This is a genomic window from Microbacterium sp. Root553, from assembly GCF_001426995.1.
Taxonomy (GTDB): domain Bacteria; phylum Actinomycetota; class Actinomycetes; order Actinomycetales; family Microbacteriaceae; genus Microbacterium.
Map to the genome: position 1 here is coordinate 2775049 of NZ_LMFY01000001.1, position 56238 is coordinate 2831286.

The window sequence follows — 56238 nt, forward strand, 5'->3', positions numbered from 1 at the left end:
GAGCAGCACCGCGACCACCGCCACCGCACCGAAGGCGAGGGTGGCGTGGTTGGAGGGCAGCGACCAGTCCCCCGCCGGCGGGCACTCCGCCGCTGTCACCCAGCGAGAACACGGACGCGCCTGTGCGAACAACGCCTTCAGGGCTTCGCTCGTCACGTACGCCAACACGACCCCGATCGATGCGACCACGGCACGCGGACGCTGCGACGGATGCTTCCACCAGACCCAGCCGATCACCGAGGCCGCAGCCAACGCGAGAAGCACGAGCGTGACCTCGGAGACAAGGTCCACGTGCGGGACGGACAGCCCGAGAGAGCTCAGCCATTTCGTCCCCACGACGCTGAGGCTGCCCGGGGCCGGAGCCAGGATCAGTGCTGTGGCCGCCATGGTGACGGCGATGAGCGGAGCGAGCCTGCGGGCGCGCAGAGTGCGAGAGGGCATGATCTCGACCATATTCGTGAGCTCAGCGTCCGGGCGTCAGTCTTGCGATGTACACGCATCAGCCCCCAGGTGGAGATTAGCTGCGAGACGCGCTGCACGCCCTGGAAGAGCACCCGCTCGGCAGGCTTACTGCGCCGCAGCCAGCTATCAGGAGAAGAGCTGGCGAAGCGCGTCGGGATCGCCGGAGTCGACCGCCTTCTGGACCGCGTCAATCGTCTCCTGATCCAGGAACATGCCTTTGAGGGTGCCGTTCCACATCTCCCGCACGGCATCCACATCACCGGCGTCGACCGCCCGGCCCGCGGACTCGATCGCCTGCTGATACGGAATCTGCAGGAACCCCTCAGACGCGTCATTCGGGCCATAGTAAGGAATCCAGGGACTGTCGGGGTCGGGGGTGAGCCAGAGCACCTGCCCCGGCTGGATCACGCGTACGTGGTTCATCGAGCCCAGGGTGGGGTACGCGCAGAACCGTTCAGCGATCACAGCCTCCACGTCGCCGGGCTCGACCGTATACGTCAACGGGGTGCCGTCCTCATCGACTGTCACCTCGCCCGCCGCGAAGTCGCGTGGCCCCAGGTCCCGGAGCGTCCCCTCTCGCGCCCAATACGGACCGCCGGTGCGGCTGATGACCTCGGACATGCCGGAGCAGGTTTTCGACTCGATCGATTCCGACTCGGTCGATTCCGGCGCCGGTGAAGCCTCGGTCACCGGCTCTGCGACGGCCGCGGGAGCGGATGGCGTGGGCGTCTGAGATGCGCTCGGTGGGGTGGCGGTGCACCCGGCGAGCGCAGCAGCCGTCACGGCCAGTGCGACGAGTACAGGAGCGAGCTTGTGTGCGCCGGACATGACGTCATACTGGCAGACGGAGTTGACCTTCTCCACGTCCACTTCGGCGCCGCGCGAATCTTGGAGAGTGAGAGCCGTCGTCGTTACGCTGGATCCATGAGCAGGCGGACTCGACAACGGACCTGGATCCTCGCGGGCGTGGGTCTCATCGCCTGCGGCGTCGTCGGCGTCCTTCCCCCCGGCGGGCGCGTCGGATCGGGCCCTATTCTGCTGGTTACGGATGTGCTCTTCGCCGCATCCGTGTTGCTGTTCGCGGTGGGACTATCACGTGAGGCCAGCGTCGTATCCCGCCGCCCCTTGGGGGTGGCGGCGTTGGCGATCGTCGCGATCTGGCCCCTGCTCTCTTCCGTGATCACCCGGGCGATGGGCCCCGGCGTCTCGCCGGACGACGGCGCGTGGACCACCTACGGTTACATCGCTTTGTTCATCCCCACGGCCGCGGGGCTGGTCGCCGCGATGCAGATCGCGCGAAGCGATACCGTCCCTTCTCCCTGGCGTTGGGCGCCAGCATGGGTTCTGGGCATGCAGGCCCTCGTCTGGGCCGTATCTCAGGCGGTCCTCGTCACGGCTCGTCCGGAGAACGTTCAATCGTTCGCGGACCCCTTTCACATGTTCGGCACGCTCACATCGCTCGCCGCAACATTGGGCCTCGGCATCCTCACCCTCATCCTCGCGGCTCGATCGCGACCTGAGAGCGTCCAGGTGTATCGCTCTCCCTGACGGCGCCGACGCACGCGCTGAGCATCATCGCCGGGAGCATCACCAGACGCTATCGATGACCGCGAGACGGCGACGTCAGCGATGCTCGAGGCAAACATCTACGGGATACCTACCGGCGGCGCACCTTCAGCCTTCTGACCGGCGCACTCGCTGGTTGTGCAGGCCCACCGCGATGATCGCTGCCACCGGTCCGACAAGGCTGCCACCGGTCCGACAAGAATGACCATCACAGCCCAGAGCACACCCCCGGTACTCATGAGTCCCGCTCCGAGGACGATCAGACCTGCACCTGCCGCACGCATCGCGACGGATCCGCGCGGGATCGTCTTCGTGCGTCCCCCCATCGGGATCCGATCCGCTGCGTTCGCTCGCAGAGTCCTGCCCAGAGCGACATGGAAGAGAACGATTCCGAGGACAGCGGCGACCACACCTGCGACGAACATGCCATCGACGCTACCAAGCACGCCCGGGACGTGCTCACCTCGGCGGCTGCTACAGCTCAGTCGAAGATCCCGACGACGCCCACGCCCGCTGAAGTGCGGCGAGTGCAGTATCGAACGCATCCGGAGGGAGGTACGTCGGGCCGTCTGCGATGTTCACATTGCGGAGAGGATCATCCGTCGCGTGCTGAGGGAGCAGGTGACAGTGCAGGTGTGGCATCCGGTGGCCCATGACGAGGTAGTCGATCTTCTTCGATCGGAACACCTCGTCGATGGCGCGCCCCGCGCGCTGCACGTCCGCCCAGAAGGCGGACAGGTGCGTCGGAGACAGTTCCGTCATGTTCACGACGTGTTCCCGCAGGATCACCAGGCAGTATCCGGCGTGATGCTGATTGCGAGCGAGCCGCACATGACTGGTTCCCGTGGTGACGACGAGGGCGCTGTGATCGTTCGCCGGCAGGTGCGCGTCACCGCACATACCGCACTGCTCCGCCGCTGCCAGCGCCGCCCATTCGTCTTCCGACCACCACATGGCTCCCACCGTAAGCGATCGCCTTCGGCTGGCAGACGAGACTCGGCAAATGCTCGGGGGTTCGCCGTAGGCTTCGCACGTGACGCCGATCTCTGACAACCCCCAGCGACGGCAGGTCAGGATCGCCGGCGGCTTGTTCGCAGGCGCAACGGCGATCGTCATCGCGGTCATCACCGTCGATCGACTCTCCGCAGGCGCTGCATCCGTGCTCCTCGGTCCCCTCGACGACCAGACCATCCTCAGCGCGTCGATGCTGGTCGCCTCTCTTGCTCTTGTGGCGGGCCTATGGAACGTGTCACCGCCGACCTGGATGCTGCCGTTCAAGATACTCGGGCTCCTCGGGGCGGTGGTCGCCGTCCTCGGAGCGGGAGCCTTCACGCTCTTCAGTATCGATGTCTCCCGCACGACGCTGATCGAGGGCGGATGCGACACCGGATACGTCGTCGTCGAACGCACGCTGCTGTTCGGGTCGAAGGGGACGGTCTACCAGCAGGAGGGTCTGTTCATCGCCTCACCGATGGGCCGCACCTCGGCGGACGACGCCCATGAGCCGTTCGCCGAGGGCGACTACACCGTCACGACGACGGACGGCACCCTGACCATCGAATACGGCGTGGATCGCGGAGGCCCCACCGCCACGCTCTCGCTCCCCGCGATCGTAGATCGCGTGCCGAGCTGCGGGTATGCGCCCACCGGCCTGGACACTCGGCCGGGGTCCACGGAGCCGACGACCCCGACCGAGGTTCTCACCCCGACGTCTGTGGACGCGGCGATCGATCAGCTTCTCGACGACTCGCTCGCCGCCACGGCAGGGACACCCGTCGATGCGTCAGGTACCGCGATCGACGCGTCGACAGCGGAGCGCAGTCTCGTTCCCTGTGTCGATGGATCAGGCGTGCAGCATCACGTTGATCTCCAGTTCCGCACGGATGACAACGCGACGTCGGTCGCTCAGATCCTCGGCGTCTGGGACGGCGCGGGGTATGAGCCGGACAGAGCGATGCAGGAGGACATCCGATACAGCGAGACGGGCCCGGTCGCACGCCTGACCATGCGGGATACGACGAGCATCGACGGGTTCGTGCGCATGACGATCACCTCGGCGTGTGTGCCTGCGCAGTAGGCCTGCCGCTGCACTTCCTGACCGCCGACGACGATCGATCACTCTGGTGCAGCGACCTCACTCCCCCGCATCCGTCGTGGCGCCGAGCTCGAACGGGTGAGTGAGTCGCCACCACTCGGTGGGTGGGTCGATGCGGCCCTTGATCACCACGGGAGCGGTGACGGTGTTCGGTCCGGCTGTCCAGGTGATGGTCCCCACGACCTCTCCGTCGCGGTACGTGACGGGGCGACCGATATCGGTCGTCATCTCGATGGGCGTGTCCGACCAGGTGAGGATCGACGCGCCCTCGCCCAGGACGAGCGTTGCGGTCGACCCCCAGGGAGTCGACAGGGATCCCACCTCCTGGCCCTCCTCCGCGACGAACACGTCGTGAAAGCCGGAGCGGATGCCGTCGAGCGCCGCGATCACAGCGGCGTTCAGCGAGGCTCGTGACAACTCCCCCAGGATGACGCCGGTGACCTCGAGCGGATCGACCGCGCCGACATCCAGGGTCGCCGTGTAGAGCAGGTTGTGCCTGCCCTCGCCGAGGTTCCCCGTCTTCAGCCCCGTGATTCCGGCGGTGCCGAGGAGGGCGTTGGTGTTGACGAGCTGACCGCCGCCGGGGACCGAGACCGACGGTTTCGCGACGATCCGCGCGATCACCGGATGTGCCGCGGCGATCTTCGCGATGGACAGCAGGTCGGCAGGAGTGCTCGTGTTGCTCGGACTGATGCCCGTGGGTTCCGTGACCGTCGTCCCGGTGAGCCCGTGGGTCGCGAGCCAGTCTCGGGTGGCGCCGAGGAACGCGGCCTGGGATCCGAAGATCCGTGATGACAGTGCCTCGGCGTAGTTGCTCGCGGAGGGCACGAGCATAACGGCCAGGGCGTCGTGCAGCGACATCGACGTACCCGTCGGCATGGGGGCGATCGTCGCGCCCTGCACGTAGTACGCGTCGTAGAGGTCGTGGTCGGCCTTGTCGAACGTGATGGTCGGCCCCGGATCGTACGCATCGGCGAGCGGCACCTTCTCGAGGATGACGAGAGCGGTGATGAGCTTGGTGATGCTCGCGATCGGAAGCGGCTCCCCCGTCCCCGTCGCCGCCCAGGTCCCGCTCGCCGTCTCGCCGAGATAGGCGTCAGCGCCGGCGACGCTGATCGCCGACGCGGCAGCGGTCGATGTGACGGGAGCGACCGGATCACTGACGGGAATTGGGGGGAATCGGGTCGACACCGCGGTGGCACCCACCGGCGCCGTGAGCGCCCACCCGACGTAACCGCCGGTGACAGCCAGCAACAGCACCAGGCAGACGGCGGTGACGATGAGCCCTCGCCGGCGGCGTCCCCGGCGAACGCCGGGATCGATCGGATCCCCGGCGAACTCCTGCTCGTGCGTCATCAGGTCCGCGAAGTCGGACAGATCATCCACCGGCTGATCACGTGCCGTCATAGAGAGCCCCTCATCGCGCCCCACCTGTCGCTCGCAATCGTCCGAAAAGGCCATCATCGCGCATCCGCGCGGCCTCCGGTATCGGCCATTCGGGGGACAAAGCCCGACGCGCGGCGGGCGATGACGGGTGACGACGATGCCGTCACGCCCATCCCCTACTCTGGTGGCTATCGCGAAACCCGGCCGCACGGCGGGTTGCGAACCGAGGAGGAACACGATGGGCATCGCATTCCCGTCCGGCTCGATCTCTGTCACGACCACGACAGGCGACACCGTCATCCTGCGCATCTGCGACCTGTGCGGTGCGACCGTCATCGACGCGGAAGACACCGATCTCGCATTCCACAAGCGCTGGCACCGGATGACAGGTTCCGGCAACTGGGTCGACCCCGCGACGGGCACCGTCCACGGTCCCGGCAGCCTTCCTCGCTAAACACCATCAGACGCCCGCAACCGCTCTGTCGCCTCGACGCAGGAGTTGCCGATGGCTCACGGCGTTCTGACCTGAGAATGGCGCGTCGACGCACGTCTGACGGACAAGATCGCGGCGAAATCCGCCAGAGGTCGACCGCAGGCACTCGCGCCGCCTGCTCGGGTGCCATGATCAGGAAATGCTCCGATCCGAAGAACTCGATCTCGCCGTGGACGTCTACTTCCGCGGCATCTACAACTGCGATGTCACGCTTCTCGACCAGGTGTTCCACCCCGCGAGTTCGCTGTTCGATGTCGATGAGGGTGTGGTGACGGTCGATCCGTATCCCGCCTGGCGGCACATCGTCGAGAACCGGGCATCTCCGGCGTCGATCGGCCAAGCGCGCGAGGAGGAGGTGCTCTCGATCGACTGGCTCTCGGATGCCGCAGCAGTCGTGCACGTGCGACTGCGGGTGATCGACAGCATCTTCGTGGATCAGCTCTCTTTCGTCGATGGACCGCACGGGTGGCAGATCGTCGCGAAGGTGTGGCACCTGGAATCCACCCTCTAGGCCCCCGCCGCCCGCCGTCCTCTCGCCACCTCCGTCGCCGAGCGGTCGGCGGCGGTTCGCGCATCACACCCTCACCCCGTCTCGAATGCCCGCGAGGAGCTTCTCGCCGATGCCGGGGACGGCGAGCAGGTCGTCGACGGACTGGAATCGGCCGTTGTCCTCCCGCCAGGCGATGATCCGTTCGGCCAGCGCGGGGCCGATCCGCGGCAGGGTCTCCAACGCGGCCTGATCGGCAGCGTTCAGATCGACGAGACCGTCATCGGGGCTGGTCGCGCCCGGCTCAGCCCCCGTCGCGCCGATGGCCGGAACGACGATCTGCTCCCCGTCGGAGAGCACCCTGGCGAGATTCACCGCCGCCAGGTCGGCGGCGTCGGTCGTTCCTCCTGCCGCGGCGATCGCGTCGACGAGACGCGAATCGACATCGAGCACGTAGAGTCCGGGAACCTCCACGGCGCCGAGCACATGGACGTACAGCTCGCCCGAGGAACCGGCGTCGATCGCGGCATCCGTCGCCAGCGGCACCGATTCGGTCGGAGGCGCCTGCCCGCGCATCAGCCCGAGCCCCACCGCGACGGAGAGCACGACGAGCGCGACGACGATCGCGGCGCCCACACTCAGGCGCAGCGCCCGAGGATGAGGCATCGCGGCGGGCGGATCTGACATCCCGCAACGCTAGGGGCGCGGGCGGCCGCCCCTGACGCATCCGGCCGCTCTGCGTGAGGAACACACGGAGAGCGGCCGGATGTGCAGAACGAGAGTCCGAAAGAGGATGTCCCCCGGCGGGTCAGCCCTTGACGACGATGCTGACGATCTTCGGCGCACGGACGACGACCTTGACGATCTCGCGATCGCCGATCGAGCGGATGACGCGCTCGTCCGCACGGGCGAGCGCTTCGAGGTCCGCCTCTCCGATGCGGGCCGGCACCTCGAGCTGGGCACGCACCTTGCCACCCACCTGCACGACCGCCGTCACCGTGTCCTCGACGAGAAGCGCGGGGTCGGCGGAGCGCCAGGTGACGAGACCGACCGAGGGCTCATGTCCGAGGATCTCCCACATCTCCTCCGCCGTGTGCGGGGCGATGAGGTCGAGCATCACGGCGAGGGTCTCTGCCGCTTCGCGGACCGCCGGATCGTCCGCGCCTGCCGCACCGTCGATGGTCTTGCGGGTGATGTTCGCGAGCTCCATCAGACGCGCGACGAGCACGTTGAACTTGGTCTGCTCGACCAGCGACGGAGCTTCGGAGAGCAGCTTGTGCGTGGCGCGTCGCAGGGCGGCGTCGCCGCCGGCGAAGACCACGTCGACCGGGCTCGAGACCTCGTTGGCGATGCGCAGCGCGCGTGCCAGGAACTTCTGTGCACCCGTGGTCGAGACGTCGGCCCAGTCCTTATCGTCCTCCACGGGGCCTGCGAACGCGAGACCCACACGCAGCGCATCGGCGCCGTACGCGTCGAGCTCCTCCTCGAACAGCACCAGGTTGCCCTTGCTCTTCGACATCTTCGCGCCGTCGAGCAGGACCATGCCCTGGTTGATGAGGTTCGAGAACGGCTCCGTGAAGTCGATCAGGCCCATGTCGAACAGCACCTTGGTGATGAAGCGCGCGTAGAGCAGGTGCAGGATGGCGTGCTCGACACCGCCGATGTAGGAGTCGACCGGCGACCAGCGTGCCGCCTGCTTCGGGTCGAACGCGACGGTCTCGCTGTGGGGCGAGAGGAAGCGCAGGAAGTACCACGAGCTGTCCACGAACGTGTCCATGGTGTCGGGATCGCGCAGCACGGGATCTCCGCTCTCGGCGTCGACCGTGCGCACCCAGCTCTCCGCCGCACCCAGCGGCGACGATCCCTTCGGCTTCAGGTCGAGACCCTCCACGCTGGGCAGCTTCACCGGGAGCTGGTCCTCGGGGACCGGGATGATCCGGCCGTCCTCGGCGTGCAGCATCGGGATGGGCGTGCCCCAGAAACGCTGACGCGAGATCAGCCAGTCGCGCAGACGGTAGTTCTTCGCTGCACGACCCGTGCCGGTGGACTCGAGCTGCTCGATCGCGCGGGCGATCGCGTTGCGCTTCGAGAGGCCGTTGAGCGCGCCGGAGTTGATCATCCGACCCTCGCCCGTGAGGGCGATGCCGGTGGATGCCGGGTTCTGCTCGTCGAGCGCCGCGCCGGTGTCGATCGGCACGCCCTCGTCGTCGACCTCGATGACCGGCATCGCACCGGTGATGGGGGCCGTGGTGTCCACGACGACCTTGACGGGCAGATCGAAGGCGCGGGCGAAGTCGAGGTCGCGCTGATCGTGAGCAGGCACGGCCATCACCGCGCCGTGGCCGTAGTCGGCCAGCACGTAGTCGGCCGCCCAGACCGGCAGCTTCTCGCCGTTGACCGGGTTGATGGCGTAGCGCTCCAGGAACACGCCGGTCTTGGGGCGATCGGTCGCCTGCCGGTCGACGTCGGTGGTCTTCTGCACGTCGGCGAGGTACTTCTGGAAGCGGGCGCGCACCTCGTCGGGCGCATCGGCCGCGATCTCGCTCGCCAGATCGGAGTCGGGGGCGACCACGAAGAACGTCGCTCCGTGCAGCGTGTCGGGGCGCGTGGAGAACACGGTGACGGGCTCGTCGCGTCCCTCGATGCGGAAGTCGACGTCAGCGCCGATGGAGCGCCCGATCCAGTTGCGCTGCATCTGCAGCACCTTGTGCGGCCAGAACCCCTCGAGCTGGTTCAGGTCGTCGAGCAGTCGGTCGGCGTAATCGGTGATCTTGAAGTACCACTGCGTCAGCTTCTTCTTCACGACCTCCGCACCGCAGCGATCGCAGCGCCCGTCGACGACCTGCTCGTTCGCCAGCACGGTCTGGTCGTTCGGGCACCAGTTCACGGCGCTCTTCTTGCGGTAGGCGAGGCCGCGCTCGTGCAGCTTCAGGAACAGCCACTGGTTCCAGCGGTAGTACTCGGGATCCGAGGTGTGCAGCACGCGGGACCAGTCGAACGAGACACCGTAGTTCCGGAACGCCTGCTTCTGCTGGGCGATGTTCTGGTACGTCCACTCGCGCGGGTCCGCCCCCTGGCGGATCGCCGCGTTCTCGGCAGGCAGACCGAAGGAGTCCCACCCGATGGGGTTGAGGACGTTGTGCCCGCGGTGACGCCAGAACCGGGCCACGATGTCGGAGTACAGGTAGTTCTCCGCGTGCCCCATGTGCAGGTCGCCGGACGGGTACGGGAACATCGCCAGCACGTAGCGGCGTGGCCGCGTGTCGTCGTCGCCGCCGGTGAGGAACGTCTCGTTCTCCGCCCAGTACTTCTGCCACTTGGCCTGGATAGCGTGCGCCGAGGAGGTCTCCTCGTCGACGGGAGAGGTGGACAGGTTCTCAGACAACGAACGCACGACCAATCTGATGGGAAAAGGGGATCAGCTCAGGATATCGGAAGCCCAGGCCGCGGGCGTTTCCGCACCGAGAGCAGCAAGGGGTGCGCGGGCTTTGGTCGCCACCTCCCCGACCTCCCGGGCGGCGACGGATCCCCAGGTGATCCCGCCGCCGGCTCCGACCACGGCGCGATCGCCGTCGACGACGATGCTGCGGATGACCATCGCCAGGTCGAGCCCGCCGTCGTCGCCGATGTATCCGAAGCATCCCGCATAGACACCGCGCGGGCCGGCCTCGAGGTCGTGCAGACGCGTCATCGCCGACAGTTTCGGCGCCCCCGTCATGCTGCCGGCGGGGAAGGCCGCCGCGAAGAGGTCGCCGACAGTCACCCCCTCGGCAGCCGTGCCGCTGACCGTGCTGACCAGCTGGTGCACGGCCGGGTAGGTCTCGACCTCCCACAGCGCATCGACACGGATCGACCCGGGAACGCACACTCGCGAGAGGTCGTTGCGCATCAGGTCGACGATCATCACGTTCTCCGCGCGCTCCTTCGCGTCGACGGCGAGTTCTGCGGCGAGCGCGGCATCGGACTCCGCATCCTGGCCACGCGGCCTGGTGCCTTTGATCGGCCGGGTGCGGATCACCCCGCCCTCGGCGTGCAGGAACTGCTCCGGGCTCGCGCTGAGGAGCGCCCGCCCCCCGATCCGCACGAAACCGCCGTGGTGCGCGGGGGTCGCCGAGCGGAGTCGACGGTACGCGGATGCCGCGTCGTGTGCGCCCTCGACGGTGAAGCGCGTCGTGAGGCAGAGCTGGTAGGCGATGCCCTGTCGGATGAGATCGCGGCAGCGTCCGATCAGCACCGCGTACTCTTCGGGCGTGTTCCGCGCGTCGGCGATCCTCGGGGCATCCGAGGGCGGTGCGACCTCCGTGACGGGCGACCTGCTGTCCGCCATCCGGGCGACCTCGTCCGCCCACTCGGCGAGATCGTTCCGAGGCGCGGAGACCCAGGTGCGACCGGTCCTGTGGTCGAGGGCGACGAGACGAGTCACCTGCAGCCACGCCCCGTCGGCACGGCCGACCTCACCGGACACCGGCGCACCGGCGGCGCTCGCGCCGGTCTCGTAGTCCTGCCAGCCGACCCAGCCTCCGCGCAGCGGCGGGTGATCGGGCTCGGCGACGGGTGCGCCGGTGAGGGGAACACCGGCGGGGAACCCACAGCGCTCACCCGTTCCGATGAAGCTCCATCCCTCGACGGCGTCGGCGCCCGCGTCGAGCCAGAACAGGTCCGCCCATCGCGCCTCGAGCGCGAGGAAGAGCGCGAGGGGCTCGACTTCGGCGGAGAGGATGCGGGCACTCAGACGTTCGGGCACGTTCTCAGCCTAGGCCGCGGCGACTCCCGTACTCTCGAGGAGTGGACGAGCTCGTACCGTGGTTGATCGACTTCATGAGGTCGATCGATCCGATCGCCCGCACACTGATCGCCGGTGTCGCCGTGCTCCTCGAGACGAGCGTGCTGATCGGTCTGATCTTCCCCGGCGACACGGTGGTCCTCGTCGCCTCCATCGGCATCACCACCGTCCCCCAGGGCATCGCCATGGTCCTTGCGGTCGTGGTCGGCGCGCTGATCGGCGAGAGCATCGGCTTCTGGCTCGGTCGATGGATCGGTCCGCACATCCGCGCCTCCTGGGTGGGGCGACGGGTCGGCGAGGAGAACTGGGTACGCGCCGAGCGGTATCTGGCACGACGGGGCGGCATCGCGATCTTCCTGTCGCGGTTCCTCCCCGTGCTGCATTCGCTGGTCCCCCTCACCGTCGGGATGAGCCACTACTCCTACCGCCGCTTCCTCGCATGGACGGCCCCCGCCTGTCTGCTGTGGGCGACCGCCTACGTCAGCATCACCTCTCTCGCGGCGGGGAGCTTCGATGAACTCGCGGACCGTGTGCACTACGCGGGGTACATCTTCGTGGGGATCATCGCTCTGTTCCTCCTCGCGGTGTTCATCGGCAAGAAGGTGCTCTCCCGTCTCGAGGCCCGTCACCTCGACATCTCCGATGCGGAGGGCGCGGACGAGGCGACCGACGTGAAAGACTGAAGCAATGGCTTCGTCACCCCAGACGCCCCGGATCCACTGGTTCGCGCGTCTCGAACACCGCCTCCACGTATGGCGGGAAGGACGAGCGCGCCGCCGCGGTCGCACGGCGACCATCCTCCCGTTCCCCGGCTACGGCGGACCCGGTTGGGTGCGTGTCGTCGGTCGGGTTCTCATCGTTCCGCCCGCACGCAGCACCAAGGACGGCGAGCTGGCGAGTGTGCGCGGGTGGCGCAGCTTCGTCGGCATCCCGGTGAGCTTCGCGAAGGTCACCGTGCGGATCGGGGATTCCGATCACGACGTCGTCGCGGATCGGGGTGGTGTGATCGACTCGGTCGTGCACGCGGATCTCGAACCGGGATGGCAGAACTTCACCTTCTCGGTGGAGGGCGGGGATGCGGTCGAGGCGACCGCGTTCATCGTCTCGGCCTCCACGCACTTCGGTGTCGTGTCGGACGTCGATGACACGGTCATGGTGACGGCCCTCCCCCGCCCCTTCATCGCCGCCTGGAACTCCTTCGTCGTCGACGAACACGCACGTCTCCCGGTCCCCGGTATGGCCGTGCTCCTCGACCAGGTGCTGCGCGAGCACCCCGGCGCTCCGATGGTCTACCTCTCCACGGGCGCCTGGAACGTGGCTCCGACGTTGCGGCGCTTCCTCGGTCGCCACCTGTTCCCCGCCGGGTCCATGCTCCTCACCGACTGGGGGCCCACGCACGACCGGTGGTTCCGCAGCGGTCGCGAGCACAAGCTCACCAACCTCCGTCGACTCGCCACGGAGTTCCCCCATGTGAAGTGGCTGCTCATCGGAGACGACGGTCAGCACGACGAGGCGATCTACTCCGAGTTCATGGAGGAGCACCCCACCTCCGTCGCCGGCGTCGCGATCCGTCGACTGCTGCCGGCCGAGGCCGTGCTCGCCGGTGGTCGAGCAGGTCGAGAGCCGCACTCCGAGGACGTCGCTCCCTGGGTCAGCGCCGAAGACGGTGCAGGACTCCGCGACCTGCTCGGCGAAGCCGGCATCCTCCGCTGACATGAGCGCCTCCCTCCCCCGCCACGTCTGGCTGGAGCGCGAGCACGAGCATCAGGCCCGGGCGGACGCACTGACCGCAGCACACCGCGAGCGCGCGTCCCGGCGGGAGAAGCATCCGGTCTGGGACTTCCTCTTCACCTACTACAGCTACAAGCCGGCACAGCTGCGCCGCTGGCATCCGGGCGCCGGCGTCGAGCTCGAGGACGCTCCCGAACGCCGGTCCTGGCGCTGGTACACCGAAGGATCCACTCCCGAGGGTGTGACGCCCGACGCGGCGCTCTTCGCCCACGAGAAGTCAGACCTGGCGGGCCTCATCGAGCGGATGCTGCGCCGCACCGCCTCACGCCCCGGGCAGTTCGGCTGCTTCGGACTGCACGAGTGGGCGATGGTGTACCGCGCAGACGAGCACCGGCACGCCGTCGCTCTGCGTCTCGGCCAGGCCGGAACCGATCGTGTCGTCGAGGCGCACGACCTCCGCTGCACGCACTTCGACGCCTTCCGGTTCTTCACCCCCGATGCGGTGCCCCGCAATCGCTCGCCTCTGACGCGTGACGACCAGTCGCTGTTCGAGCAGCCCGGATGCCTGCACGCCGGCATGGATCTGTACAAGTGGGCGCTGAAGCTGGGCCCCCTCGTGCCGGGTGAGCTCCTGCTCGACGCCTTCGAGCTGGCGAGGGACATCAGGCTCCTCGACATGCAGGCCGCACCCTACGACCTGTCGGCATGGGACGTCGTCCCGGTGCCGATCGAGACCGCCGAGGGCAAGGCCGAGTACGTCCGCCAGCAGCGCGGCTTCGCCGAGCGGGGAACGCGGTTGCGTGTCGACCTTCTCGACGCCTGGCTCGGCACGCCCGTCGCCGCGCACGTCTGAGCGGTCTCAGCCCGCGGGCTCGCAGTCAGGACACAGCGCCCACTCGGCGCTCGCCGCGGTCGACTGCAACCGCAGGGTCATGACCCTCGTGGCCGCCTCCGCCAGGCGCGCTTCCGGCAGCGTTCCCGCGTCGACGGCCGCGCTGAGCCCTGCGGCGATCTGCCCCGCGGTGTCGGCGGTGGATCCGGCGATCATCAAGACCAGGTCCGTCCCGGCGGACACCGCGGTGACGGCGTTCGCCACCGGATCGGCGTACTCGGCGATCCCCGACGATTGCAGCATGCCCAGATCATCGGTGACGATGACGCCCTCGAAGCCGAGCTCCTCGCGTGCGATCTCGTGCCACCGCGCCGACAGCGAGGCGGGGGCCGGATCGACGGCCGTGTACGCGAGGTGCCCGAACATCAGCACGGATGCGCCGGCATCCACCCCCGCGACGAAGGGGACCGCGTCGCTCGCCCGCCACTCCTCGAGAGTCTTCGCCGTCTCGGGGATGGCATGGTGTGAGTCGCCCGGCGCGGCACCGTGTCCGGGGAAGTGCTTCAGCGTCGAGGCGATGAGCGACTCCTGCGCCGTGGTCGCTGCCGCGACACGATCAGCCGCTGACTGCGGGTCCGTGCCCAGCGCGCGTCCGAAGATGAACGACCCGGGGTCGGCGGTGACATCGGCGACCGTGCCGAAGTCGACCGAGATCCCGGCGTCGGCGACGAGTGCGGCGCGCGCGGAGAATGCCGCCGACGTCTCGGCGACGGGAGACGTCTTGAGCGTCGTCGAGGCCGGGTAGGTGTCACCGGGCAGACGGGAGACGATCCCGCCCTCCTGGTCGACGGCGACGAGAGGCGGCAGCTCGGGGTCGACGGTGAGCGCATCCGTGATGGTCGTGAGCGCTGTGCCGTCGTCGGGGATGTTCGCACCCATCAGGATGAAACCGCCGAGCCCCTGCGACATGTACTGCCGCAGAGCGGCCGTGTCCGTCGTCGGGATGTGTCCCATCACGATGCTCGCCGCCTGCTCGTCGGTCGACATCTGCTCTACGAGAGCGGCGGCTCGGTGCTGCGGCCCGTCGGACACCCCGGCCGTCAGCCCTTCGGCCGTCGACCCCTCGTTGTTCGGAGGAGTGCGCGTCGAGACGCCCTCGCCGACGACAGCCCCGTGGGCCGACGCCGACAGGCACAGTCCCATGATCACGGCCGTGGCGACGGCCACGGCCCGCCGTCGCGGCACCGTGCTCAGGCGTGGAGCGCGTCGGCGATCGGCAGGGCCGCGTCGGCCTGGCCGTTGCCGAAGCGGATCGTGCGGCCGATGGTAGACGGGTTGCCGACGACCTCGGCGATCACCGCCGCGACGTCTGCCCGGGACACCTCGCCGTGCCCCTCGGGATCGAGAACGATACGACCGGTCGGCGCATCGAAGGTGAGCGTGCCCGGTCCGAGGATCGTGCCCTCGAGGGCGGTGCCGCGCAGATGCTCGTCCGCCGCCCACTTCGCGTCGGCGTAGGCGAAGAACCCGTCGTCCTCCGGCACTCCGTGGTCGGCCTTCGAGCCGATCCACGACACCATGACGTAGCGCGCGACATCGGCCTCGCCTGCGGCGTCCATGGTGCGGATCGCCGCATCGCGGTCGACGGCGTACGTGCGCTCTGCGGATCCTCCGCCGGCGCCCGCTGACCAGACGACGGCGTCGTGCCCGCGGATGATGTCGGAGAGCGCCGTGGTGTCGAGGGTCTCGACATCGGCGACGAGCGCGCGAGCGCCGGTCTGCTCGACCTCCTCGACGTGATCGGGGTTGCGGATCACGGATGTGACCTCATCGCCGCGGGCGACGAGAAGAGGGGCGAGCAGGAGTGCGATGCGGCCGTGGCCGCCGAAAACGATGATTCGCGACATGCTTTCACCCTACGCGCCTCTGCCGACACCGGCTCGGGGGTGCGCTCAGCGAGGACCCTGCGAACTGTCGATGACGAAGGCCTGCGGGTGCCCCGGGAGGTAGCGGACCACGACCGGCTCGCCAGAGGGCAGGTAGGCATCGCGATCCGGGTACACGGCCGGCGTGAAGAAGTTGCTCTCGATCGTGTACTCCACGCCGCTCGGGGTCGTGAACGTCACCCAGTCGCCGTCGACGGTGCCGGTCGTCGGCTGACCGTGCTCGTGGATGTAGGCGCGCGTGATCGGCACCCCCGTGAGGCTGAGGATGCCGATCACGAGGTTCGCCAGCATGACGACGGCGAGCACCCGGAACACGAGGCGCCGCACAGCGCCCACCGCCTTCCCGCGCGTGGCGACGTCGCCGTGGAGCAGCCCTTCGCGCTCGCGGACCCGCCGCAGCGACGCGCCGGGAGCCGCACCGCCCGCGGACATGGCGAAGAGTCCGAGGATCGAGAAGCCTGCGATGAACACCATCGCGTACCCGTGCGACGCGGGGAAGTTGATCAGCCAGATGAGGGTGTCGAGGATGTTCATCGTCCGGCCTCCTTCTCGATCGTCACGGCCACGGTCTTCGGATCCTCGCGGCGGTAGAAGGCCCAGATCGGCGAGCCGACCTGGAACCGCGAGATCGCCTCGGGGTACGCGAACACCGTCGTGTCGGCCTCCCACGTCGAGGCGCCCTCCGGTGCCATGAGGACCGTGAGCTCGAGTTCGCTCTGTCCCTCGAGGCGGCGTCCGGTCGGGCGCACCGCCAGCACGGACGCAGGCACCTGCGTTCCCGTCGTCCGCGCTCTCACCAGGCGAGGGTCGATGAGACCGCGATCGATCCGCCACTGCAGCAGTGCGTCGTGGACCGCCTGATCCGTGACGTCGGCGAGCTCGATCGTGTCGCGGTCGGTGGGGCTGAACCTCACCGGGACCGGCTGACCCACCTGGAGCCACGCGAGGTCGGTGGTGTCGACCAGCATCCGCAGCTGTCCGACGAATTCCTCCCCCGCCGTCGGGGTGACCCGGATGAACAGGTCGTACTGCGGGAGGTCGTTGACGGTCAGGCCGGTTCGGGTGACCTCGACGATGCGGCCCACACCGATCTGCGCCTCTCCTCGGACCCTCCGGCGGCGACCGAGACCCGACATCGTCCCGCCGAAGGTGAGGATCAGTCCCCAGGCGACCCCGATGATGATCGGCCCGCCCAGGGTGTCCTCTCCGGAGAACGGCAGGATCGAGTCCCGCTGGTCTATGCCGAAGAGCCCTTCGCCGGTCCAGATGACGAGCCATGCCGACAGCAGCAGCCAGATGACCAGGACGACGATACGGATCATGCCATCAGCGTAGCGATCATGCGTCGACGCAGTGCGGAGCGTGGCGGGCGGGATCCCGCCGGCTCACTCGGTGCGGACGGGCGCCGCAGCCAGCGCACGCTGCACGCCCGTCGCCGCCGAGCGCCCCGCGCGATTCGCCCCGATGGTGCTCGCCGAGGGGCCGTAGCCGACGAGCTGGATCCGAGGATCCCGCACCGCGGTGGTGCCCCGGCCATGTCGATCGAGCTGGATGCCGCCGGCGGCGCTGCGCAGATGCAGGGGCGCGAGATGAGAGATCGCCGGTCGGAACCCCGTCGCCCACAGGATCGCGTCCACCGGCTCGAAGGATCCGTCCGCCCACCGCACTCCATCAGGCTCGACGCTCTGGAACATCGGCCGACGCGCGGCGTAGGCACCGAGGCGCTCCGCCTCGCGCTCCTGCGGGCGCAGCATCAGACCCGTCACGCTGACCACGCTCTGCGGCGGAAGGCCCTGCGCCACCCGCTGCTCGACGAGTGAGACCGCGGCCGCCCCGGCTTCAGGGGTGAAGTCGTCATCGCGCCACACGGGCTCTCGACGGGTCGCCCACAGCGTCTCGGTGAGCGGAGCGAGGGCTCCGAGGAACTGCACCGCGGACGCGCCGCCACCGACCACCAGCACCCGTTTGCCGATGAAGTGCTGCGGGCCCGGATAGTCGACCGTGTGCAGCTGCTCCCCGAGGAACGTCTCCATGCCGGGATAGTGCGGGATGAACGGATGCGTCCAGGTGCCCGTCGCGTTCACCAGGGTGCGTGTGCGCCACTCGCGCTCCTCCGCACGCACCAGGAGGATGCCGCCGTCGTCCTCGACACGATCCACCCGCACCGGGCGCACGACCGGAAGTCGATGCGCGCGCTCGTACGCGGCGAAGTATGCCGGAACCGCCATGTTCGCGCGCTGGCCGTCACGCGGAGGGGGTGTGTCGCCCGGGAGCTCGGCCACGCCGTGCACGTCCCGCATCGTCAGCGCATCCCACCGGTGCCGCCAGGCTCCCCCCGGTTCATCGTCGGAGTCGAGAACCACATGCGAGACCCCCAGACGGGTCAGATGGAACGATGACGAGAGACCGGCTTGACCTGCGCCGATCACGAGACTGTCCAGGATGCTCACGACGATGACAACGCGCGCGGGACCCGGAGTGTTCCGCGCGACGACGCGCCCGGGGGCCGCCACCCGATTGGTGCTGCGCGCGATCCGTGTAGTACTCTGTTCAAGTTGCTTCGAGCAGTCAGGAAGCAGTTCTGGGCCTGTGGCGCAGCTGGTAGCGCACCTGCATGGCATGCAGGGGGTCGGGGGTTCGAGTCCCCCCAGGTCCACAACGAAACCCGCGAGAAATCGCGGGTTTTTTGTGTTCTTCGGCGGTTTCGCAGCGGCGCCGCCGCTCCCGGCACGTCTCGTCTACTGACCTAAGGTGAGGAGATGAACTCGGGTGAGGCGCGGACGATCGACACTCGTTCCCGTCGCCTGCGCCTTCTGGTGGATGTTCTCTTGGTTGTCGTTGCGGGGCTCGTCGTGTTTATGGAGGCCGGCGGGACGTGGTGGGGCGGTCTGGCTGGCGACGCGCTGTACGCCGCGCTGATCTACCTCATCGTCGCCATCGCATTTCCGCGAACGAAGGTCACGGCCATCGCCGCCGTCGCGTTCGCCATCTGCGCGGCCATCGAACTGTTCCAGCTGACGGGAATGCCAACGACCTGGGCGGATACCTTCTGGCCCGTTCGGCTGGTTCTCGGAGTGGGGTTCGACCCGCTCGACCTGGTCGCGTACGCAGTGGGCGCCGCCGCTGCGGCCGGCTACGACACGGTACTCGGGCGCGACGGACACCGAGCGCGTGCCCGCCACACAGCGAACCCCTCTTGAGGTGGACAGCGCTCCGTGTCACCACGTCTCCATCCCCAGCGCCAGGGACTTGCTATCTGCGGTCGTCCTGGATAGAAAGGCGAGGCCGTCCTTGATCTCCTTGGCGGCTCTTCGACCACTGGAGGCTACGGGTGCTGGGACTGTTTCGACGCGCTGAGACGATGATCGACAGCGCGGTGCCCCGCACCGAGCCCGGGCTCTGGTCGCGCGGGCTCGGCCTCGCTGCGACGAGGAGCCTGCAGACGCTCGCGGTGCTCGCGCTCGTCGCGGTGGGTGTGCTGGTCATCACGCAGCTGTCCCTCGTCTTCATCCCGGTGACCATCGCCCTGATCCTGGCGTGTGCGATCCATCCGCTCGTCGCCTTCATGCGCCGGCGCGGCGTCCCCTCGATCCTCGCGACCTGGATCGCGCTGATCGGCATCATCGTGGTGCTGGGCGGCGTCGTCTGGGTGATCGTGCTCACCGTGCGCTCCCAGTGGGACGACCTGGTCGATTCCGCCAGCGACGGCATCGCCCAGGTGACGTCATGGCTGAACACCCTCCCCTTCGATTTCGCGTCGATCGACCTCGACGATGTCTGGGCCGGTGCCGGTGATTTCCTCACCAGTGCCTCGTTCGGACGCGGGGCGCTCGCCGGCGTCTCCGCGACCGCGAGCTTCTTCACCGGGCTCGCCCTGATGATCGTCGTGCTGTTCTTCTTCCTCAAAGACGGCCCGCGCATCTGGGAGTTCCTGCTGCGCCCGTTCACCGGTGCCAGCTACGAGCGCGCCCGTCGCATCGGCGACAAGACCGTCGACGTGTTCGGCGGCTACATCCGCGGGACCTCGATCGTCGCCGCGGCGGACGCCCTCGGCATCGGAATCGGGCTCGCGATCCTGCAGATCCCGCTGGCGCTCCCGCTCGCCGTGATCGTGTTCCTCACGGCGTTCATCCCGCTCGTGGGTGCGACGGCCGCCGGCATCCTCGCGGCGCTGGTCGCCCTCGTCACGCACGGTCCGCTGGCTGCGCTCATCGTCATCGGCATCGTGGTGCTGGTCAACCAGCTCGAAGGCAACTTCCTGCAGCCGGTCGTGATGGCGCGGTCGCTCAAGCTGCACGCCCTCGTCATCCTGCTCGCCCTGACCACCGGCACGATCCTCGGAGGGATCGTCGGCGCCGTCCTGTCGGTGCCGATCGCCGCGGTCGCGTGGGGCATCATCACGGTGTGGGACGGCGAGAACACGCCCGCCAAGCCGTTCCGCAAGAAGCGGCCCGAACAGGTCTGACCCTGCGTCGCGTCGGGCCACCACCGGCCGTGACGCGGACTGCTCGGAGACTCTTCTGACTCGTGCCAGACTTGACGGGTGACCGAGTCCAGGAAGCCCGCCGTCGTCCGCGGCTTCGCTGCGTCGTCGCTGGCGATCTTCATCGCTCTCGCCGGTCACCTCACCGGCGGCGGCGCGATGCCCGGACCTCTGGGAATCGTCGTGCCCTGGCTGCTCTCCGTGATGATCTGCGTCCTGCTCGCGGGACGCCGCCTCTCCCTGACTCGCATGAGCCTGTCGGTCGCCCTGAGCCAGTTCCTCTTCCACGTGCTGTTCGTGCTCGGCACCGTCGCGCCGTCGGGTGTCTCAGCGCCCCACGTGCACGGCGGGCCGATCGTGATCCCCACAGGTCCCGGCATCTCTGAGGCCGTCGTCGCCGATGGCAGCATGTGGATCGGCCACGGCATCGCCGCCCTGGTGACCGTTCTCGCCCTGCACCGGGGCGAACGCCTGATCCTCGCCCTGCACACGCTGTCCGGGCAGGCCGTGCGATGGATGCGGCGTCGGCTCGACGCCGCGCTCGTCCGCCCCGCGCTTCCCGCTCTCGTCCGGACTCGCGGAGAGTTCCTTCTCCAGCGCGCGTCCGCCCCCGTCCACCTCACGACCCTTCGAGGCCGCGCCCCTCCGGCGATCCCTGCGATCTGATCCGCGCCCGCGGCCCCAAGGGCCCCGACGCGCGTCCTCGCCGTGCGCCCCTGCGCTCACGGCGCTGCACGCAGGAACGACGTCGATGATCGACGTCCGTCGAAAGGTCTCCCTCTCCCATGTCCCCTCTCCGCAGATCTGCGGTGGGGCTGGCGCTGGCCGCCGTCGCGGTGTTCGCGTCGGCCGTCCCCGCGTCCGCCCACGACCAACTCGTCTCGAGCACCCCCGGCGACGGGGAACAGCTCGCGTCCGCACCCTCGACCGTCTCTATGACGTTCTCGGGCGAACTGCTCGTGCTGGATTCCGAGCTGACCGGTGCCGTCGTGCTCGTCGTCGACGAGTCCGGCACGGACTGGGTGACCGGCCCGGTGACGGTCGCCGGGAACACGGTGACCGCGCCGGTGGATCCTGAGATGCCGGTGGCCGGCTACCAGGTGCGGTGGCAGGTCGTATCGGAGGACGGACACCCGATCTCGGGCGTCATCCCCTTCACGATCGGCGACGCCGAGCCGATGCCGATCGGCGCGACGTCGGCCGGCGACCAGCCGGCCGACGGAGCAGCCACGACCGGCTCGACCCCTGCCGCAGATCAGATCGCCGACGAGACGGGCGGTGCCACCAGGGTGCTGCTCGTCGGAGCAGGCGGGGCGGCCGTGGCCGCGCTCGCCTTCGTCCTGTATCGAATCCTTCGTCGTCCTCGCACGACAGATGAGCTGTGAAAGGCACCATCATGCACACCACCCCCCTTTCCCGAGTGACCGCGATCCTCACGGTCTCGCTGCTCGCCCTCACCGGCTGCGCGGCCGGCAGCGCCCCCGCCGAGACGAAGAGCGCCCCTGCGGGCGACGTCGTCACGATCGACGATGCCTGGGTCAAGGCAGCCGACGACGGCATGTCGGCCGCGTTCGGCGTCCTCTCCAACAGCGGCGACGAGGATGTGACCGTGGTCTCGGTCTCATCCCCCGCCTCCGACATGATGGAGCTCCACGAGACCGTCGAGAACGAATCCGGCGAGATGGTCATGCGCGAGATCGAGGGCGGATTCGTCATCCCCGCCGGCTCGGAGCTCACGCTGGAGCCGGGCGGGAACCACATCATGCTGATGGATCTCACCGCGCCGCTGCTCGCCGGTGACGAGGCGACGTTCACCCTCACATTCTCCGACGACTCGACCTACGAGTTCACCGCTCCGGTGAAGGACTACTCGGGCGCGAACGAGAACTACGAAGACGGCTCCGAGCACGAAGAGGGCATGGATCACTGATGGCGGCGCCCACTGAGGGCGCCCGCTCCCGTCGCTCCGGGTCGACCCGGCGGCAGTTCCTCCTCGGAGGAGCTGTCGCCGGTGTCGGCGCGGTCGCGGCGGTGGGAGCGGACATCGCCCTGAATCGACCCTCGACGGACAGCACGGCCGTCTCGACCCCGATGAACGGAACGGAGACCGTGCCGTTCTTCGGCGCACATCAGGCCGGGGTGGACACCGCCGCCCAGGCGCACGGGGTCTTCGTGGCCCTCGATCTGCACGACGACACCGACAGGACCGCGCTGACCCGCCTGATGCGCATCCTCACGGACGACGCCGCGCGCCTCACCCAGGGACGGCCCGCGCTCGCGGACTCCGAACCCGAGCTCGCGCTCTCTCCGGCACGCCTCACCGTCACGTTCGGCTTCGGTCCCGGATTCGTCGCGCGGGCGGGCGGCACCCCGCCTGCCTGGCTCGCTCCCCTCCCCGCCTTCCGCGTGGATCGGCTGCAGCCCGAGTTCTCCGACGGAGACCTGCTGCTGCAGATCGCCGGAGACGATCCGCTGACTGTCGCCCACGCTCTGCGGATGCTGTTGAAGGATGCCCGCGGGTTCGCCGGCATCCGCTGGACCCAACAGGGTTTTCGCCGCGCCTACGGCACCGAGCGTCCGGGTACCACCATGCGGAACCTGTTCGGCCAGGTCGACGGCACCGCCAACCCGGAGCCAGGGACGGCCGACTTCGACCGGATCGTGTGGACCGAGGAGGGCTGGCTCTCCGGAGGGACGGGCATGGTCATCCGCCGCATCCGCATGGACCTCGACAAGTGGGACCGCCTCGATCGCAGCGGCCGCGATGCCTCGGTCGGCCGGACTCTCGCGAACGGCGCGCCCCTCACCGGCACGAAGGAGTTCGACGAGCCGGACTTCGAGGCGAAGACCGCGATCGGCTTCCCCGTCATCCCCGCGTTCGCGCACATCCGGCGCGCTCGCGGCGACGGGGCGGAGCGGATCTTCCGGCGCGGCTACAACTACGACGAGCGTCCGAGCGGCGCCGAGGTCTCGGAGTCGGGCCTGCTCTTCGTGTCCTTCCAGGCTGACATCGAACGCCAGTTCACGCCGATGCAGAAACGCCTCGACGAGCTGGACCTGCTCAACGAGTGGACCGTGCCGATCGGCTCGGCCGTGTTCGCCGTGCCACCGGGATGCGCCGAGGGCGGGTTCATCGGTGAGACCCTTCTCACGGGAGGGGTGGGCGCATGAGCGTGCGTGAACGCGCCGTCGTCTCACCTCCGGCTCCCGGCGGGCCGCCTCGGCGACGCGGCGGCTCCCGTCTCGGCGCACTGCTGCTGCGTCTGCACTTCTACGCCGGGATCCTGGTGGGCCCGTTCATCCTCGTCGCGGCGCTCAGCGGCGCGCTCTACGCCCTGACCCCGCAACTCGAGCAGGCCGTGTACGCCCACGAGCTGCATGCGCCGGCACCGGACTCCACGGTGCCGCTCGCCGCGCAGATCGAGGCCGCGAACACGCACGTGGGCGAGGGGACGGCGCTGTTCGCCGTGCGCCCGGCACCGGAACCCGGAGACACGACGCGCATCATGTACGCCGTGGACGGCCTCGGCCCGAGCGAGTCACTGGCCGTGTTCGTCGACCCCGGCACAGCGGAGATCCGTGGGGAGCTGGTGGTCTACGGCACCAGCGGCGCCACTCCGCTGCGCACCTGGGTCAGCAACCTGCACCGCACGCTGAACCTCGGCGACCCCGGCCGGTTGTACAGCGAGCTCGCGGCCTCCTGGCTCGGGATCGTCGCCATCGCCGGCATCGCGCTCTGGGTCATCCGGCTGCGCAAGGCCAGGGTCAAGCGCGATCTGCTCCGCCCCGACCCGGCCCACCGGGGGTATCGCAGGCTGTTCGGCTGGCACGCCTCGCTCGGCGTGTGGGTGCTTCTGGGAGCACTGTTCCTGTCAGCCACGGGAATCACCTGGTCGCAGTACGCCGGGGCGAACGTCGACAGTCTGCGGGCAGCCCTCGACTGGGGAACCCCTACGGTCAGCACCAGCCTCGACGGCACGACGACCGGGTCCGACGGACATGCGCATCATCACGGGGCAGAGAGCGCCCCCAGCGGATCGGCGAACCCGGCGACGTTCGACGCCGTCCTCGCGATCGCGCAACGGCAGAACGTCAACACCGGACAGGTGGAGATCAAGCCGCCCGCCGAGCCCGGGGCGGCCTGGACGGTCCGCGAGATCAAGACGGGATTCCCCACCGAATCCGACTCCCTCGCGATCGACGGAACCACCATGCAGGTCGTCGACCGCGTCGACTTCGCCGACATCCCGCTCGCAGCCAAACTCGCGAGCTGGGGCATCAACATCCACATGGGGGTGATGTTCGGACTCGCCAATCAGATCGTGCTGTTCGTCGTCGCCCTCGCCATCGCCGCCATGGTCGTGCTCGGCTACCTGATGTGGTGGCGACGGCGTCCGCGTCGCGACCCGTCGCGGATCGTCGGAAGCCCTCCCGGGCGGGCGCTCCGAGGGGCGCCGTGGTGGGAGATCGGGATCGTCGCGGTCGCAGCGGTCCTCGTCGGTCTCTGGCTGCCGTTGGTCGGCTGGACGCTGCTGGGGTTCCTCGTCCTCGACACCCTGATCCCCTGGGTTCGCCGCGCGGCACGCGCCCGTCGGCCACGGGGACATCAGGAGGTGTGACGCCGGCTACCCTCCGCCGACGATGCCGTCAACCCGCTGCCGCACGACCGGTGAGCATTCTATGGTCGCCATCACACACACGAGAGGAGTCACCATGTCCACACCGATCCCCCCGCTGGTCCCGCGACCCGACGACGACGGCGACATCGACGCAGTGCCGCACCGCGAGGTCGATGGCGAAAAGGTCCTCGACACCGATGTCGACGCGGATCAGGTCGACGGCGCCACCGCTGACAGACTCGCAGCGGAGCAGCCGACGGATCCCGACGCGGATGCCGACTGAACCGCTTCGCGACCGAACCGACTCATGACTGCGGGGCAGGGCCACCGAGGTGGCCCTGCCCCACAGTCTGTGCTCTGTGCGTCTTTCAGGTGGCGTAGAGCGGTGGCAGGTGCGGGATGGCTATCGGCCTCGTCGCCCTGCTCGGATCCTGGATCCGCGCGACCTCGTCGAGCACCTCCTGCGCATTCGCGTACCGTGCCGACAGCGGCAGGTCGCGAAGCCAGACGACCTCGACATCGGTGTCGGCATACTCGTAGATGCATCCGACCACGTTGCGCGGGTCGTCGGGCGAATAGCGACGATCGTTGATCACCCACTCCGACGGAGTGACACGGTGAAGAACGTATCTCGGCTCTGGATCTCCTGTCATGCGGTTTCCCTCCAACACTCGTCCCCAGCTTTCATCATCCGCCGAGGATGTGCGGGTGCACAGCCCCTTGACAGAGGTTCGCGGGGGTCGAGCGCGGAGTTCAGCCCGCAGGGCGGATCGTCAGATCCGTCAGCGCGGCGTCGTCCGGGAGGTCGAGTGCCGTCAGGATCATGGACGCGACGGAGTCGGCGGTGATGAATCGCTCGGCATCGTATTCGCGCCCCTCCTGCTGATGCACGCGCTCCTGCATCGGAGTCGCGGTGCGGCCCGGATAGATCGACGTCACTCGCACCCCGTGCTCCGACTCCTCGGCACGCAGGGAGTCGGCCAGCGCCTTGAGACCGTGCTTGGAGGCGGCGTACGCCGACCACCCCGCGTGGGCGTGCAGGCCGGCACCGGAGTTCACGAACACGACCCTGGCACGGGAGACGCGCAGCACCGGCAGCAGGAGACGCGTCAGTTCCGCGGGCCCCACGAGATTGACAGCGAGCTGCTGCTCCCAGAGGTTCGCGGGCAGGTCGGCCACCGGACCGAGGTCGACGACACCCGCGACATGGATCAGCGAGTCGATGCGCTCGGGAAGGGGCTGCTTCGAGAGCGCCCACGACAGCCGTCCCGGCTGCGCGAGGTCGCCGACGAGCGCGGTGGCGCCCGGGAGTCCGGCGGTGATCTCCCTCGCTCGACCCGCATCGCGGGCGAGGACGGTCACCTGATCGCCGCGCTCGAGAAGGCGGCGCGCGACGACGGCGCCGATCCCCGACCCGGCACCGGTGATCAGGTGTGCACGCATGTCAGTCGCGGTCTGCGGCCGAGGCGGACTCGGAGAGCTCGAACGGGACCACGGGGCAGTCCTTCCACAAGCGCTCCAGGCCGTAGTACACGCGCTCCTCCTGATGGAAGACGTGGACGATCAGGTCGCCGAAATCGAGCAGGACCCAGCGGGCCTCCGCACGACCTTCGCGGCGGACCCGCTTGTGACCGGACTCGATGAGCCGGTCCTCGATCTCATCGGCGATCGCGGCGACGTTGCGCTCACTGTTTCCGGTGACCAGCAGGAAGATGTCGACGAGCGGGAGAGGCTCCGACACGTTGAGCGCGACGAGATCCTCACCGCCCTTCGAGACGGCGGCGTCTGCCGCGAGCTGGAGCATCTCTTCGGCGGTTTCAGGTGACTGCATCAGAACACATTCGTGGTGAAGGCGATGATCAGGGAGACGCCCAGCGCGAGCGCGAGACCACCCGCCACGATCGCGAGGATGAGCATGAGTTTGTTGCCCTTTTCGGGGGCTGGCGGGCGGATGACCTCGCCGGCGGGCTTGATGGTGCTGACCGCCGCGCTGGCGGCGATCGGCGTGGGCGAGGATGCCGGGGGCAGCTCGCCGTCGATGAGCACGGCGTCGATGTCCTTGCCATCGGTCGTGCCGTGCGCGTGTCCCTGCGAGCCGAGGCCCCGGGGCAGCTCGTAGGAGCCCGTGATCAGGATCTCTCCCGTGGACGCGACCGGCCCGGAGAGATCACCGTCGCCCGCGGACGGGGTGAAGATCAGGGTGTTGGGAGCGAGGTGCTGAGATCCCGTCGAGTCGCCGACCGTGAGCAGCTCGTCGAACGACGGCGCGAACGGCGCGCGGGCCTCGTTCGGATCGGAGAGCAGATCCTGTCCGAACGCCGGGTTGACCGTCGGGTTCTCCTCCACGGAGATGTCTGCGGCATCCGCATCGTCGACGTCGGCGAGGACGTCCTCCGACTCGGACGCCTCGGCGTCGTCATCCTCGGCGAGGCCGAGCTCGGCGACGGAGGCAGCGGGGTCCTCGTCGGGGGCCTGTGCGGCGGAATCCTGTGCGGCGGAATCGTCTGCGCCGATGACCTCGTCGTCGCGGGCGTCCTCATCGACGGCGTGTTCCTGCGCGCCGGAGGACGAGGCGGTCGCGGCGCTGACGGGAGCGGGAAGCTGTGCGGCATCCGCGTCGTCCACACCGTCGGTGTCGGCGGGAGTCGCGGTGCCTGCTCGCTGCCTCTCGAGCTCTCGGACCTGTCGGCGGGTCAACCCCCCGGTACTCGCAGCGGCGCCACTGGCGGGTGCGGCGGGGGCGGCCGGGATCGTCGCGTCGTGGGACGCGGCATTCGAGGTCGCAGCGCTCTCGGCGCGCTCCTCGGCGTTCGTGTCGTCGCGTCCGGGCGTTGCGGACTGCGCGTCGGGCACGACTGCGGCGGCCGCCGCAGCCTCCTCCGCGGTGATGACCGGCGTGGAACCCGTCAACCGGATCTCACGCAGCTGCTTTCGCGTCAGCGGACCCTGCTCCTGCCGATCCGATGTACTCATGCCTTGCTCCGATACAGATGATGCTTCGCGATGTATTGAACGACTCCGTCGGGAACGAGATACCAGACCGGCTCGTCGTCTCGGACCCGCGCGCGGCAGGCCGTCGACGAGATGGACAGCGCCGGCACCTCCAGTTGGCTGACGTTGTCGCTGGGGAGGCCGTCTGTGCTCAAGACGTGTCCTGGGCGTGAGACCGCGACGAAGTGGGCCAACTCCCACAGTTCATCATGGTCCCTCCAACTGAGAATCTGCGCCACGGCGTCTGCACCCGTGATGAAGAAGAGCTCAGCGTCGGGACGCCGCTCCTTGAGATCACGCAGGGTGTCGATCGTGTAGGTCGGCCCTTCGCGATCGATGTCGACCCGACTCACGGTGAACTGCGGATTGGATGCCGTCGCGATGACCGTCATCAGATAGCGGTGCTCGCTCGGCGTGACCTCGGCCTTCTGCCACGGGCGTCCCGTGGGCACGAAGACGACCTCGTCGAGATCGAAGGAGTGCGCGACCTCGCTGGCGGCGACCAGGTGCCCGTGATGGATGGGGTCGAAGGTGCCGCCCATCACACCGATGCGCGCCGGACGCGAGGTCGTGTCGTTCATAGGCGCCTAGTGGCCGTGCCCTGCCTCGTGGCCGTCCTTGCCGTGGCGCGCAGCCCAGGCGTCCGCCTTGGCGGAGTGGCGGTTGGCGACGTTCTTGTACGACAGGGTGACGAAGCCGAGGAACGCGAAGACGATGATCGCGACGACGCCGAAGATCAGGGTCTCGAGCTGGACGTTGCCGTGGTGCTCGGTCTCGGCGGCGGCCATCGCGATCTGTGCGACGAGGTTCATCGTGACTCCGTTTCGTGGCTGGGGGGCATGGCCCACCAGGAGCCACAGCGCCCCCTAGTCTAGCCCTCAGCCGCGGGTCTGCCCCGACCCACGCGCCAGCCATTTCGTGCTCGTCAGCTCGGAGAGTCCCATCGGCCCCCTGGCGTGCAGCTTCTGGGTCGAGATGCCGACCTCCGCGCCGAAGCCGAACTCGCCTCCATCGGTGAATCGGGTGGAGGTGTTGACCATCACCACGGCCGAGTCGACCTCCGCGAGGAACCTCTCGGCATTGCGCGTGTCCGTGGTGATGATCGACTCCGTGTGGCCCGTGCTGTAGCGACGGATGTGGTCGAGGGCATCATCGAGGCTGTCGACCACCTTCATGGCGATGTCGAGGCTGAGATACTCGGTCGCCCAGTCCTCGTCGGTCGCGGGGATCACATTCGAGACGAGCCCGGCCACCATGTCGTCACCGTGGATCGCGACCCCCTCGCTCTGCAGCGCGCTCGCGACGAGGGGCACCAGCCGCGGCGCGGCCTGCCTCAGCACCAGCACGGTCTCGACCGCGTTGCACACGCTGGGCCGCTGCACCTTCGCGTTCACGACGATGTCGCGCGACCAGTCTTCCGGGGCGGTCTCATCGAGCACGATGTGCACGTTGCCCGCACCTGTCTCGATGACCGGGACGGTCGACTCGGTGACCACGGTCTCGATGAGCCCTGCGCTCCCGCGAGGCACCAGAACATCGATGTAGCCGCGTCCGTTCATCAGCGCCTTCGCGCCGTCACGGCCGAAGTCGTCGACCGTCTGCACGGCCTCGGGGGTCACTCCCGCGCTCTGCAGCGCCTCGCGCATGATCTGCACGAGCACCGTGTTGGAGTCGCGGGCGGCGCTGCCGCCGCGCAGCACGACGGCGTTCCCCGAGCGCAGCGCGAGGGCGGCGATGTCGACGGTCACGTTCGGCCGTGCCTCGTAGATCGCTCCGACCACCCCGAAGGGCACGCGCACCTGCTCGAGCGTGACCCCGTTCGGCATCCGGTGTCCGCCGACCACGCGTCCGACCGGGTCGGGCAGCGCCGTGACCTCTCGCACCGCCGACGCGAGAGCGCGCACGCGCTTCTCGTCGAGCCTCAGCCGATCGATCAGCGAGTCGCCGATGCCGTCGGCCTGACCGCGCGCGACATCGCGGTCGTTCGCCTCGATGATCGCCGCGGCGTTCTGCTCGAGGGCGACCGCGATGGCTTCGAGCGCGCGGGCCTTGTCGTCGCTCGTCAGTGCGGCGGTGGCGCGGGACGCCTCCTTGGCGCGCTCGAGGCGCACCTGCGGGGTCTGGTCGGTCATCCGCCCAGTCTAGGAGAGCGCAGGCTCGAACCAGGTCCCTATTTCGGCCCCCGCGAGAGCCTGGTCGACCAGGTCGGCACTGGTCACGAGGACGCCGATGCCGGAGGCCGCGGCCAGGCGCGCCGCCGAGACCTTCGTCGCCGCTCCCCCGGTGCCGACGCTGTTGACCACGGTCGAACCGAACTCCAGACCCGAGAGGTCGGCATCCGGGGCGACCACGTCGATCGGCACGGCCGAGGGGTCGGACGGCGGCTTCGTGTACAGGGACTCGATGTCGCTGAGCAGCACGAGCGCGTCGGCCTCGATGAGCTGCGCCACGAACGCCGCGAGACGGTCGTTGTCGCCGAAGCGGATCTCCTGGGTGGCCACCGTGTCGTTCTCGTTCACGATCGGCAGGATGCGGAGTCCGAGCAGACGCTCCATGGCGCGGCGGGCATTGCTGCGCGACGTGGGGTTCTCGAGGTCACCCGTCGTCAGGAGCACCTGGCCGGCGACGATGTCGAAGGGCCGCAGCGACTCCTGGTACCGGTAGACCAGGATGTTCTGCCCGACGGCGGCCGCCGCCTGCTGCGTGGCGAGATCGGTCGGACGCGCGTCGAGGCGGAGGAACGGGATGCCGGTGGCGATGGCTCCTGAGGAGACGAGCACCACCTCGGCGCCGCGCGCATGCGCAGCCGCGAGGGCTTCGACGATGACCGGGATCCGCCAGGAGGACTCTCCGCTGATCGAGGAGGAGCCGACCTTCACGACGATCCGTGATGCCGAGGCGAGATCCGCCCGTGAGCGAGCGGTCACTCGCCGTCCTCGCGGTAGGCCGCGAGCCGCTGCGCTTCGACCTCGGCACGAGCCTCAGCCTTGGCATCCATGCGCTCGTAGTAGGTCTCACGACGCTCTGACGTGGTGCGGCGGCTGTTGGGCGCGAGGCGGGGATCGGTTCCACGCGGTGCGCTCATGAGCTCGGCCGCCGAGGTCATCGTGGGCTCCCAGTCGAAGACGATGCTGTCGCCCTCGCCGATCACCACGGTCGACCCCTGCACCGCACCGAGTCGGAACAGCTCGTCTTCGACACCCAGCTTCTCGAGTCGATCGGCCAGGTATCCCACGGCCTCCTCGTTCTGGAAGTCAGTCTGCTGCACCCACCGCACCGGCTTCTCGCCGAGGATGCGGTAGACGTTGCCGTACGTGCCGCCCTCGACACGGATCTCGAAGCCCTTCTTGGGGCCACGGGGACGGAGGATCACGCGCTCGCGCGGCACCTCCGTGGCGGCCAGCTCGGCGCGGTACGCGTCGACGATCTCACCGAGCGCGAAGGTCAGCGGACGCAGACCCTCGTGCGAGACCGTGGAGATGTCGAACACGCGGAAACCGCGCGCCTCGAGGTCGGGCCGCACGAGTTCGGCGAGGTCGCGGGCCTCGGGAACGTCGATCTTGTTGAGCGCGATGAGCTGCGGGCGCTCGAGCAGGGGGGTCTGGCCCTCCGGCACCTCGTACGCCGCGAGCTCCGCGAGGATCACGTCGAGATCGGAGATCGGATCGCGTCCCGGCTCGAGCGTGGCGCAGTCGAGCACGTGCAGCAGGGCGGTGCAGCGCTCGACATGGCGGAGGAACTCGAGGCCGAGGCCTCGCCCCTCGCTGGCGCCCTCGATGAGCCCGGGGACGTCGGCGACGGTGTAGCGCGAGTCGCCGGCCTGCACGACGCCGAGGTTCGGATGCAGCGTCGTGAAGGGGTAGTCGGCGATCTTCGGTCGTGCCGCGGAGATCGCACCGATCAGGCTGGACTTGCCCGCAGACGGATATCCCACGAGTGCCACGTCGGCCACCGTCTTGAGCTCGAGGACGACGTCGCCCTCGACGCCGGGAGTGCCCAGCAGAGCGAATCCGGGCGCTTTGCGCTTGGGGGTCGCGAGTGCGGCGTTGCCGAGACCGCCGTGACCGCCCTTGGCGACGACGAAGCGCTCACCGGGCACGATCATGTCGATGAGCACCTCACCGGCGGGGTTCTTCACCACGGTGCCGACGGGCACGGGGAGCTCGAGCGTCTCACCGAGGAATCCGGCGCGGTGGTCGCCCATGCCCGGGCCGCCGTTTCCGGAGCTCCGGTGCGGCGAGTGGTGGTACGAGAGCAGCGTGCCGGTCTGGGTGTCGGCCACGAGCACGATGTCACCACCGTCACCGCCGTTGCCGCCGTCGGGGCCGCCGAGGGGCTTGAACTTCTCGCGGTGCACCGAGACACAGCCGTTGCCGCCCTTGCCCGCGCGCAGATGCAGCGTCACGGTGTCGACGAAACTGACCATGTCTCTCTCCTCAAAAAAAGATTCGGGGCGGGCCGAAGCCCGCCCCGAATCGGATGTCTACTGTCGTGCTGTGATCACTCGGCAGCGGCGACGATGTTGACGACCTTGCGGCCGCCCTTCGCACCGAACTGCACCGCGCCTGCGGCAAGAGCGAACAGCGTGTCGTCGCCACCACGGCCGACGTTCACGCCGGGGTGGAAGTGCGTGCCGCGCTGGCGGACGATGATCTCGCCGGCGAGAACCTGCTGTCCACCGAAGCGCTTGACGCCAAGTCGCTGAGCGTTGGAGTCACGACCGTTACGGGTGGAGCTTGCGCCCTTTTTATGTGCCATGTCCTGGTCTCCTCGGTCTTACTTGATGCCGGTGATCTTGACGCGCGTGAGCTCCTGACGGTGGCCCTGGCGCTTCTTGTAGCCGGTCTTGTTCTTGTACTTCTGGATGATGATCTTCGGGCCGCGGAGGTTGCCGATGACCTCAGCCGTGACCTTGACCTTCGCCAGCGAGTCAGCGTCGGTGGTCACCGTGGCGCCGTCGACGAGCAGCACGGCGGCCAGCTCGATCTTCTCGCCCGAAGCAGCCTTGACACGGTCGAGCTGAACGATCGTGCCGACCTCGACCTTCTCCTGCCGCCCACCGGCGCGCACTACTGCGTAAACCACTTCATACCTGTTTCGTTGGGGAGCTCGCGGCTCCGAGATCTCACGGGAAGACTGTTGCTTGCATGCATCGCAGGGCGACGGGCACGAATGCAAGACTCTCCGCTCCGACCGTCCAGGACGACGCGGCATACGCACCAAGGGACTACTTTACCGGATGCCGGACACTGTGGCAAAACGCGCTCTCCGGTGTGTCCGGTCCTAGGCTGGCTGGGTGACCGTTCTCGTCGACGAACCCCGCTGGCCCGCCCACGGACGACTGTGGGCGCACCTGGTCAGCGATGACAACCTCGACGAGCTGCACGCCTTCGCGCGCGCCCACGACGTGCCTGCGCGCGCCTTCGATCTCGACCACTACGACGTGCCGGAGGAACTGGTCCCCCGGCTCATCGCCGCCGGCGCCGAGCACGTCGACGGCAAGGAGCTCGTGCGTCGGCTGATCGCCTCAGGCCTGCGGATCCCCGCCCGCGACAGGCGCTGACGAGTCCGAGTTCACCGAGACGGGAGTACCCGTCAGAGCGGCCGTGGACACCCGACGGCGACCGCGACCCTGGCCGGGCGCCTTGGGCTCGGGAAGCGCGTCGAGCACCGAGTCCAGCAGCGCCTCGGCCGGTGACTTCGGCGAGGCCTTGCGGTCGGAGCCACGCTTCTTGCGCGGCTTCTTGGCCCGCTCCTGCGCGGCGGGGGCCTCCGCGGCCTCGGTCGAGGGCGCCACCGCATCCGGCAGGTCCTCCGCATTCGGAACCCGCGTCGATGCTGCGATCTGCGCGAGAGCCGACTTCGCACCCTCAGGGATGCTGTGCGTCGTGCCCGCGGGAGGGGCCGAGTTCTGCGACGGCCCGTTCCCCCCGCGCTGGCGGCGGTTGGACGAGGAGTTGCCGTTTCCGTTGCCGTTGCCGTTGCTGCTCGATCGGTGCTTCACGACGGGGTCGTGGTGCACGATCACGCCGCGGCCGGCGCAGACGTCGCATGCCTCGCTGAAGGTCTCGAGCAGGCCGAGCCCCAGCTTCTTGCGGGTCATCTGCACGAGTCCGAGCGAGGTGACCTCGGCGACCTGGTGCTTGGTCCGGTCGCGGCTGAGGCATTCGATCAGACGGCGCAGCACGAGGTCGCGGTTCGACTCGAGGACCATGTCGATGAAGTCGACGACGATGATGCCGCCGATGTCACGCAGGCGAAGCTGACGGACGATCTCCTCCGCGGCCTCGAGGTTGTTCTTGGTGACGGTCTCCTCGAGGTTTCCGCCGGAGCCGACGAACTTGCCGGTGTTGACGTCGACGACCGTCATGGCCTCGGTGCGGTCGATGACCAGCGAGCCGCCGGAGGGCAGCCAGACCTTGCGGTCGAGCGCCTTCTCGATCTGCTCGGTGATGCGGAACGCGTCGAAGGGGTCGGCCTCGTCCTCGTAGGACTCGACGCGCTCCAAGAGGTCGGGGGCGACGCTCTCGAGGTAGGCGCGGATCGTGCGCTGCGACTCCTCCCCCTGGATGAGCATCTTCGTGAAGTCCTCGTTGAAGACGTCGCGGACGATCTTGACGAGGAGGTCGGGCTCGGCGTGCAGCAGCGCCGGCGCCTGCTGGTTCTCGACCTGCGTGCGCACGTGCTCCCACTGCGACGTCAGACGCTGCACGTCACGGGTCAGCTGATCCTCTGTCGCACCCTCGGCGGCCGTGCGGACGATCACACCCGACGACTCCGGGAGCACCTCCTTGAGGATGCGCTTGAGGCGCGCGCGCTCGTTGTCGGGGAGCTTGCGGCTGATCCCGTTCATCGATCCACCGGGCACGTACACGAGGTAGCGACCGGGGAGGGAGATCTGGCTGGTCAGGCGAGCACCCTTGTGCCCCACCGGGTCCTTCGTGACCTGCACGAGGACGCGGTCCCCGGCCTTGAGCGCCAGCTCGATGCGGCGCGGCTGGTTGCCGGTCTCGACGCCGTCCCAGTCGACCTCGCCCGAGTAGAGCACGGCGTTGCGTCCGCGACCGATGTCGACGAACGCGGCCTCCATGCTGGGCAGCACGTTCTGCACGCGGCCGAGGTAGACGTTGCCGATGAGCGACGCATCCTGATTGCGGGCGACATAGTGCTCCACGAGCACGCCGTCCTCGAGCACGCCGATCTGCGTACGACCGTTCTTGGAGCGCACGACCATCTTGCGGTCGACCGACTCGCGGCGGGCGAGGAACTCGGCTTCGGTGACGACCGGGCGACGACGTCCCGCGTCGCGACCGTCGCGGCGACGCTGCTTCTTCGCCTCGAGGCGCGTGGAGCCCTTGATCGCCTTGGGCTCGGTGATGTACTCGACGACGCGCTGACGCGGCTGGCGCGGCTCATCGCGCTGCTCGCGGGGTTCGCGAGGCTCGTTCTCGTCGGAACCGCCACGGCGACGGCGGCCGCGGCGGGCTCCCGGCTCGTCCTGCTCGCGGTCGGCGATGCGGTCGAAGACGCGCTCGCGCTCGGGACGCGCCGGCAGCGGCAGGACCGCGGGCGCGTAGAAGTGCAGCTGCGTCGAGACCTGCGACACGAAGACTTCGGGGAGCAGCCCGAGGGACACCGCGGTGACGGGCTTGTCGTCCGCAGGCTTCTCGTCCGCAGGCTTCTCGTCGGCCGGCTTCTCGTCGGCAGGCTTCTCGTCGACAGGCGTGTCCTCGACGGGCTCGTCGTCGGCAGGCTTCTCGTCCGCGGGCTTCTCGTCGGCGGGCTTCTCGTCGGCAGGCTTCTCGTCGGCAGGCTTCTCGTCGGCAGGCGTGTCCTCGACGGGCTCGTCGTCGGCCGGCTTCTCGTCCGCCGGCTTCTCGTCCGTGACGGGCTCGACCTCGTCGGCGGGCGCGTCCGCCTCAGCGGATCCGTCGTGCGTCTGCTCGGCGCTGTCGGGAGCGTCGGCGGTACCGTCGACCTCCGTCGCGTCGGCGACTACCTCTGCGGGTGCGTCGGCATCCGCAGCGAAGTCGAGGGTGGGGGCGTCGTAGTCATTGTTGTCATCGGCCATCTCTGGCTTGCTCCTCGTGCGGACGCGTCGTGCTCCGCTAGATCTCATGCGGTACCCGCAGGTTCCGCGAACTCATTCGGTGTGCGACCGGCTCATGGCTCTGGTCACGAGGGGCATACGGCCCCGAAGTCTGCGTCGATGTCCACCACGACCGGGTCGAGCGGTGCATCACAGGTCATTATCGCACCAAGTACGCGCTATCGCGGCATCGAGGTGGGCTCGCGTCGTTTTCTCCGGTGCGCTTTCGCCCGATCCATAGCGATCACTGAGATACTCCACACATGAGCGAGCAGCGCACCCGCCCCGTCTTCTATGCCGTCTGGCTGATCATCGCGAGTGTGATCGGCTGGTTCGCCGCCTTCCAGCTCACGGTCGAGAAGTTCTCCCTCCTGCAGAATCCGACCGATGCGCTGTCGTGCGACATCAGCCCGTTCATCCAGTGCAGCAAGAACCTCAACTCCTGGCAGGGGGAGATCTTCGGCTTCCCCAACCCGATCATGGGCCTCTCGGGGTGGATCGCCCCCCTGATCGTCGGTGTGGCGATCCTCGCCGGAGCGCGCTTCCCGCGCTGGTTCTGGCTGACCTTCGGCGCGGGTGTCACCTTCGCCTTCGGCCTCGTCTGCTGGCTCATCGGTCAGAGCCTCTACGACCTCTTCGTGCTGTGCCCGTGGTGCATGATCACCTGGGCCGTCACGATTCCGACGTTCTTCGCGACCATGCTCCACCTGACACGCAACGGATCCTTCACCCGCAGCGAGAAAGCGCGCGAGCGCGCCGACAAGCTCATGGTCTGGGTTCCCCTGGCGACGATCCTCTCCTACGCCGTCATCATCCTGCTCGCACAGCTGCAGGGTCTCGACTTCCTCGGCGAGATGGCGCGACTCGTCTTCTGATCCGCCGCTCACGCGAACGACGAAGCCCGCCGCACGAGATCGTGCGGCGGGCTTCGTCGTCGGTGTGCGCGTCAGTCGAACCAGATTCCCAGTTCGCGTGCGGCGGACTCGGGGCTGTCCGAGCCGTGCACGAGGTTCTGCTGGACCTTGAGGCCCCAGTCCCGGCCGAAGTCGCCGCGGATCGTGCCGGGAGCGGCGGTCGTCGGGTCGGTGGTTCCCGCGAGCGAACGGAACCCCTCGATCACGCGGTTGCCGGCGAGACGGATCGCGACGGACGGGCCGGAGAGCATGAACTCGAGGAGCGGCTCGTAGAAGGGCTTGCCCTCGTGCTCCGCGTAGTGCTCGGCGAGCAGGTCGCGGTCGGGCTCCACCAGGCGGATGTCGACGAGGGCGTAGCCCTTCGACTCGATGCGCGCCAGGATCGCTCCGGTGAGGCCGCGCGCGACACCGTCGGGCTTGACGAGGACGAGGGTTTCTTCGGTGGCCATGTCATTCACTCTCTGTCTGAGTCTCGGTCGCGGGCCCGGACGGACGGCGTGCGTCCAATCGAGCCCCCATGATCGTCGCATATCCCCACATGCCGCCGAAAATCACGACGACGAGCAGGATCGCGGGCACCAGGATCGCAGACACGGCTATGACCGCCTGCAAGACCCATCCGGCCGAGATCGCCCAGGGCTTCGTGATCATCCCCGCGACCGCGATGCACGCGAGCCCCACGATCGCACCGCCCACGATGCCCCACCACTGCGGGATGCCGTCGGGAAGCGTCTTCAGGCCGAAGACCGTGAGACCCGCGAGGAAGACCACGACCGACTCGAATCCCAGCACGATGGGCGCGAGCTTCTGCACGAGCGTCCGGGGCGGACGGGGCGCACGCGGCGGACGGGCGGGCGTCGGATCCGCACTCACGCGCGCCACCCCGACTTCCAGTCCTCCTCCTCGGCGAGGGCGATCGCCTCGCCGGCGAGCACCACGGATCCCGCGATGACCACGGCCCGACGCTCGGACGAGGAGGCCCATTCGCGGGCCGCGTCGGCGGCATCCGCCAGCGTCGGGTGCACGGTCGCCCGCTGTCCGGTCGCCTCGACCAGGTCCGCGATCACATCGGCGTCGCTCGCGCGCTCCGACTCCGGCGCGGTGGCGAACACGTGCGCGGCGGTCGGCACGAGCGTCGCGACGATTCCCGCCGCGTCCTTGTCGGCGAGAACGCCGAGCACGACGCCCCATTCGTCGAAGTCGAAGCTGTCGTCCATCGCCTGCGCCAGCGCGGCCGCGCCGTGCGGGTTGTGGGCGGCGTCGACGATGACCGTCGGGGCGATGCCGAGCAGCTGCAGCCGGCCGGGCGACGTCGCCCCCTGCAATCCCTCCGAGACGATGTCGGCGGCGATCCGCTGCGCCCCGCCCCCGATCAGCGACTCGACGGCGGCGACGGCGAGGGCGGCGTTGTGCCCTTGGTGCGCGCCGTACTGCGGCAGGTACTCCTCGGTGTACTCCCCCGCGAGCCCGCGGACCGAGATCAGCTGTCCGCCGACAGCGAGCTTCTGATCGGTGAGGCCGAATTCGTCGCCCTCGAACGCGATCGTGGCGTTCCTCTCGGCGGCGACGCGACGGAGCACCTCGGCGGCCTCCGCGGGCTGCTCGGCGGAGACGACAGCCGCGCCCTCCTTGATGATCCCCGCCTTGACCGTCGCGATCGCCGCGATCGTGTCGCCCAGGCGATCCGCGTGATCGATGTCGATCGGCGCGAACACCGCGACGTCTCCGTCCGCGGTGTTCGTCGAGTCCCACTCGCCGCCCATGCCCACCTCGAGCACGAGCACGTCGACCGGGGCGTCCGCCACCGCGACGAACGCCAGCACCGTGAGCAGCTCGAAGAACGTCAGAGGCTCCTCACCTGCCGCGACGAGCTCGGCGTCGACGATGTCGACGAACGGCTCGATCTCCTCCCACGCATCGCCGACCGCGGCATCCTCGATCGGCTCGCCGTCGATCATGATCCGCTCGGTGAACCGCTCGAGGTGCGGGCTGGTGAACAGTCCGGTCCGCAGACCGTGCGCACGCAGCAGGCTCTCGATCATCCGGGCGGTCGACGTCTTGCCGTTCGTGCCGGTGATGTGGACGACACGGTAGGTGCGCTGCGGATCGTCCAGGTACGCGAGAATCCGCGCCGTACGCTCCTTGCGGGGCTGCACCCAGCGCTCCCCCGCCCTGCTCAGCAGCGTCTCGTAGACGGCATCGGCCCTGTCGCGTGCGCTCATGCGCTGACTCCGATCCTGCTGACCGAGACCGTGAAGTCGCCGCGGTTCGCATACGTGCCCTGAGCAACGGTCGCTGAGTGCTCGGGGACGGTCGGCACCTCACCCTGCTCGAGAAGCACCTCGTCCTTGGCGCCGAGCATGAAGGCGGTCGACAGCGTCTCGCCCGCGATATCGGCCGTCTCGAAGGCGCTGCGCACCGCGAAGAGATCGTCGCCGGAGGTGAACCACAGTCGCAGGGCGATGCGGTCGCTCACATCGAAGCCCGCATTCTTGCGGGTCTCCTGCACAGCGCGGATGACGTCGCGCGCGAGGCCCTCGGCCTCGAGCTCGGGTGTCGTCTGCGTGTCGAGCAGGACGAAGCCCCCGGTCGGCACGAGAGCCAGAGCCTCCCCGTCCGGACGCCCTGCGGTCTCGAGCACGAGCTCGTACTCCGACGGCTCGAGCGCGATGCCGCCGGCGGTGACGACTCCGTCGGTCTCCGACCAGTCACCCGCCTTCGCGGCCTTGATCACGGTCTGCACGTTCTTGCCGAGGCGCGGGCCCGCGGCCCGGGCGTTGACGCTGAGTCGATGGCTGATGCCGTAGTCCGCAGCGGTCGTCTCCGACTGCGCCACGAGCTCGACCGACTTGACGTTGAGCTCCTCGCGGAGGATGTCCTCGAACCGGCTCAGGCTGGCGGCGAGCGGCGACACGACGGTCAGACGCGCGAGCGGCAGACGCACCCGGAGCTTCTCCTTCTTGCGCAACGCGTTGCCGACGCTGGAGAGCTCGCGGACGGCATCCATCGCATCGCGGATCTCGTCGGCGGCGGGGAAGGCGGTGTCGTCCGGCCAGTCCTGCAGGTGCACGCTGCGCCCGCCCGTGAGCCCCTGCCACACACGCTCGCTGATGAGCGGCACGAGCGGCGCCGCGACGCGGGTGAGGGTCTCGAGCACCGTATACAGCGTGTCGAAGCAGTCGATCGCCGTTCCTGAGCTCGACGAGGGATCCCAGAACCGGTCGCGCGAGCGACGGATGTACCAGTTGGTGAGCACCTCGGCGAAGTCGCGCAGCCGCGCGGAGGCCGTGGTGGAATCGAGTCCCTCGAGGTCGGCGCGCACCTCGCGCACCAGATCGCCGAGACGCGCGAGGATGTAGCGGTCGAGCACGTCGGTGGAGTCGGTGCGCCAGGTCGCCTCGTAGCCGCCGGGCTTCGCCGCGTTCGCGTACGTCGCGAAGAAGTACCAGGAGTTCCACAGCGGCAGCAGGAACTCGCGCACGCCCGAGCGGATGCCCTCCTCCGTCACCGCGAGATTGCCCCCGCGCAGCACCGAGCTGGACATCAGGAACCAGCGCATCGCATCCGATCCGTCGCGATCGAGCACCTCGGACACGTCCGGGTAGTTGCGCAGCGACTTCGACATCTTGTAGCCGTCGTTGCCCAGCACGATGCCGTGGCAGCTGACGCCGGTGAACGCCGGGCGGTCGAACAGCGCGGTCGACAGCACGTGCATGACGTAGAACCAGCCGCGCGTCTGCCCGATGTACTCGACGATGAAGTCGGCCGGCGCATGGGTGTCGAACCACTCCTGGTTCTCGAACGGGTAGTGCACCTGGGCGTACGGCATCGAACCCGAGTCGAACCACACGTCGAAGACGTCCTCGATGCGGCGCATCGTGCTCTTGCCGGTCGGGTCATCGGGGTTCGGACGCGTGAGGTCGTCGATGTACGGACGGTGCAGGTCGATCTCGCCCTCGGGATTGCGCGGCAGCGTGCCGAAGTCACGCTCCATCTCCTCGAGAGACCCGTAGGTGTCGACGCGCGGGTACTCGGGGTCGTCGCTCTTCCAGACCGGGATCGGCGAGCCCCAGTAGCGGTTGCGGCTGATCGACCAGTCGCGCGCACCCTCGAGCCACTTGCCGAACTGGCCGTGCTTGACGTTCTCGGGCACCCAGGTGATCTGCTCGTTGTTCGCGAGCAGGTCGTCCTTGATGTCGGTGACGCGGATGAACCAGCTCGAGACGGCCTTGTAGATCAGGGGGTTCCGGCAGCGCCAGCAGTGCGGGTACGAGTGGACGTAGCTCTGCTCGCGCAGCAGGCGTCCCTGGGAGCGCAGCAGGCGGATCAGAGGCGTGTTGGCATCCATCCAGAGCTCGCCGGCGACGTCGGTCACCGTGGGGAGGAAACGCCCGCCGTCGTCGAGCGACAGGATGGTCGGGATGCCCGCGGCACCGGCGACCCGCTGGTCGTCCTCGCCGTAGGCCGGTGCCTGGTGGACGATGCCGGTGCCGTCGCTGACCGTGACGTAGTCGTCGACGAGGATGCGCCAGGCGTTCTCGGTGCCGTGGACCTCGGCATCCGCGAAGTAGTCGAACAGACGGTCGTAGGTGACGTCCTGCAGCTCGGAGCCGCGAACGGTCGTGTGGACGGCGGCGAGCGCCTCGTCGAGGCTCTCGTAGCCGAGATCCTTCACATAGCCGCCGAGGAGCTCCTTCGCGAGCAGGTAACGGTGTGCGGAGGCCTCGACGACGGCATCCGTGCTCCCCTCCGGTGCGTGCACGTCGGCTGCACCGAGGGGGCCTGCCGGCAGGACGACGTACTCGATGTCGGGGCCGACCGCGAGTGCGAGGTTGGTGGGCAGGGTCCAGGGCGTGGTCGTCCAGGCGAGCGCACGCACCGCGGTGAGCCCGAGGGCCTCGGCCTTGGCGCCGGTGAGGGGGAACGTGACGGTGACCGACGGGTCCTGACGATTCTGGTAGACGTCGTCATCCATACGGAGCTCGTGCGCCGAGAGCGGGGTCTCGTCGCGCCAGCAGTAGGGCAGCACGCGGTATCCCTCGTAGGCGAGGCCCTTGTCGAAGAGGGTCTTGAACGCCCAGAGCACGCTCTCCATGTACCCGAGATCGAGCGTCTTGTATCCGCGCTCGAAGTCGACCCAGCGCGCCTGACGGGTGACGTAGTCCTGCCACTCGTGGGTGTACTTGAGCACCGAGTCCCTGGCCTTCGCGTTGAAGACGTCGATCCCCATCTGCTCGATCTCGCTCTTCTCGGTGATCCCGAGCTGCTTCATGGCCTCGAGCTCGGCGGGCAGACCGTGCGTGTCCCATCCGAAGACACGATCGACCTTCTTGCCGATCATCGTCTGGAAGCGCGGGAACACGTCCTTCGCGTAGCCGGTGAGCAGGTGGCCGTAGTGCGGCAGGCCGTTGGCGAAGGGAGGGCCGTCGTAGAAGACCCACTCGTCGGCCCCGTCGCGCTGCTCGATCGAGGCGCGGAACGTCTGGTCGGTCTCCCAGAAGTCGAGCACATCTCGCTCGATCTGAGGGAACCGGGGGCTCGGTGCGACAGTGGCAGCCTGATCGGCGGCGGGTCCGAAGGAGGAACGCGGGTAGGTCATGTCGTCTCGCAGGAGTCGTGGCGGATGCTGCTGCGAGGACGATCCGTCCGGATTTTCGTCCCGGGGAACCGCGGTACCACCTCGCGTGCCGCGCCTCACGGCGGGGCCACTCTCACTGCGGCTGTGACGGGCCTGCCCCGCTCGGTTCTACTGAGCCCTCCCCTGCGGGATGACCGTTCTTCCGAGAGCTCCCCGGTGATGGCCGGATCCATGCTCGTACCTCCATTGTACGCGCGGCCGCGACCGGGGTGGCGCCCGCGTGCAGGCGACCCGGCTGTCGCACCCACCCTCTACCCTCGAGGCATGGCCCGCTCCCCCGAATCACCCGCTCCTCCCCGCGTCTCACCGCCCGATCTCCCGCCGCACCTCGATGCGGCATCCGCACGACGCGGCGCCGACCTGCTCGCCGCGAGCCTCGAGCTCACGGGCACCGTCGATCTCGCCCACTCCTCGCTCGAGCAGTGCACGATCGCCGCAGATGCCGATGCCGTCGACCTGACCGGCGCCACGCTGATCGACGTCGACCTCGGCGGCGTGCGCATCGCCTCGCTGCGGATGCGCGACGCGAGCACCCGTCGGGTGCGCATCGGCGGCGGGCGGATCGGCACCCTCGATCTGAGCAGCGCCCGCATCGATGAACTGCTGCTCGGCGATGTGCGGATCGACTACCTGAACCTCGGCGGTGCCAAGGCCACCGACGTCGAGATCGAACGATGCGACATCCGCACCATCGACATGCCCCAGGCCGAACTGACCCGCGTGCGCTTCACCGACACCCGTTCCGATGAGGTCGACCCTCGCGGCATGCGGGCGACCCATACGGATCTGCGCGGGCTCGATGCGGGCGCCTTCCTCGACGCGAACAGTCTCCGCGGCACCACGTTGAGCGGCTTCCAGGTCCAGCAGCTCGCCCCTCTGCTGGCAGCGGGCATCGGCATCCAGGTCAAGGACTGACCGAGCCGCTCGCCTCCAGCAGCTCGCGCGTGAACGGATGCTGCGGCGCGGCGAACACGTCGGCGATCAGCCCCTGTTCGACGATGACTCCCTCCTGCATCACCAGCACCTCGTCGGCCATGGCACCGACGACGTCGAGGTCGTGCGAGACGAAGACCATCGTGAGCCGACGCTCTCGCTGCAGTCGACGCAGCAACTGCAGCACCCGCTCCCGCACCGAGGGGTCGAGGGCGGAGACCGGCTCGTCGAGCACCAGCACATCGGGATCCGCGGCGAGCGCACGGGCGATCGCCGCACGCTGGCGCTGTCCGCCCGAGAGCGCGATCGGTCGGCGGGCGGCGAGAGACGGATCGAGACCGACTTCGGCGAGCAGCTCTGTCACCCGCGCTCCCCGCTGAGCGCGCGGTACCCCGCCGGCGGCGAGCGCCTCGCGGAGCGAGCGTGCGATCGTCCACCGCGGGTCGAAGGCACCGAGGGGATTCTGATGCACGAGCTGCACCCGACGGTCGCCGAGCCATCGCAGGGACCCCCCGTCGGGGGCCTCGATTCCCACGATCATGCGCGCCAGGGTCGTCTTGCCCGAGCCGGACTCGCCCACGACGCCGAGGGTGCGTCCACCCGGCACCGAGAACGACGCATCGCGCACGGCGGAGATCTCGCCGAAGTCCTTCGCGACCTCGACCGCGACGAGGACGGGAGCGGCGGTGCCCTCGGCCGCGGCGCGCGGCTCATGCATGGTCGCGGCGATGAGTTGACGGGTGTAGTCGTGCTGCGGCGCCTCGAGCACGTCGCGCGTCGTCCCCGATTCGACCACCTCCCCGTCGCGCATCACGAGCACGCGATCGGCGATGCGTCGCACGGCGGCGATGTCGTGGCTGATGAACACCACGGCGGTGCCCGCATCGGCGATCTCCCGCAGCAGGTCGAGGATGCGCGCCTGCACGGTGGCGTCGAGCGCGGTGGTCGGCTCGTCCGCGACGAGCACGGCGGGGTCGGCGGCGAGCGCCGAGGCGATCAGGGCGCGCTGGCGAAGGCCGCCCGAGAGCTCGTGGGGGTACTGCCGCGCGCGGCGCTCTCCGTCGGGCATCCAGACCCGGTGCAGCAGCTCCTGCACGCGGGACTGCAGGGCAGGCCGCCCGGAGACGAGCCGGTGGATGCGCAGCGGCTCGGCGATCTCGGACCCCACGCGCTGCAGCGGATCCAGCGAGACGAGGGCGTCCTGGGAGACCAGCCCGATGCGGCGCCCTCGAAGCGACCGCCACCCGCGTTCGCCCAGGCCTCGGGCATCCGTCCCGTCCACGACGAGCCGGGCCGCCCGCACGGTCGCCCCGGTCGGTGCGAGCCCGAGCAGGGCGCGGGCGGTGAGAGTCTTGCCGGCCCCGGACTCTCCCACGATCGCCACGCATTCACCGCGCGACACGGTCAGCGACACCCCGTCGACGACCGCAGACCCGCCGAAGTCGATGCGCAGCCCCTCCAGCTCCAACGCGGCCGTCACGATGCACGTCCGTCCGCGCGGTCTCGCAGCACCCGGCCGACCACGGTCGCCGAGATCACGGTGAGCGTGATCGCGATGCCGGGGAACACCGCGATCCACCACGCCTGGCCGAGCACGTTCCGCCCGCCTGCGAGCATCAGACCCCATTCGGGCGTGGGCTCCGACGGTCCGAGTCCGAGGAAGCTGAGTCCGGCGGCGGCGAGGATGCTCGAGCCGATGCCGATCGTGGCCAGCACGCTCAGCGACCCGAGCACACCGGGCATCACATGCCGGAGGAAGGCCGCAGCCGGCGGGACGCCGAGGATGCGCGCGGCCTCGACATGCTCGGCGCGACGGAGGGTGCTCGTCTGCACGCGAGCGAGGCGGATGTACACGGGCACGGCCGCGAGTGTCACCGCGATGGCGATGTTGACCGGTCCCGGTCCGAGGATCGCCACGACCACGAGCGCCACCAGGAACTCGGGGAACGCCATGAGCACGTCGTTGACCCGCATCAGCGCCGCATCGACGGCGCGGGGAGCGAGTCCGGCGAGTGCACCGACGAGCAGCCCCACCGCCAGGGCGATGCCCGTCGCGAGCATTCCGATGCCCACCGAGCGCCCCGTCCCGTACACGAGGCGCGAGTACACGTCGCGTCCGCTCTGGTCGGTGCCCAGCAGATGGGCGGGGCTCGGGGCGAGCATGGCGGCCCGCACCTCCGTCTGCAGAGGATCGTGCGTGGCGAGCACCCCGGGGAAGACGGCGGCGAAGGCGATCACCAGCAGCACCGCCGAGGCCGCCCACACCAGCGCCGTCTGCACGCGCGTCATCGGGGCCTCCCCCGTGCGGCTCGCAGCCGCGGGTCGAGGAGCGGATGCAGCACCTCGACTACGAGGTTGACGATGACGAAGACGATCGCACTGAACAGGATGATGCCCGTGATCACCGGGAGGTCGCGATTGCTGATGGCGGCGAGCGTGACACGGCCGAGCCCCGACCGCGCGAACACCGTCTCGACCAGCACGGCTCCGCCCAGCACGGATCCGGTCAGGTAGGCCGCGAGGGTCATCGCGTTCGCCGCGCCGTGTCGGAGCCCGTGACGCAGCGTGAACCACGAACCGCCGGCACCGCGCGCCCGCACGGTGTCGGCGAACGGCATCCGCTCCGCCTGGATCAGTCCGTCGCGCAGCACCTGGCTGAGCAGCGCGGCGACGGGCAGCGCGAGGGTGACCGCCGGCAGTACGATCGTCGCCGGATTGCGCGCCCCGGAGACGGGGAACCACCCCAGCCCGAACGCGAAGACGCTGAGCAGCAGAAGACCGATCCAGAACACCGGTGAGGACAGGATCACCAGCTCGATCCCCGCCGCGACAGCGCGCCCCAGGTGCCCCCGCACGAACAGCGCCACGGCGAGCGCCAGCACCACGGCGATCACGAGGGCCAGCGCCGAGAGCTGCAGCGTCGCCCCGAGCTGGCGACCGATGACCTCCGTCACCGGCATCCGCAGCTGGTAGGACTCGCCGAGGTCACCACGGGCGAGCTGCGAGATGAACGAGAGGTACTGCTCCACCGGCGGACGATCGAGACCGAGTTCCGCGCGGATGCCGTCCTTCACGGCGTCGCTGACCTGGGCCTGGGGCCCGAGCATCACCGACACGGGGTCACCGGGGATGACCCGGAATGCGAGGAACACCAGCGTGGCGGCACCCCACAGCACGATCACGACCGTGCCTGCGAGCCCCGCGATCCTCACGAGAGCCGTCTTCACCGTTCGCGCCCTCTCGACGATCTCCGAGCACCCCTGCGCGCGCGCTCGCTCACGAACGATACCGCAGCGTCACAGGGGCCCGGGGTTCCGGCGGTCAGCCCACGCTGACGTCGTAGAACAGGGGGCGCCCGTACAGGTCGTATGTCAGGCCGTCGACACGCTCGCCCACGGCCGTGATGGCGGAGGGACTGTAGAGAGGGACGATCGCCGTGTACTCGGCATTCCACTCCTGCAGCTGCGTGTAGATGTCGTCGCGGACCGTCTGATCGCTGGACGCGACCGCCTGATCGAGCAGGGCGTCCACACTCGGATCGGTGACCTGCGACGCGTTCTGGAACCCGTCCGTGTGCAGGTGCGCGCGCAGGAAGTCGGGATCGACGCCCGAGAAGCCCCAGTCGGTGAGGTCGAAGGTCTTGGGCTCGTACTGCTCGTTGTACGCGCCGGGGTCGAGCTCTTCGCGCACGACCTCGAAACCGATCTTCTTGAGGTCGGACTGGATCGCGTTCGCGAGAGCCTTCCGGTCGTCCGGCACGGGCGTCCACGCGATCCATCGCACGGACAGCCGCTGGCCGTCCTTCATGCGGATGCCGTCGCTGTCGCGCGCCGTCCAGCCGGCCTCGTCGAGGAGCGCACCCGCTGCCTCGGGGTCGAACGGGTGCTCGCCCTCGAGCGCCGCGTCATAGCCGGGGGTGGTGGACCCGAGGACGCTCCACGCGCGAGGGAACTGACCGAAGAAGATCTCCTCGACGGCCGCGTCGACGTCGATGCCGCGCGCGAACGCCTGACGCACCTTCTCGTCGGCGAACACGCCGTACTTCTCGTTGAGGTACAGCGAGTACGGCAGACCCGGGTATTCGACGGAATCCACCGTGATGCCGTCTCCCAGGCCGCTCGCGAGGTTCGGCGGGATGTTGCTGGCGAGGTCGGCCTCTCCGCTCTCGATGACACCCGTGCGCACCGACGCCTCGGGCTGGATCTCCACGCGCAGCGTCTCGACGCCCGGTGCCTTCGAGCCGTGCGGACCCCAGGCGTAGTCGTCGTTGCGGGTGTAGACGATCTCCTGATCCGGCGTGTACTCGGTGAGCTCGTAGGGCCCGGTTCCCACCGTGATGCCGGGGCCGCCGGCCTTGAGCTGGTCCGCGGAGTCCGCGAGGACCGCCGGAGAGTAGAACCCCAGCTGCGGGGTGCTCGCGGCCTGCAGGAACGGCGCGTACGGCTGGCTGAAGCGCACCGTCACGGTGTGCTCGTCGACGACCTCGGTGCCCTCGTAGAAGTCCGCCCCCATCATGCTGGCCGCCTGCGCCGACTCCGTCTCGGGGTCGACGATGCGATCGAAGTTCGCCTTGACCGCCTCGGCGTCGAACGGTTCGCCGTCGGTGAAGGTGACGTCGTCGCGGAGGATGAACGTGTACTCGGTGCTGTCGTCCGAGACCTTCCAGTCCTTCGCCAGCCATGCGGTGAACGAACCGTCGTCCTCCTGGAAGACCAGGGAGTCCAGCACGGCACGCTGCACCATCCCCGAGACGTCGAGCTGGCTCACCTGCGGGTCCATGTGCCCGGCCGCGAGGTTCGCGCCCTCGATCGACCACACGAGCTCGCCCCCGTCCGCGTCGGATGCGGGTGCCGCACAGGCACTCAGCAGGAGGGCGCTCGCGGCGATGGCGGCACCGAGCGGGATCGCGCGGCGCAGAAGAGAGTGGGGCATGCTGTTCCTCGGGAGGGAATGCGGGGAGATGACGCGGATGCATCAGTTCTTGGACTCGATGCAATTGTAGATCCTGCAGGCACCCCCGGGCGTCGGGACGCCTGCCGGGGCTGCGACGAGGGCTCGCCGGGACCGGGGCGATTAGACTGTGGGGCACAACCCACACTCAGGCACGCTCACACAGTGCCGCACACATCGCTCGAGGAGACCTCCATGTCCGTGATTCCCGACAAGCCCGTACTCGAAGGTCTCGAAGCGAAGTGGGGTGAGTCATGGTCGGCGCAGGGCACCTACCTTTTCGATCGACTCCGCGCCGCGCAGTCCGGCCGTGAGGGTGTCTACTCGATCGACACCCCTCCGCCGACGGCATCCGGCAGCCTGCACATCGGCCACGTGTTCTCGTACACCCACACCGACGTCAAGGCGCGCTTCGAGCGCATGCGCGGAAAGAACGTGTTCTACCCGATGGGCTGGGACGATAACGGCCTGCCCACCGAGCGCCGCGTGCAGAACTACTACGGGGTGCGCTGCGATCCGACGCTCCCCTATCAGAACGACTTCACGCCGCCGTTCGAGGGCGGCGACAACAAGTCGAGCCGAGCCGCCGACCAGGTGCCGATCAGCCGACGCAACTTCATCGAGCTGTGCGAGCGTCTGACGCTCGAGGACGAGAAGCAGTTCGAGGCCCTGTTCCGTCTGCTGGGCCTCTCGGTCGACTGGAGCCAGACCTACCGCACGATCTCCGACGACACGATCCGTCAGAGCCAGCTCGCGTTCCTGCGCAATCTCGAGCGCGGCGAGGCGTACCAGTCGCTCGCGCCGACCCTGTGGGACATCGACTTCCGCTCGGCCATCGCTCAGGCGGAGCTCGAGGACCGCGAGCAGCAGGCCGCCTACCACACGATCGACTTCCCCTTCTCCGACGGATCCGGCTCGATCACGATCGAGACCACCCGCCCCGAGCTGCTCCCCGCATGCGTCGCGATCGTGACGCACCCCGAGGGACCGCACAAGCATCTGATCGGCACGAAGGTGCGGACACCGTTCTTCGGTGCCGAGATCGAGATCCACGGACACCACCTCGCTCAGCCCGACAAGGGCACGGGCGCCGCCATGGTCTGCACCTTCGGCGACGTGACCGACATCATCTGGTGGCGCGAACTGCGCACCGTCGACGGCGGAGACCTGCCGAACATGACGACCATCGGACTGGACGGACGCTTCCTGCCCACCGCGCCGTCGATCGTCGCGAACGCCGAGGCCATCGACTGGTACACGGCAGAGCTCGCCGGCAAGACCGTGTTCTCGGCGCGCAAGGCGATCGTCGAGAAGCTGCAGGAGACCGGCGACATGACCGCCGTGGGAAAGCAGTTCTCCCACGCGGTGAAGTTCTTCGAGAAGGGCGACCGCCCTCTCGAGATCGTCTCGACCCGCCAGTGGTACATCCGCAACGGCGCCAGGGACACGCAGCTGCGCGATCAGCTCCTCAGCCACGGCACGGACGTCGCGTTCCATCCCGACTTCATGCGCGTGCGCTACGAGAACTGGGTCGGCGGCCTGACCGGCGACTGGCTCGTGTCCCGGCAGCGCTTCTTCGGCGTGCCGATCCCGCTCTGGTACGGACTCGACGAGAACGGCGACCGCGACTACGACCGCGTGCTCGCGCCCGACCACGCGTCCCTGCCCATCGACCCGACGACCGACGTACCGGCGGGCTTCACCGAGGATCAGCGTGGAGCGGCGGGCGGCTTCGAGGCCGAGGCCGACATCCTCGACACGTGGGCGACGTCGTCTCTCACCCCGCAGCTCGCCGGCGGATGGCAGCGTGACGAGGAGCTGTGGCAGCTCACCGCCCCGTTCGACCTGCGTCCGCAGGGTCAGGACATCATCCGCACCTGGCTGTTCTCGACCATGCTGCGCTCGACTCTGGAAGACGGCCGCGCGCCGTGGCGCAACGCCGCGATCTCCGGCTTCATCGTCGACCCCGACCGCAAGAAGATGTCGAAGTCGAAGGGCAACGTCGTGACCCCGGCGGACATCCTCGAGACCCACGGATCGGATGCGGTGCGCTACTGGGCCGCCTCCAGTCGCCTGGGCATGGACGCCGCCTTCGACCCGCAGAACCCGACCCAGGTCAAGATCGGCCGTCGTCTCGCGATCAAGGTGCTGAACGCCGCGAAGTTCGTGCTCTCGTTCCCCGTGCCCGAGGGGGCGCAGGTCACACATGCTCTCGACGCCTCGATGCTGACCGCACTCGATGCCGTGGTCACCGAGGCCACGAAGGCGTTCGAGAACTACGACCAGGCGAAGGCGCTCGAGGTCACCGAAGCGTTCTTCTGGACCTTCTGCGACGACTACCTCGAACTCGTCAAGGAGCGCGCCTACAACCAGAACGATGTGGGGCAGGCATCCGCGGCACTCGCGCTGCGGCTCGCGCTCTCGACCCTGCTGCGGCTGCTCGCGCCCATCCTCTCGTTCGCGACCGAAGAGGTGTGGTCGTGGTTCGAGGAGGGGTCCGTGCACACGGCGTCGTGGCCCGAGCCGCTCGGCATCGAGGGAGACCCCGCGGTGCTGTCCGTGGCCAGCGAGGCTCTGATCAGCATCCGTCGCGCGAAGACCGAGGCGAAGGCATCGCAGAAGACCCCGGTCGCGAGTGCGATGATCACGGCTCCGGCGGAGAAGTACGAGGCGCTGCGAGCCGCCGCCGCCGACCTGTCGGCCGTCGGGCGCATCGCAGAGCTGGGGCTCGCCGTGGGCGACGTGTTCGCGGTCACCGCGATCGAGCTCGCCCCGGTCGAGGGCGCCTGATGCAGCTGGGTACGCGATGGGCGGCGGGCTCCGAGGCCCCCGCATCCGTCCCCGCCTCGCTGCGTCCCGCGATCGCGGAGGTCGAATCCCGCGGACTCTCCGGACACTGGACGCTGACGTGGCTCGAAGGCCGCGCCCTCGCCGAGCTCGACTCGGGCTGGGAGGTCGTGCAGACGGCATCCGGCGAGGTCATCGCCCGCCCCTTCGAGGACTGAGCGCACCGCACGGACGACGCCCCCTGCACGCCTCCGGCGGCGGGGGGCGTCGTCGCTCCGCGCCTTTGTCGGTGTCGTCGCCGCGCACCGAGGTCGCTCGGTCGTGGCTAGGCTCGGTGGATGACCGACGACTCGAACCCTCTGCTCCAGCCGTCCGCACTCCCCTACGGACTGCCCGACTTCGCCGCGATCCGCGCGGAGCACTATCTGCCCGCGTTCGAGGCGGCGTTCGCCCGGCATCTCGCCGAGATCTCCCGGATCACCATGGTGCGCTCGATGCCGACCTTCGAGAACACCATCGAGGCGCTCGAGCGCTCCGGCGAGCTGCTCGACCGTGTGGCGCATGCGTTCTACACGGTGACGTCGGCAGACGCGACGCCCGAGATCCAGGACATCGATGAGAAGCTCGCACCGCTGATGGCCGCGCATCAGGATGCGATCACCCTCGACTCCGCCCTCTACTGGCGTGTGCAGCAGGTGCACGCGCAGCTCGATCGGCTCGAGCTCGATGATGAGCAGCGGTATCTCGTCGAACGCCATCACAGGGAGATGACGCTCGCGGGGGCGGCGCTCGACGATGAGCACAAGGCACGCCTCACGGCACTGAACCAGCAGCTGTCGACCCTCAACAACACCTTCGAGCGCAATCTGCTGAACGACACCAACGATCTGGCTGTCGTCTTCGACTCGGCCGACGAGCTCGCCGGTCTCAGCTCCGGAGAGCTCTCGGCCGCCCGTCGAGCCGCCGCCGACAGAGACATCGACGGGTACCTCATCGCGCTGCCGCTGTTCACCGGGCACCCGTACCTGGCCCAGCTGCACGATCGCACGACACGGCGGCGCATCCTCGACGCCTCACGAGCCCGAGGCTCACGTGACAACGCTCACGACAACCGCCCCGTGCTGCGTGAGATCGTGCGCCTCCGCGCCGAGCGCGCCGCTCTGCTCGGGTTCTCCTCGCACGCGGCATACGTCACCGCCGATGAGACCGCCGGAACACCGGATGCCGTCGAGGACATGCTCCGTGCGCTCGCCGCCCCCTCCGCCCGCAACGCACGCGCAGAGCAGGTGGAGTTGCAGACGATCGTCGACGAGACCGAGGCCGACCCCTTCACGGTCGAGGCGCACGACTGGGCGTTCTACACCGAGAAGGTCCGCACGGCGAGGTACGACATCGACACGAGTGCGCTGCGACCGTGGTTCGAGGCCGAGCGTGTACTGCAGGACGGCGTCTTCTTCGCCGCTACCCGCCTCTACGGCGTCACCTTCGGCGAGCGGCACGACCTGGTCGCGTACCACCCCGGAGCCCGGGTGTTCGAGGTGCGCAACGCCGACGGGAGCGAGCTCGGTCTGTACGTGCTCGACCTCTACACCCGCGACTCGAAGCGCGGCGGCGCATGGATGAACCCGATCGTCAGCCAGTCACGTCTCCGGGGCACATCGCCGGTCGTGGTCAACAACCTCAACGTCCCGCTCCCCGGCGACGGAGAACCGACCCTGCTGACACTCGACGAGGTCACCACGCTGTTCCACGAGTTCGGGCATGCCCTGCACGGCCTGTTCGCGGTGGTGACGTACCCGCACTTCGCCGGCACGAACGTCTTCCGGGACTTCGTCGAGTTCCCCAGCCAGGTGAACGAGATGTGGATCCTGTGGCCGGAGGTGCTCGACAACTACGCGCGTCATCACGTGACCGGCGAGCCGCTCGATCCGGCCGTCGTGGAGCGCCTGCGTGCCACCGAGACCTTCGATCAGGGCCATGCCACCAGCGAGTACCTCGCCGCGGCCTGGCTCGATCAGGCCTGGCATCGGATCGGAGCGGATGCCGACATCGCGGACGTCGCGGAGTTCGAGGCCGCCGCCCTCGCGGACATCGGTCTCGACAACCCGGTCGTGCCGACCCGCTACTCGTCGACCTACTTCGCGCACGTGTTCTCGGGCGGATACAGCGCCGGGTACTACTCCTACATCTGGAGCGAGGTGCTGGACGCCGACACCGTCGACTGGTTCCGCGAGAACGGCGGGCTCACGCGCGACAACGGCGACCGGTTCCGTGCGCGCCTCCTCGGTGTCGGCGGCTCGAGGGACCCGCTCGCGGCATACCACGACTTCCGCGGCCGTCCCGCGGACATCGCGCCCCTGCTGAAGCGGCGGGGCCTGGAGGCCTGACCGTCCGTCCGTCCGCGGCGGGGTTCCCGTCCGCCGCGGCGCTCAGCGGCCGAGCAGCTCCATCGCCTTGTACCAGGTGAGCTGGTGATAGCTCTGGGCGAGGTGGTCGCCGAGACCGTCAACGGACACGATGTGCACGGCGATCGCCTCGCTGTCGTCGAGCGCCTGGTCCGCGACGCGGACGCACCCGCGCGCGAGGAAGTGATGCACGCGGTTGGTGTGGTTGCCGAAGTTCGCCCACGTGGACCCGAGTCCGACGATCTCGTCCGCCGCGAACCCCGTCTCCTCGCGCAGCTCCCGGGCCGCCGCCTCGATCGGCGTTTCGCCGGCTTCGACGCCTCCCCCGATCGTCCCCACGGCGATGATCCCCGCTCCGTGACGGTATTCCTCGACGACGATCGCGTCGCCGTGCACATCCAGCGCGAGCACCGAGATCCAGTCCCCGTACTCGAGCACGTAATAGGGCGCGATGCGACGGTCCTCCGCATCGCGGCAGTCGTCCGCACGCACACGGATCCAGCGGTCGGCGACGACGGTCTCGCTGTCGACCACCCGCCAGGGAGCGGGAGGCCGGCTCACGCGCTCTTGCGCTTGCGCTCCATCACGATCGTGGGAGGGGCACCCTCGTCGACGGCGGCGCGGGTCACGATGACCTTGGCGACGTCTTCGGCCGACGGGATCTCGAACATGATCGGACCGAGCACGTCTTCGAGGATCGCTCGGAGTCCGCGGGCGCCCGTCTTGCGCTCGACGGCCAGATCGGCGATGGAGCGCAGTGCCTCTTTCTCGAACTCCAGCTCGACGCCGTCGAGCTCGAACATGCGCTGATACTGCTTGACGAGAGCGTTGCGGGGTCCGGTGAGGATGTCGATCAGTGCATCCTGGTCGAGCGGCGAGACGTTGGTGACGACGGGCAGGCGGCCGATGAACTCCGGGATGAGACCGAACTTGTGCAGGTCCTCCGGCAGCACCTCGCTGAAGAGATCGAGGTCCTTGCCCTTGTCGTGCAGGGGGGCGCCGAAACCGATGCCGTGCTTTCCCACGCGGGCCGACACGATGTCCTCGAGGCCGGCGAACGCACCGGCGACGATGAAGAGCACGTTCGAGGTGTCGATCTGCAGGAACTCCTGGTGCGGATGCTTGCGCCCACCCTGCGGCGGCACCGAGGCGACCGTGCCCTCGATGATCTTCAGCAGCGCCTGCTGCACGCCCTCGCCCGAGACGTCACGGGTGATCGAGGGGTTCTCCGCCTTGCGGGCGATCTTGTCGACCTCGTCGATGTAGATGATGCCCTGCTCGGCGCGCTTGACGTCGTAATCCGCCGCCTGGATCAGCTTGAGCAGGATGTTCTCGACATCTTCACCGACGTAGCCGGCCTCGGTGAGTGCGGTGGCATCGGCGACCGCGAACGGCACGTTCAGCCGCTTGGCGAGGGTCTGGGCGAGGTAGGTCTTGCCGCAGCCGGTGGGGCCGATGAGCAGGATGTTGCTCTTCGCGATCTCGATGCTCTCGGCCTTCTGCTCGGCCGACTGCAGCGTGCCGTGGGCACGGATGCGCTTGTAGTGGTTGTAGACGGCGACCGACAGGGCCTTCTTCGCAGGCTCCTGACCGACCACGTACTCCTCGAGGAAGGAGAATATCTCGCGGGGCTTGGGGAGTTCGAAGTCCGCCGTGCCCTCGGCGGAGGACTCCGCCATCCGCTCCTCGATGATCTCGTTGCACAGCTCGACGCACTCGTCGCAGATGTACACACCGGGGCCAGCGATGAGCTGCTGCACCTGCTTCTGACTCTTTCCGCAGAATGAGCACTTGAACAGGTCAGCGCTTTCACCGATACGGGCCATGCGCGTCCTCCTAGGGGGATCCAGAGATCGTCTACTGAGCCTAACCGGTGCACCCGACACCGGGACGCATTGGAGCGTCGGCGCAGATCTCGAGTCCGTATCGACATCGCCACCGGGACGACGAAGGCCCGTCGCGCAGGATCTGCGAGACGGGCCCTGCTGTCGGTCGACTCAGACCATGCTCTTGGTGTGCCAGACCGTCTTCATCTCGGTGAACGCGCCGATCCGCTCGGGCGATGCGGTCACCGGTCCGGGGGTGAGGACGCGCGTCAGCGTCTCGGCGGCGGCGATCTGCATGTCGATCCAGTCGAGATCACCGGCCCCGGCCAGGTCGAGAGCGTTCACGTCCTGGTGCGAGGCGAGCCACGGCGCCATCTCGGCGGGAGACCCCGTGAGCACGTTCACCACTCCCCCGGGCACGTCGCTCGTCGCGAGCACCTCCGCCAGGCTGATCGCGGAGAGCGGATGCCGCTCGCTCGCGATCACGACGACCGTGTTGCCCGCGACGAGGGCGGGTGCCACGACCGACACGAGTCCGAGGAGCGCCGAGTCCTGCGGCGCCACGATCGCGACGACACCGGTCGGCTCGGGGACCGAGATGTTGAAGTACGGTCCGGAGACAGGGTTCGCGTTGCCGGCGACCTGCGCGTACTTGTCGCACCACCCGGCATACCAGACCCAGAGGTCGATCGCCTCGTCGACCTGGGCGGCGGCGGCCGATGCCGACACCCCCTCCTGCGCGGTGATCTCGTCGATGAACTGCGCGCGGCGACCCTCGAGCACCTCGGCGACCCGGTAGAGCACCTGTCCGCGGTTGTAGGC

At 68.8% G+C, this 56238-nt stretch carries 56 protein-coding genes and 1 tRNA gene (2 of these 57 cut by a window edge); 22 read left to right on the forward strand and 35 right to left on the reverse strand.

Going from position 1 to position 56238, the window contains the following annotated elements:
* Positions 1 to 441: the 5' portion of a phosphatase PAP2 family protein gene (locus ASD43_RS13055; RefSeq protein ID WP_162247501.1), read on the reverse strand. It extends 243 nt beyond the left edge of the window; only the first 441 of its 684 coding nucleotides appear in the window; it begins with the start codon at positions 439 to 441; the stop codon falls past the left edge of the window.
* A 147-nt stretch (positions 442 to 588) separates the two neighbouring features.
* Complete coding sequence (locus ASD43_RS13060) at positions 589 to 1326, reverse strand: hypothetical protein (protein ID WP_157550971.1); 738 nt, start codon at positions 1324 to 1326, stop codon at positions 589 to 591.
* A 60-nt stretch (positions 1327 to 1386) separates the two neighbouring features.
* Between ASD43_RS13060 and ASD43_RS13065 the strand changes: the two genes are divergently transcribed.
* The gene (locus tag ASD43_RS13065; RefSeq protein ID WP_056418287.1) at positions 1387 to 2010 is read left to right on the forward strand and encodes a hypothetical protein; all 624 of its coding nucleotides are present in this window, start codon (positions 1387 to 1389) and stop codon (positions 2008 to 2010) included.
* Positions 2011 to 2502: 492 nt separating this feature from the next.
* Here ASD43_RS13065 and ASD43_RS17330 read toward each other — a convergent pair whose 3' ends face one another.
* On the reverse strand, positions 2503 to 2982 hold the full coding sequence (locus ASD43_RS17330) for an HIT family protein (RefSeq protein ID WP_162247502.1): 480 nt from the start codon (positions 2980 to 2982) through the stop codon (positions 2503 to 2505).
* Between the two features lie 79 nt (positions 2983 to 3061).
* On the opposite strand from ASD43_RS17330, the gene ASD43_RS13080 reads away from it, so the two are divergent.
* The gene (locus ASD43_RS13080; RefSeq protein ID WP_162247503.1) at positions 3062 to 4105 is read left to right on the forward strand and encodes a hypothetical protein; all 1044 of its coding nucleotides are present in this window, start codon (positions 3062 to 3064) and stop codon (positions 4103 to 4105) included.
* Between the two features lie 57 nt (positions 4106 to 4162).
* Here the strand turns inward: ASD43_RS13080 and ASD43_RS13085 are convergent, their stop codons facing one another.
* A complete protein-coding gene (locus ASD43_RS13085; RefSeq protein WP_056418298.1) occupies positions 4163 to 5530 on the reverse strand; it encodes a D-alanyl-D-alanine carboxypeptidase family protein in 1368 nt (455 codons plus the stop codon).
* A gap of 217 nt (positions 5531 to 5747) precedes the next feature.
* Between ASD43_RS13085 and ASD43_RS13090 the strand changes: the two genes are divergently transcribed.
* Together ASD43_RS13090 and ASD43_RS13095 are read left to right on the forward strand one after the other, a co-directional pair.
* The gene (locus ASD43_RS13090) at positions 5748 to 5963 is read left to right on the forward strand and encodes a hypothetical protein (RefSeq protein ID WP_056418301.1); all 216 of its coding nucleotides are present in this window, start codon (positions 5748 to 5750) and stop codon (positions 5961 to 5963) included.
* A gap of 178 nt (positions 5964 to 6141) precedes the next feature.
* A complete protein-coding gene (locus tag ASD43_RS13095) occupies positions 6142 to 6513 on the forward strand; it encodes a nuclear transport factor 2 family protein (RefSeq protein WP_056418304.1) in 372 nt (123 codons plus the stop codon).
* Between the two features lie 63 nt (positions 6514 to 6576).
* On the opposite strand, the gene ASD43_RS13100 is transcribed toward ASD43_RS13095, so the two are convergent.
* The 3 genes from ASD43_RS13100 to ASD43_RS13110 form a co-directional block, all read right to left on the reverse strand.
* On the reverse strand, positions 6577 to 7176 hold the full coding sequence (locus ASD43_RS13100; protein ID WP_056418307.1) for a ComEA family DNA-binding protein: 600 nt from the start codon (positions 7174 to 7176) through the stop codon (positions 6577 to 6579).
* A 121-nt stretch (positions 7177 to 7297) separates the two neighbouring features.
* Positions 7298 to 9874, reverse strand: a complete 2577-nt coding sequence (leuS, locus tag ASD43_RS13105; protein ID WP_056419648.1) for a leucine--tRNA ligase — start codon at positions 9872 to 9874, stop codon at positions 7298 to 7300.
* Positions 9875 to 9907: 33 nt separating this feature from the next.
* Positions 9908 to 11233, reverse strand: coding sequence for an anthranilate synthase component I family protein (locus tag ASD43_RS13110; RefSeq protein ID WP_157550977.1), 1326 nt, complete (start codon positions 11231 to 11233; stop codon positions 9908 to 9910).
* A gap of 41 nt (positions 11234 to 11274) precedes the next feature.
* Between ASD43_RS13110 and ASD43_RS13115 the strand changes: the two genes are divergently transcribed.
* Genes ASD43_RS13115 through ASD43_RS13125 form a run of 3 tightly spaced genes read left to right on the forward strand, consistent with a single transcriptional unit; the run spans position 11275 to position 13856 of the window.
* On the forward strand, positions 11275 to 11955 hold the full coding sequence (locus ASD43_RS13115) for a DedA family protein (protein WP_056418310.1): 681 nt from the start codon (positions 11275 to 11277) through the stop codon (positions 11953 to 11955).
* 4 nt (positions 11956 to 11959) lie between these two features.
* Complete coding sequence (locus ASD43_RS13120; RefSeq protein ID WP_056418312.1) at positions 11960 to 12985, forward strand: App1 family protein; 1026 nt, start codon at positions 11960 to 11962, stop codon at positions 12983 to 12985.
* 1 nt (position 12986) lies between these two features.
* Entirely contained in the window at positions 12987 to 13856 is an 870-nt protein-coding gene (locus ASD43_RS13125; RefSeq protein ID WP_056419654.1) for a hypothetical protein, read from the forward strand.
* 6 nt (positions 13857 to 13862) lie between these two features.
* Here ASD43_RS13125 and ASD43_RS13130 read toward each other — a convergent pair whose 3' ends face one another.
* The 5 genes from ASD43_RS13130 to ASD43_RS13150 form a co-directional block, all read right to left on the reverse strand.
* Positions 13863 to 15080, reverse strand: coding sequence for a glycoside hydrolase family 3 N-terminal domain-containing protein (locus tag ASD43_RS13130; RefSeq protein ID WP_235564133.1), 1218 nt, complete (start codon positions 15078 to 15080; stop codon positions 13863 to 13865).
* 5 nt (positions 15081 to 15085) lie between these two features.
* On the reverse strand, positions 15086 to 15742 hold the full coding sequence (locus ASD43_RS13135; RefSeq protein WP_056418315.1) for an SDR family oxidoreductase: 657 nt from the start codon (positions 15740 to 15742) through the stop codon (positions 15086 to 15088).
* Positions 15743 to 15787: 45 nt separating this feature from the next.
* On the reverse strand, positions 15788 to 16315 hold the full coding sequence (locus ASD43_RS13140) for a hypothetical protein (RefSeq protein ID WP_056418319.1): 528 nt from the start codon (positions 16313 to 16315) through the stop codon (positions 15788 to 15790).
* Positions 16312 to 17103 (reverse strand): hypothetical protein, encoded by a 792-nt coding sequence (locus ASD43_RS13145; protein WP_056418321.1) that lies wholly within the window; start codon positions 17101 to 17103, stop codon positions 16312 to 16314. Before ASD43_RS13145 ends, ASD43_RS13140 begins: the two co-directional genes overlap by 4 nt.
* Before the next feature lie 63 nt (positions 17104 to 17166).
* Positions 17167 to 18231 carry an NAD(P)-binding domain-containing protein gene (locus ASD43_RS13150; protein WP_056419661.1) on the reverse strand — a complete coding sequence of 355 codons (1065 nt, stop codon included), beginning with the start codon at positions 18229 to 18231 and terminating at the stop codon, positions 17167 to 17169.
* A 133-nt stretch (positions 18232 to 18364) separates the two neighbouring features.
* Here ASD43_RS13150 and ASD43_RS13155 point away from each other — a divergent pair.
* The 9 genes from ASD43_RS13155 (at position 18365) to ASD43_RS13195 (ending at position 25166) form a co-directional block, all read left to right on the forward strand.
* A tRNA-Ala gene (locus ASD43_RS13155) sits at positions 18365 to 18437 on the forward strand.
* Positions 18438 to 18540: 103 nt separating this feature from the next.
* Positions 18541 to 18981, forward strand: coding sequence for a DUF2809 domain-containing protein (locus ASD43_RS13160; RefSeq protein WP_056418324.1), 441 nt, complete (start codon positions 18541 to 18543; stop codon positions 18979 to 18981).
* A gap of 161 nt (positions 18982 to 19142) precedes the next feature.
* A complete protein-coding gene (locus tag ASD43_RS13165; protein WP_056419664.1) occupies positions 19143 to 20246 on the forward strand; it encodes an AI-2E family transporter in 1104 nt (367 codons plus the stop codon).
* 78 nt (positions 20247 to 20324) lie between these two features.
* Positions 20325 to 20930: a hypothetical protein gene (locus ASD43_RS13170; RefSeq protein ID WP_056418328.1), complete on the forward strand. Its 606-nt coding sequence runs from the start codon at positions 20325 to 20327 to the stop codon at positions 20928 to 20930.
* 119 nt (positions 20931 to 21049) lie between these two features.
* Positions 21050 to 21649, forward strand: coding sequence for a copper resistance CopC family protein (locus tag ASD43_RS13175; protein WP_056418331.1), 600 nt, complete (start codon positions 21050 to 21052; stop codon positions 21647 to 21649).
* 11 nt (positions 21650 to 21660) lie between these two features.
* Positions 21661 to 22194, forward strand: a complete 534-nt coding sequence (locus ASD43_RS13180; RefSeq protein WP_056419667.1) for a copper chaperone PCu(A)C — start codon at positions 21661 to 21663, stop codon at positions 22192 to 22194.
* The gene (locus ASD43_RS13185; protein WP_056418333.1) at positions 22194 to 23435 is read left to right on the forward strand and encodes a Dyp-type peroxidase; all 1242 of its coding nucleotides are present in this window, start codon (positions 22194 to 22196) and stop codon (positions 23433 to 23435) included. The genes ASD43_RS13180 and ASD43_RS13185 overlap by 1 nt, the downstream gene beginning before the upstream one ends.
* Complete coding sequence (locus ASD43_RS13190; protein ID WP_056418335.1) at positions 23432 to 24883, forward strand: PepSY-associated TM helix domain-containing protein; 1452 nt, start codon at positions 23432 to 23434, stop codon at positions 24881 to 24883. The genes ASD43_RS13185 and ASD43_RS13190 overlap by 4 nt, the downstream gene beginning before the upstream one ends.
* Positions 24884 to 24977: 94 nt before the next feature.
* Positions 24978 to 25166, forward strand: a complete 189-nt coding sequence (locus ASD43_RS13195) for a hypothetical protein (protein ID WP_056418337.1) — start codon at positions 24978 to 24980, stop codon at positions 25164 to 25166.
* 85 nt (positions 25167 to 25251) lie between these two features.
* Here ASD43_RS13195 and ASD43_RS13200 read toward each other — a convergent pair whose 3' ends face one another.
* From ASD43_RS13200 to rplU, 11 genes are all read right to left on the reverse strand, one after another.
* The gene (locus ASD43_RS13200; protein WP_056418340.1) at positions 25252 to 25536 is read right to left on the reverse strand and encodes a hypothetical protein; all 285 of its coding nucleotides are present in this window, start codon (positions 25534 to 25536) and stop codon (positions 25252 to 25254) included.
* 100 nt (positions 25537 to 25636) lie between these two features.
* Positions 25637 to 26326, reverse strand: a complete 690-nt coding sequence (locus ASD43_RS13205; RefSeq protein WP_056418343.1) for an SDR family oxidoreductase — start codon at positions 26324 to 26326, stop codon at positions 25637 to 25639.
* A gap of 1 nt (position 26327) precedes the next feature.
* Positions 26328 to 26714: a ribosome silencing factor gene (rsfS, locus tag ASD43_RS13210; protein WP_056418345.1), complete on the reverse strand. Its 387-nt coding sequence runs from the start codon at positions 26712 to 26714 to the stop codon at positions 26328 to 26330.
* On the reverse strand, positions 26714 to 27856 hold the full coding sequence (locus ASD43_RS13215; protein WP_056418348.1) for a hypothetical protein: 1143 nt from the start codon (positions 27854 to 27856) through the stop codon (positions 26714 to 26716). The genes rsfS and ASD43_RS13215 overlap by 1 nt, the downstream gene beginning before the upstream one ends.
* The gene (gene nadD / locus ASD43_RS13220; RefSeq protein WP_045254643.1) at positions 27853 to 28455 is read right to left on the reverse strand and encodes a nicotinate-nucleotide adenylyltransferase; all 603 of its coding nucleotides are present in this window, start codon (positions 28453 to 28455) and stop codon (positions 27853 to 27855) included. The genes ASD43_RS13215 and nadD overlap by 4 nt, the downstream gene beginning before the upstream one ends.
* A gap of 6 nt (positions 28456 to 28461) precedes the next feature.
* Positions 28462 to 28686, reverse strand: a complete 225-nt coding sequence (locus ASD43_RS13225) for a hypothetical protein (protein ID WP_056418351.1) — start codon at positions 28684 to 28686, stop codon at positions 28462 to 28464.
* A 66-nt stretch (positions 28687 to 28752) separates the two neighbouring features.
* Positions 28753 to 30006: a glutamate-5-semialdehyde dehydrogenase gene (locus ASD43_RS13230; RefSeq protein ID WP_056418354.1), complete on the reverse strand. Its 1254-nt coding sequence runs from the start codon at positions 30004 to 30006 to the stop codon at positions 28753 to 28755.
* 9 nt (positions 30007 to 30015) lie between these two features.
* On the reverse strand, positions 30016 to 30801 hold the full coding sequence (proB, locus tag ASD43_RS13235) for a glutamate 5-kinase (protein ID WP_056418357.1): 786 nt from the start codon (positions 30799 to 30801) through the stop codon (positions 30016 to 30018).
* Positions 30798 to 32300, reverse strand: a complete 1503-nt coding sequence (gene obgE / locus ASD43_RS13240) for a GTPase ObgE (RefSeq protein WP_045254647.1) — start codon at positions 32298 to 32300, stop codon at positions 30798 to 30800. The genes proB and obgE overlap by 4 nt, the downstream gene beginning before the upstream one ends.
* 74 nt (positions 32301 to 32374) lie before the next feature.
* The gene (rpmA, locus tag ASD43_RS13245; protein ID WP_028501603.1) at positions 32375 to 32632 is read right to left on the reverse strand and encodes a 50S ribosomal protein L27; all 258 of its coding nucleotides are present in this window, start codon (positions 32630 to 32632) and stop codon (positions 32375 to 32377) included.
* Between the two features lie 18 nt (positions 32633 to 32650).
* Positions 32651 to 32959 (reverse strand): 50S ribosomal protein L21, encoded by a 309-nt coding sequence (gene rplU, locus ASD43_RS13250; RefSeq protein WP_167541600.1) that lies wholly within the window; start codon positions 32957 to 32959, stop codon positions 32651 to 32653.
* 211 nt (positions 32960 to 33170) lie between these two features.
* Between rplU and ASD43_RS13255 the strand changes: the two genes are divergently transcribed.
* Positions 33171 to 33437 carry a DUF4031 domain-containing protein gene (locus ASD43_RS13255; RefSeq protein ID WP_056418361.1) on the forward strand — a complete coding sequence of 89 codons (267 nt, stop codon included), beginning with the start codon at positions 33171 to 33173 and terminating at the stop codon, positions 33435 to 33437.
* On the opposite strand, the gene ASD43_RS13260 is transcribed toward ASD43_RS13255, so the two are convergent.
* Positions 33402 to 35945 carry an Rne/Rng family ribonuclease gene (locus ASD43_RS13260; RefSeq protein WP_056418364.1) on the reverse strand — a complete coding sequence of 848 codons (2544 nt, stop codon included), beginning with the start codon at positions 35943 to 35945 and terminating at the stop codon, positions 33402 to 33404. The genes ASD43_RS13255 and ASD43_RS13260 overlap by 36 nt on opposite strands.
* Before the next feature lie 281 nt (positions 35946 to 36226).
* On the opposite strand from ASD43_RS13260, the gene ASD43_RS13265 reads away from it, so the two are divergent.
* Complete coding sequence (locus tag ASD43_RS13265; RefSeq protein WP_056418368.1) at positions 36227 to 36838, forward strand: vitamin K epoxide reductase family protein; 612 nt, start codon at positions 36227 to 36229, stop codon at positions 36836 to 36838.
* A gap of 71 nt (positions 36839 to 36909) precedes the next feature.
* On the opposite strand, the gene ndk is transcribed toward ASD43_RS13265, so the two are convergent.
* From ndk to ileS, 4 genes are read right to left on the reverse strand one after another with little or no spacing between them, the layout of a single operon-like run.
* A complete protein-coding gene (gene ndk / locus ASD43_RS13270) occupies positions 36910 to 37326 on the reverse strand; it encodes a nucleoside-diphosphate kinase (protein ID WP_045254652.1) in 417 nt (138 codons plus the stop codon).
* Between the two features lies 1 nt (position 37327).
* Entirely contained in the window at positions 37328 to 37759 is a 432-nt protein-coding gene (locus tag ASD43_RS13275) for a DUF4233 domain-containing protein (protein ID WP_056418371.1), read from the reverse strand.
* Complete coding sequence (locus ASD43_RS13280; protein WP_056418375.1) at positions 37747 to 39099, reverse strand: bifunctional folylpolyglutamate synthase/dihydrofolate synthase; 1353 nt, start codon at positions 39097 to 39099, stop codon at positions 37747 to 37749. Before ASD43_RS13280 ends, ASD43_RS13275 begins: the two co-directional genes overlap by 13 nt.
* Positions 39096 to 42476 carry an isoleucine--tRNA ligase gene (ileS, locus tag ASD43_RS13285; protein WP_056418378.1) on the reverse strand — a complete coding sequence of 1127 codons (3381 nt, stop codon included), beginning with the start codon at positions 42474 to 42476 and terminating at the stop codon, positions 39096 to 39098. Before ileS ends, ASD43_RS13280 begins: the two co-directional genes overlap by 4 nt.
* 303 nt (positions 42477 to 42779) lie before the next feature.
* On the opposite strand from ileS, the gene ASD43_RS13290 reads away from it, so the two are divergent.
* Positions 42780 to 43430, forward strand: a complete 651-nt coding sequence (locus ASD43_RS13290) for a pentapeptide repeat-containing protein (RefSeq protein ID WP_056418383.1) — start codon at positions 42780 to 42782, stop codon at positions 43428 to 43430.
* On the opposite strand, the gene ASD43_RS13295 is transcribed toward ASD43_RS13290, so the two are convergent.
* The 4 genes from ASD43_RS13295 to ASD43_RS13310 form a co-directional block, all read right to left on the reverse strand.
* Entirely contained in the window at positions 43420 to 44928 is a 1509-nt protein-coding gene (locus ASD43_RS13295; RefSeq protein ID WP_056418385.1) for an ATP-binding cassette domain-containing protein, read from the reverse strand. The genes ASD43_RS13290 and ASD43_RS13295 overlap by 11 nt on opposite strands.
* Complete coding sequence (locus tag ASD43_RS13300; protein ID WP_056418388.1) at positions 44925 to 45737, reverse strand: ABC transporter permease; 813 nt, start codon at positions 45735 to 45737, stop codon at positions 44925 to 44927. The genes ASD43_RS13295 and ASD43_RS13300 overlap by 4 nt, the downstream gene beginning before the upstream one ends.
* Positions 45734 to 46675 (reverse strand): ABC transporter permease, encoded by a 942-nt coding sequence (locus tag ASD43_RS13305; RefSeq protein WP_056418392.1) that lies wholly within the window; start codon positions 46673 to 46675, stop codon positions 45734 to 45736. The genes ASD43_RS13300 and ASD43_RS13305 overlap by 4 nt, the downstream gene beginning before the upstream one ends.
* A gap of 94 nt (positions 46676 to 46769) precedes the next feature.
* Entirely contained in the window at positions 46770 to 48380 is a 1611-nt protein-coding gene (locus ASD43_RS13310) for an ABC transporter substrate-binding protein (RefSeq protein ID WP_056418396.1), read from the reverse strand.
* Between the two features lie 213 nt (positions 48381 to 48593).
* On the opposite strand from ASD43_RS13310, the gene valS reads away from it, so the two are divergent.
* The 3 genes from valS (at position 48594) to ASD43_RS13325 (ending at position 53572) form a co-directional block, all read left to right on the forward strand.
* Complete coding sequence (gene valS, locus ASD43_RS13315) at positions 48594 to 51188, forward strand: valine--tRNA ligase (RefSeq protein ID WP_056418398.1); 2595 nt, start codon at positions 48594 to 48596, stop codon at positions 51186 to 51188.
* Positions 51188 to 51403: a hypothetical protein gene (locus tag ASD43_RS13320; protein ID WP_056418402.1), complete on the forward strand. Its 216-nt coding sequence runs from the start codon at positions 51188 to 51190 to the stop codon at positions 51401 to 51403. Before valS ends, ASD43_RS13320 begins: the two co-directional genes overlap by 1 nt.
* A gap of 120 nt (positions 51404 to 51523) precedes the next feature.
* A complete protein-coding gene (locus ASD43_RS13325; RefSeq protein WP_056418404.1) occupies positions 51524 to 53572 on the forward strand; it encodes a M3 family metallopeptidase in 2049 nt (682 codons plus the stop codon).
* A 42-nt stretch (positions 53573 to 53614) separates the two neighbouring features.
* On the opposite strand, the gene ASD43_RS13330 is transcribed toward ASD43_RS13325, so the two are convergent.
* The 3 genes from ASD43_RS13330 to ASD43_RS13340 form a co-directional block, all read right to left on the reverse strand.
* On the reverse strand, positions 53615 to 54151 hold the full coding sequence (locus ASD43_RS13330; RefSeq protein ID WP_082539396.1) for an NUDIX hydrolase: 537 nt from the start codon (positions 54149 to 54151) through the stop codon (positions 53615 to 53617).
* Entirely contained in the window at positions 54148 to 55416 is a 1269-nt protein-coding gene (clpX, locus tag ASD43_RS13335) for an ATP-dependent Clp protease ATP-binding subunit ClpX (protein ID WP_056418408.1), read from the reverse strand. The genes ASD43_RS13330 and clpX overlap by 4 nt, the downstream gene beginning before the upstream one ends.
* Before the next feature lie 171 nt (positions 55417 to 55587).
* A protein-coding gene (locus ASD43_RS13340; protein WP_056418410.1) for an aldehyde dehydrogenase family protein crosses the window boundary here: on the reverse strand, positions 55588 to 56238 show its 3' portion. It continues 201 nt past the right edge of the window; 651 of the gene's 852 nt are visible here — the last part of the coding sequence; its start codon lies off the right edge, out of view; its stop codon occupies positions 55588 to 55590.

Bases quoted from the DNA above. Each gene is read 5' to 3' on its own strand.
- ASD43_RS13125 (WP_056419654.1), top strand. From the start codon at position 12,987: ATGAGCGCCTCCCTCCCCCGCCACGTCTGGCTGGAGCGCGAGCACGAG.
- ASD43_RS17330 (WP_162247502.1), bottom strand. From the start codon at position 2,982: ATGTGGTGGTCGGAAGACGAATGGGCGGCGCTGGCAGCGGCGGAGCAG.
- ASD43_RS13120 (WP_056418312.1), top strand. From the start codon at position 11,960: ATGGCTTCGTCACCCCAGACGCCCCGGATCCACTGGTTCGCGCGTCTC.
- ASD43_RS13205 (WP_056418343.1), bottom strand. From the start codon at position 26,326: ATGCGTGCACACCTGATCACCGGTGCCGGGTCGGGGATCGGCGCCGTC.
- ASD43_RS13190 (WP_056418335.1), top strand. From the start codon at position 23,432: ATGAGCGTGCGTGAACGCGCCGTCGTCTCACCTCCGGCTCCCGGCGGG.
- ASD43_RS13230 (WP_056418354.1), bottom strand. From the start codon at position 30,006: ATGACCGACCAGACCCCGCAGGTGCGCCTCGAGCGCGCCAAGGAGGCG.
- ASD43_RS13290 (WP_056418383.1), top strand. From the start codon at position 42,780: ATGGCCCGCTCCCCCGAATCACCCGCTCCTCCCCGCGTCTCACCGCCC.
- ASD43_RS13320 (WP_056418402.1), top strand. From the start codon at position 51,188: ATGCAGCTGGGTACGCGATGGGCGGCGGGCTCCGAGGCCCCCGCATCC.
- ASD43_RS13260 (WP_056418364.1), bottom strand. From the start codon at position 35,945: ATGGCCGATGACAACAATGACTACGACGCCCCCACCCTCGACTTCGCT.
- rsfS (WP_056418345.1), bottom strand. From the start codon at position 26,714: ATGCAGTCACCTGAAACCGCCGAAGAGATGCTCCAGCTCGCGGCAGAC.
- clpX (WP_056418408.1), bottom strand. From the start codon at position 55,416: ATGGCCCGTATCGGTGAAAGCGCTGACCTGTTCAAGTGCTCATTCTGC.
- ileS (WP_056418378.1), bottom strand. From the start codon at position 42,476: ATGACCTACCCGCGTTCCTCCTTCGGACCCGCCGCCGATCAGGCTGCC.
- ASD43_RS13090 (WP_056418301.1), top strand. From the start codon at position 5,748: ATGGGCATCGCATTCCCGTCCGGCTCGATCTCTGTCACGACCACGACA.
- nadD (WP_045254643.1), bottom strand. From the start codon at position 28,455: ATGAACGACACGACCTCGCGTCCGGCGCGCATCGGTGTGATGGGCGGC.
- ASD43_RS13200 (WP_056418340.1), bottom strand. From the start codon at position 25,536: ATGACAGGAGATCCAGAGCCGAGATACGTTCTTCACCGTGTCACTCCG.
- ASD43_RS13225 (WP_056418351.1), bottom strand. From the start codon at position 28,686: ATGAACCTCGTCGCACAGATCGCGATGGCCGCCGCCGAGACCGAGCAC.
- ASD43_RS13310 (WP_056418396.1), bottom strand. From the start codon at position 48,380: ATGCCCCACTCTCTTCTGCGCCGCGCGATCCCGCTCGGTGCCGCCATC.
- ndk (WP_045254652.1), bottom strand. From the start codon at position 37,326: ATGGCCACCGAAGAAACCCTCGTCCTCGTCAAGCCCGACGGTGTCGCG.
- ASD43_RS13325 (WP_056418404.1), top strand. From the start codon at position 51,524: ATGACCGACGACTCGAACCCTCTGCTCCAGCCGTCCGCACTCCCCTAC.
- ASD43_RS13140 (WP_056418319.1), bottom strand. From the start codon at position 16,315: ATGAACATCCTCGACACCCTCATCTGGCTGATCAACTTCCCCGCGTCG.
- ASD43_RS13300 (WP_056418388.1), bottom strand. From the start codon at position 45,737: ATGACGCGCGTGCAGACGGCGCTGGTGTGGGCGGCCTCGGCGGTGCTG.
- ASD43_RS13085 (WP_056418298.1), bottom strand. From the start codon at position 5,530: ATGACGGCACGTGATCAGCCGGTGGATGATCTGTCCGACTTCGCGGAC.
- ASD43_RS13175 (WP_056418331.1), top strand. From the start codon at position 21,050: ATGTCCCCTCTCCGCAGATCTGCGGTGGGGCTGGCGCTGGCCGCCGTC.
- ASD43_RS13185 (WP_056418333.1), top strand. From the start codon at position 22,194: ATGGCGGCGCCCACTGAGGGCGCCCGCTCCCGTCGCTCCGGGTCGACC.
- ASD43_RS13145 (WP_056418321.1), bottom strand. From the start codon at position 17,103: ATGATCCGTATCGTCGTCCTGGTCATCTGGCTGCTGCTGTCGGCATGG.
- ASD43_RS13180 (WP_056419667.1), top strand. From the start codon at position 21,661: ATGCACACCACCCCCCTTTCCCGAGTGACCGCGATCCTCACGGTCTCG.
- ASD43_RS13065 (WP_056418287.1), top strand. From the start codon at position 1,387: ATGAGCAGGCGGACTCGACAACGGACCTGGATCCTCGCGGGCGTGGGT.
- ASD43_RS13165 (WP_056419664.1), top strand. From the start codon at position 19,143: ATGATCGACAGCGCGGTGCCCCGCACCGAGCCCGGGCTCTGGTCGCGC.
- ASD43_RS13265 (WP_056418368.1), top strand. From the start codon at position 36,227: ATGAGCGAGCAGCGCACCCGCCCCGTCTTCTATGCCGTCTGGCTGATC.
- rpmA (WP_028501603.1), bottom strand. From the start codon at position 32,632: ATGGCACATAAAAAGGGCGCAAGCTCCACCCGTAACGGTCGTGACTCC.
- ASD43_RS13135 (WP_056418315.1), bottom strand. From the start codon at position 15,742: ATGTCGCGAATCATCGTTTTCGGCGGCCACGGCCGCATCGCACTCCTG.
- valS (WP_056418398.1), top strand. From the start codon at position 48,594: ATGTCCGTGATTCCCGACAAGCCCGTACTCGAAGGTCTCGAAGCGAAG.
- ASD43_RS13195 (WP_056418337.1), top strand. From the start codon at position 24,978: ATGTCCACACCGATCCCCCCGCTGGTCCCGCGACCCGACGACGACGGC.
- obgE (WP_045254647.1), bottom strand. From the start codon at position 32,300: ATGGTCAGTTTCGTCGACACCGTGACGCTGCATCTGCGCGCGGGCAAG.
- ASD43_RS13280 (WP_056418375.1), bottom strand. From the start codon at position 39,099: ATGAGCGCACGCGACAGGGCCGATGCCGTCTACGAGACGCTGCTGAGC.
- ASD43_RS13095 (WP_056418304.1), top strand. From the start codon at position 6,142: ATGCTCCGATCCGAAGAACTCGATCTCGCCGTGGACGTCTACTTCCGC.
- ASD43_RS13215 (WP_056418348.1), bottom strand. From the start codon at position 27,856: ATGAGTACATCGGATCGGCAGGAGCAGGGTCCGCTGACGCGAAAGCAG.
- ASD43_RS13100 (WP_056418307.1), bottom strand. From the start codon at position 7,176: ATGTCAGATCCGCCCGCCGCGATGCCTCATCCTCGGGCGCTGCGCCTG.
- ASD43_RS13160 (WP_056418324.1), top strand. From the start codon at position 18,541: ATGAACTCGGGTGAGGCGCGGACGATCGACACTCGTTCCCGTCGCCTG.